Source organism: Stenotrophomonas sp. NPDC077420 (assembly GCF_044543385.1).
Taxonomy (GTDB): domain Bacteria; phylum Pseudomonadota; class Gammaproteobacteria; order Xanthomonadales; family Xanthomonadaceae; genus Stenotrophomonas.
Genome location: NZ_JBITVZ010000008.1, coordinates 57672 through 114799 on the forward strand (window position 1 = coordinate 57672; position 57128 = coordinate 114799).

47 protein-coding genes (2 of these 47 cut by a window edge) are annotated in these 57128 nt (G+C 67.2%); 20 read left to right on the forward strand and 27 right to left on the reverse strand.

All coding sequences use genetic code 11. The features are described from left to right. On the reverse strand, nt 1–580 hold the 5' portion of the coding sequence (locus tag ACIGII_RS09785) for an acyl-CoA desaturase (protein ID WP_399637208.1). Its footprint begins 623 nt before the window's first position; only the first 580 of its 1203 coding nucleotides appear in the window; it begins with the start codon at nt 578–580; its stop codon lies beyond the left edge, outside the window. A 151-nt stretch (nt 581–731) separates the two neighbouring features. On the opposite strand from ACIGII_RS09785, the gene ACIGII_RS09790 reads away from it, so the two are divergent. After that, nucleotides 732–1562, forward strand: a complete 831-nt coding sequence (locus ACIGII_RS09790) for an ABC transporter ATP-binding protein (RefSeq protein ID WP_399637210.1) — start codon at nt 732–734, stop codon at nt 1560–1562. A gap of 111 nt (nt 1563–1673) precedes the next feature. Here ACIGII_RS09790 and ACIGII_RS09795 read toward each other — a convergent pair whose 3' ends face one another. Then, nucleotides 1674–2882: a DUF4785 domain-containing protein gene (locus tag ACIGII_RS09795; RefSeq protein WP_399637212.1), complete on the reverse strand. Its 1209-nt coding sequence runs from the start codon at nt 2880–2882 to the stop codon at nt 1674–1676. Between the two features lie 10 nt (nt 2883–2892). Continuing rightward, a complete protein-coding gene (locus ACIGII_RS09800; protein WP_399637215.1) occupies nt 2893–3774 on the reverse strand; it encodes a hypothetical protein in 882 nt (293 codons plus the stop codon). Nucleotides 3775–4017: 243 nt separating this feature from the next. On the opposite strand from ACIGII_RS09800, the gene ACIGII_RS09805 reads away from it, so the two are divergent. Continuing rightward, a complete protein-coding gene (locus tag ACIGII_RS09805) occupies nt 4018–4866 on the forward strand; it encodes a phosphatase PAP2 family protein (protein WP_399637218.1) in 849 nt (282 codons plus the stop codon). 496 nt (nt 4867–5362) lie between these two features. Here the strand turns inward: ACIGII_RS09805 and ACIGII_RS09810 are convergent, their stop codons facing one another. Next, nucleotides 5363–7630, reverse strand: coding sequence for a TonB-dependent receptor (locus ACIGII_RS09810; protein WP_399637220.1), 2268 nt, complete (start codon nt 7628–7630; stop codon nt 5363–5365). A gap of 213 nt (nt 7631–7843) precedes the next feature. Between ACIGII_RS09810 and ACIGII_RS09815 the strand changes: the two genes are divergently transcribed. Both ACIGII_RS09815 and ACIGII_RS09820 read left to right on the forward strand, forming a co-directional pair. Further along, entirely contained in the window at nt 7844–8290 is a 447-nt protein-coding gene (locus ACIGII_RS09815; RefSeq protein ID WP_399637223.1) for a hypothetical protein, read from the forward strand. Nucleotides 8291–8364: 74 nt separating this feature from the next. After that, nucleotides 8365–9360 carry a patatin-like phospholipase family protein gene (locus ACIGII_RS09820; protein ID WP_399637226.1) on the forward strand — a complete coding sequence of 332 codons (996 nt, stop codon included), beginning with the start codon at nt 8365–8367 and terminating at the stop codon, nt 9358–9360. A gap of 130 nt (nt 9361–9490) precedes the next feature. On the opposite strand, the gene ACIGII_RS09825 is transcribed toward ACIGII_RS09820, so the two are convergent. Continuing rightward, nucleotides 9491–9973 (reverse strand): Lrp/AsnC family transcriptional regulator, encoded by a 483-nt coding sequence (locus ACIGII_RS09825; RefSeq protein ID WP_017355505.1) that lies wholly within the window; start codon nt 9971–9973, stop codon nt 9491–9493. A gap of 127 nt (nt 9974–10100) precedes the next feature. On the opposite strand from ACIGII_RS09825, the gene phhA reads away from it, so the two are divergent. Next, the gene (gene phhA, locus ACIGII_RS09830; protein WP_399637229.1) at nt 10101–10997 is read left to right on the forward strand and encodes a phenylalanine 4-monooxygenase; all 897 of its coding nucleotides are present in this window, start codon (nt 10101–10103) and stop codon (nt 10995–10997) included. A gap of 29 nt (nt 10998–11026) precedes the next feature. Here phhA and ACIGII_RS09835 read toward each other — a convergent pair whose 3' ends face one another. The 10 genes from ACIGII_RS09835 to ACIGII_RS09880 all read right to left on the reverse strand — a co-directional run bounded on the left by ACIGII_RS09835 (nt 11027) and on the right by ACIGII_RS09880 (nt 21997). Then, nucleotides 11027–12229, reverse strand: coding sequence for a Fic family protein (locus ACIGII_RS09835; RefSeq protein WP_399637231.1), 1203 nt, complete (start codon nt 12227–12229; stop codon nt 11027–11029). A 169-nt stretch (nt 12230–12398) separates the two neighbouring features. Continuing rightward, entirely contained in the window at nt 12399–13505 is a 1107-nt protein-coding gene (locus tag ACIGII_RS09840; protein WP_399637234.1) for a GDSL-type esterase/lipase family protein, read from the reverse strand. A gap of 157 nt (nt 13506–13662) precedes the next feature. Beyond that, entirely contained in the window at nt 13663–14418 is a 756-nt protein-coding gene (gene kduD / locus ACIGII_RS09845; protein ID WP_399637237.1) for a 2-dehydro-3-deoxy-D-gluconate 5-dehydrogenase KduD, read from the reverse strand. 67 nt (nt 14419–14485) lie between these two features. Further along, nucleotides 14486–15334: a 5-dehydro-4-deoxy-D-glucuronate isomerase gene (gene kduI, locus ACIGII_RS09850; RefSeq protein WP_399637240.1), complete on the reverse strand. Its 849-nt coding sequence runs from the start codon at nt 15332–15334 to the stop codon at nt 14486–14488. Between the two features lie 222 nt (nt 15335–15556). Beyond that, a complete protein-coding gene (locus ACIGII_RS09855) occupies nt 15557–16615 on the reverse strand; it encodes a LacI family DNA-binding transcriptional regulator (protein WP_093535383.1) in 1059 nt (352 codons plus the stop codon). 41 nt (nt 16616–16656) lie between these two features. Further along, nucleotides 16657–18243, reverse strand: a complete 1587-nt coding sequence (locus tag ACIGII_RS09860) for a family 43 glycosylhydrolase (RefSeq protein WP_399637243.1) — start codon at nt 18241–18243, stop codon at nt 16657–16659. 55 nt (nt 18244–18298) lie between these two features. Beyond that, nucleotides 18299–19582, reverse strand: a complete 1284-nt coding sequence (locus ACIGII_RS09865; RefSeq protein ID WP_399637246.1) for a TRAP transporter large permease — start codon at nt 19580–19582, stop codon at nt 18299–18301. A gap of 3 nt (nt 19583–19585) precedes the next feature. Continuing rightward, entirely contained in the window at nt 19586–20119 is a 534-nt protein-coding gene (locus ACIGII_RS09870; RefSeq protein ID WP_399637248.1) for a TRAP transporter small permease, read from the reverse strand. Between the two features lie 11 nt (nt 20120–20130). Next, nucleotides 20131–21138: a TRAP transporter substrate-binding protein gene (locus tag ACIGII_RS09875; RefSeq protein ID WP_399637249.1), complete on the reverse strand. Its 1008-nt coding sequence runs from the start codon at nt 21136–21138 to the stop codon at nt 20131–20133. 37 nt (nt 21139–21175) lie between these two features. After that, the gene (locus tag ACIGII_RS09880; RefSeq protein WP_399637252.1) at nt 21176–21997 is read right to left on the reverse strand and encodes a 2-keto-4-pentenoate hydratase; all 822 of its coding nucleotides are present in this window, start codon (nt 21995–21997) and stop codon (nt 21176–21178) included. A gap of 148 nt (nt 21998–22145) precedes the next feature. Here ACIGII_RS09880 and ACIGII_RS09885 point away from each other — a divergent pair, with 148 nt between their 5' ends. The 4 genes from ACIGII_RS09885 to ACIGII_RS09900 all read left to right on the forward strand — a co-directional run bounded on the left by ACIGII_RS09885 (nt 22146) and on the right by ACIGII_RS09900 (nt 26111). Further along, nucleotides 22146–23141: an alpha/beta hydrolase gene (locus ACIGII_RS09885; protein ID WP_399637253.1), complete on the forward strand. Its 996-nt coding sequence runs from the start codon at nt 22146–22148 to the stop codon at nt 23139–23141. Continuing rightward, nucleotides 23138–24748, forward strand: a complete 1611-nt coding sequence (locus ACIGII_RS09890) for a carboxylesterase/lipase family protein (RefSeq protein ID WP_399637256.1) — start codon at nt 23138–23140, stop codon at nt 24746–24748. The genes ACIGII_RS09885 and ACIGII_RS09890 overlap by 4 nt, the downstream gene beginning before the upstream one ends. A 147-nt stretch (nt 24749–24895) precedes the next feature. Continuing rightward, complete coding sequence (locus ACIGII_RS09895) at nt 24896–25486, forward strand: cysteine dioxygenase (RefSeq protein ID WP_399637259.1); 591 nt, start codon at nt 24896–24898, stop codon at nt 25484–25486. A 202-nt stretch (nt 25487–25688) separates the two neighbouring features. After that, nucleotides 25689–26111: a hypothetical protein gene (locus ACIGII_RS09900; RefSeq protein ID WP_399637261.1), complete on the forward strand. Its 423-nt coding sequence runs from the start codon at nt 25689–25691 to the stop codon at nt 26109–26111. A gap of 6 nt (nt 26112–26117) precedes the next feature. Here ACIGII_RS09900 and ACIGII_RS09905 read toward each other — a convergent pair whose 3' ends face one another. Then, nucleotides 26118–27689, reverse strand: a complete 1572-nt coding sequence (locus ACIGII_RS09905) for an MASE1 domain-containing protein (RefSeq protein ID WP_399637263.1) — start codon at nt 27687–27689, stop codon at nt 26118–26120. 334 nt (nt 27690–28023) lie between these two features. Between ACIGII_RS09905 and ACIGII_RS09910 the strand changes: the two genes are divergently transcribed. After that, nucleotides 28024–28863 carry a PhzF family phenazine biosynthesis protein gene (locus ACIGII_RS09910; protein WP_399637266.1) on the forward strand — a complete coding sequence of 280 codons (840 nt, stop codon included), beginning with the start codon at nt 28024–28026 and terminating at the stop codon, nt 28861–28863. A gap of 22 nt (nt 28864–28885) precedes the next feature. Here ACIGII_RS09910 and ACIGII_RS09915 read toward each other — a convergent pair whose 3' ends face one another. Both ACIGII_RS09915 and ACIGII_RS09920 read right to left on the reverse strand, forming a co-directional pair. Next, nucleotides 28886–32707 (reverse strand): LamG-like jellyroll fold domain-containing protein, encoded by a 3822-nt coding sequence (locus ACIGII_RS09915; RefSeq protein WP_399637268.1) that lies wholly within the window; start codon nt 32705–32707, stop codon nt 28886–28888. Nucleotides 32708–32912: 205 nt separating this feature from the next. After that, nucleotides 32913–35672 (reverse strand): TonB-dependent receptor, encoded by a 2760-nt coding sequence (locus tag ACIGII_RS09920; protein ID WP_399637271.1) that lies wholly within the window; start codon nt 35670–35672, stop codon nt 32913–32915. A gap of 271 nt (nt 35673–35943) precedes the next feature. On the opposite strand from ACIGII_RS09920, the gene ACIGII_RS09925 reads away from it, so the two are divergent. The 3 genes from ACIGII_RS09925 to ACIGII_RS09935 are packed head-to-tail and all read left to right on the forward strand — an operon-like array spanning nt 35944 to nt 37981. After that, entirely contained in the window at nt 35944–36960 is a 1017-nt protein-coding gene (locus ACIGII_RS09925; RefSeq protein ID WP_399637273.1) for a sugar kinase, read from the forward strand. Further along, entirely contained in the window at nt 36947–37585 is a 639-nt protein-coding gene (gene eda, locus ACIGII_RS09930; protein WP_399637276.1) for a bifunctional 4-hydroxy-2-oxoglutarate aldolase/2-dehydro-3-deoxy-phosphogluconate aldolase, read from the forward strand. The genes ACIGII_RS09925 and eda overlap by 14 nt, the downstream gene beginning before the upstream one ends. Nucleotides 37586–37591: 6 nt before the next feature. Continuing rightward, on the forward strand, nt 37592–37981 hold the full coding sequence (locus ACIGII_RS09935) for a hypothetical protein (RefSeq protein WP_399637278.1): 390 nt from the start codon (nt 37592–37594) through the stop codon (nt 37979–37981). 70 nt (nt 37982–38051) lie between these two features. On the opposite strand, the gene ligD is transcribed toward ACIGII_RS09935, so the two are convergent. From ligD to ACIGII_RS09950, 3 genes are all read right to left on the reverse strand, one after another. After that, a complete protein-coding gene (gene ligD, locus ACIGII_RS09940) occupies nt 38052–40718 on the reverse strand; it encodes a DNA ligase D (RefSeq protein ID WP_399637280.1) in 2667 nt (888 codons plus the stop codon). A gap of 6 nt (nt 40719–40724) precedes the next feature. After that, nucleotides 40725–41705: a Ku protein gene (locus ACIGII_RS09945; protein ID WP_399637281.1), complete on the reverse strand. Its 981-nt coding sequence runs from the start codon at nt 41703–41705 to the stop codon at nt 40725–40727. Nucleotides 41706–41804: 99 nt separating this feature from the next. Next, nucleotides 41805–42203 carry a hypothetical protein gene (locus ACIGII_RS09950; protein WP_399637284.1) on the reverse strand — a complete coding sequence of 133 codons (399 nt, stop codon included), beginning with the start codon at nt 42201–42203 and terminating at the stop codon, nt 41805–41807. A 181-nt stretch (nt 42204–42384) separates the two neighbouring features. Between ACIGII_RS09950 and ACIGII_RS09955 the strand changes: the two genes are divergently transcribed. Then, the gene (locus ACIGII_RS09955; protein ID WP_399637287.1) at nt 42385–42711 is read left to right on the forward strand and encodes a hypothetical protein; all 327 of its coding nucleotides are present in this window, start codon (nt 42385–42387) and stop codon (nt 42709–42711) included. 28 nt (nt 42712–42739) lie between these two features. On the opposite strand, the gene ACIGII_RS09960 is transcribed toward ACIGII_RS09955, so the two are convergent. Further along, the gene (locus ACIGII_RS09960) at nt 42740–44875 is read right to left on the reverse strand and encodes a TonB-dependent receptor family protein (RefSeq protein ID WP_399637290.1); all 2136 of its coding nucleotides are present in this window, start codon (nt 44873–44875) and stop codon (nt 42740–42742) included. Between the two features lie 174 nt (nt 44876–45049). Here ACIGII_RS09960 and ACIGII_RS09965 point away from each other — a divergent pair, with 174 nt between their 5' ends. The 3 genes from ACIGII_RS09965 to ACIGII_RS09975 all read left to right on the forward strand — a co-directional run bounded on the left by ACIGII_RS09965 (nt 45050) and on the right by ACIGII_RS09975 (nt 48414). Continuing rightward, nucleotides 45050–46252: an aromatic amino acid transaminase gene (locus ACIGII_RS09965; RefSeq protein WP_399637293.1), complete on the forward strand. Its 1203-nt coding sequence runs from the start codon at nt 45050–45052 to the stop codon at nt 46250–46252. Nucleotides 46253–46597: 345 nt separating this feature from the next. Continuing rightward, entirely contained in the window at nt 46598–47608 is a 1011-nt protein-coding gene (locus tag ACIGII_RS09970) for a class 1 fructose-bisphosphatase (protein ID WP_399637296.1), read from the forward strand. A gap of 95 nt (nt 47609–47703) precedes the next feature. Beyond that, the gene (locus ACIGII_RS09975) at nt 47704–48414 is read left to right on the forward strand and encodes a 2OG-Fe(II) oxygenase (protein ID WP_399637298.1); all 711 of its coding nucleotides are present in this window, start codon (nt 47704–47706) and stop codon (nt 48412–48414) included. On the opposite strand, the gene ACIGII_RS09980 is transcribed toward ACIGII_RS09975, so the two are convergent. Beyond that, the gene (locus tag ACIGII_RS09980; RefSeq protein WP_399637441.1) at nt 48356–48781 is read right to left on the reverse strand and encodes a YfeK family protein; all 426 of its coding nucleotides are present in this window, start codon (nt 48779–48781) and stop codon (nt 48356–48358) included. The genes ACIGII_RS09975 and ACIGII_RS09980 overlap by 59 nt on opposite strands. A gap of 171 nt (nt 48782–48952) precedes the next feature. Between ACIGII_RS09980 and ACIGII_RS09985 the strand changes: the two genes are divergently transcribed. Then, entirely contained in the window at nt 48953–49936 is a 984-nt protein-coding gene (locus tag ACIGII_RS09985; protein ID WP_399637300.1) for an aldo/keto reductase, read from the forward strand. 39 nt (nt 49937–49975) lie between these two features. After that, the gene (locus ACIGII_RS09990) at nt 49976–50602 is read left to right on the forward strand and encodes a DUF6622 family protein (protein WP_399637303.1); all 627 of its coding nucleotides are present in this window, start codon (nt 49976–49978) and stop codon (nt 50600–50602) included. Between the two features lie 73 nt (nt 50603–50675). Here ACIGII_RS09990 and ACIGII_RS09995 read toward each other — a convergent pair whose 3' ends face one another. Continuing rightward, a complete protein-coding gene (locus ACIGII_RS09995) occupies nt 50676–54110 on the reverse strand; it encodes a response regulator (protein WP_399637305.1) in 3435 nt (1144 codons plus the stop codon). Between the two features lie 73 nt (nt 54111–54183). Then, nucleotides 54184–55389 carry an acyltransferase family protein gene (locus ACIGII_RS10000; RefSeq protein ID WP_399637308.1) on the reverse strand — a complete coding sequence of 402 codons (1206 nt, stop codon included), beginning with the start codon at nt 55387–55389 and terminating at the stop codon, nt 54184–54186. A 155-nt stretch (nt 55390–55544) separates the two neighbouring features. Between ACIGII_RS10000 and ACIGII_RS10005 the strand changes: the two genes are divergently transcribed. After that, nucleotides 55545–56417 carry a LytTR family DNA-binding domain-containing protein gene (locus ACIGII_RS10005; RefSeq protein WP_399637311.1) on the forward strand — a complete coding sequence of 291 codons (873 nt, stop codon included), beginning with the start codon at nt 55545–55547 and terminating at the stop codon, nt 56415–56417. Nucleotides 56418–56423: 6 nt separating this feature from the next. Here ACIGII_RS10005 and ACIGII_RS10010 read toward each other — a convergent pair whose 3' ends face one another. Together ACIGII_RS10010 and ACIGII_RS10015 are read right to left on the reverse strand one after the other, a co-directional pair. Further along, nucleotides 56424–56774: a hypothetical protein gene (locus tag ACIGII_RS10010; RefSeq protein WP_399637312.1), complete on the reverse strand. Its 351-nt coding sequence runs from the start codon at nt 56772–56774 to the stop codon at nt 56424–56426. 36 nt (nt 56775–56810) lie between these two features. Then, a protein-coding gene (locus ACIGII_RS10015; protein WP_399637315.1) for a PLP-dependent aminotransferase family protein crosses the window boundary here: on the reverse strand, nt 56811–57128 show its 3' end. Its footprint extends 1137 nt past the window's final position; 318 of the gene's 1455 nt are visible here — the last part of the coding sequence; the start codon falls outside the window, past its right edge — the gene reads right to left on this strand; the stop codon is at nt 56811–56813.

Genomic DNA, 57128 nt, shown 5'->3' on the forward strand with positions numbered 1-57128 from the left:
CCGATTCGAAGTTGCGGTAGCCCCACCAGTGGCCCAGGCCGTTGACCACACCGGCGGCCCAGAACGGGATCCACGCCATCTGGATCGCCCACAGGGCCACGCCGGGCAGCCCGAACAGCACCAGGTTCAACGCGAACAGGGCGACCGGGCCCAGGTTGGCGTGCGGGGTGTACAGGTGGCGCTCGATCCAGTCTTCCGGGGCGCCACGGCCGTACTGCTCGATGTCCGCGCGCATGCCGCGGGCTTCGCGGTACAGCTCCACGCCGCGCCAGAACACCGTACCGATGCCCTTGGTGACCGGGCTGTGCGGGTCTTCGTCGGTCTCCACCTTGGCATGGTGCTTGCGGTGGATGGCCACCCACTCCTTGGTGATCATGGACGTGGTGAGCCAGGTCCAGAACCGGAAGAAGTGCGCGATGACCGGGTGGAAGTCCACGCCGCGGTGGGCCTGGCTGCGATGCAGGTACAGCGTGACGGCAAAGATGGTGAGCTGGGTGAACACCAGCAGCACCAGGCCCATGCCCCACCAGCCGAGGCCGACGACACCGCCGGTCAGGAAGTTGAGGAGGGTATCGAGCATCGCAGGACTCCGGGCCGCAACGGCCAGCAGGGAAACGGGTGTACAGGTAGGTCCATCATGGGGCCAGACGTTGCAAACTTCATCCGTCTGATGCCATTTTTGCGCAGTCATTCAGTTGTTTTCCCCCTTCGTGAGCATTGCCCCCGCATTCATGACCGTTGCAACCCCTCCGCCGGCCGCTGCCGGCGCCGCCCCCCTGATCGAACTCGACCGCGCCTGCGTCATCCGCGGCCAGGTCCGCGTGCTGCACGATTTGAGCCTGCGCATCGCCCAGGGCCAGCACACCGCCCTGCTGGGCCCCAACGGCTGCGGCAAGTCGTCTTTCATCAAGCTCATCACCCGCGAGCTGTACCCGCTGGCACATGCCGACGGTACCGTGGCCGTACGCGTGCTCGGGCAGAACCGCTGGCAGGTGGATCGGCTGCGCTCGCAGCTGGGCATCGTCACCGGCGACCTGAGCAGCAACCTGGCCGACATGCCGGGGCTGACCGTGGAGGAGGCGGTGCTGTCGGGCTTCTTTGCCAGCTTCGTGGTGCCGGCCTTCCGCGAAGTCACCGACGACATGCGGGCGCGCGTGCGTGAAACGCTGGCGCTGACCGGTGCGCTGCCGCTGCTGCAGCGGGGCTATGCCGAACTTTCCGCCGGTGAAACCCGGCGCGTGCTCATCGCCCGGGCGCTGGTCAACCGGCCGCAGGCGCTGCTGCTGGATGAGCCGTCCACCGGGTTGGACCTGGTGGCGCGCCAGCATCTGATCGCCACCATGCGCACGCTGGCCGCGCAGGGCATCACCCTGGTGTTGGTAACCCACCACATCGAAGAGGTGATTCCGGAGATCGAACGCGTGGTGTTGCTGCGCGGTGGCCGGATCGCGGCCGATGGCACGCGCGCGGAGCTGCTGCGGGATGGGCCACTGTCAGACGTCTTCGGCGGGCCGATCCAGGTCATCGAGCATGACGGACGCCTGACCGCCTTTGCAGGCTGACGTCCGGCGCAGCGCCACGCCCTGCGTAGCTGCCTGCGTACGGGACCACGAAGCCACGCAGGGCGTGGCTCGACGGCCGGGGGGCCAGCGTTGCCGCCCCCCCGGTTACGTCTAGAACCGCACCGCGACGGCGCGGCTTTCGATCGGGGCCATCCGGCCCTGGTCCTGCAACTGCAGGTCACGCAGTTCGAACGGGGCGCTGTAGCCACCCGGTAAGGCCACCGTGTCGAACGCCAGCAGCAGTTCGCCTGCACCGGCCGCATCGAACCACGCCGCGCTGTGCGCCTGCGCCACCGGGCGCAGGGCGCCGCCCGGGCCGGTGGCATACAGCGTGCCGCGTGCCTCGTAACGGCCCGGTGCGCCGATCTGCACTGGCAGCCGCACCTGGCGCTGCGCCGCATCGACCTCGACCTGGCCGCTGAAGCGCGCGGTCGGGCGGGCCACCGCGAAGGCCACCTTGCCATCGCGCTGCACGCCCTGCGCGGTCACGAAGGCCTGCAGTTCCCACAGCCCCTGCGCCTGGCCGACGTCCTCGGGAATGCTGACCTGCGCGCGCAGGCCGTCCTTGCCCGCCACCAGCGGCACCGGCCAGCTGCGCCCGTCCGGCGCCACCAGCAGCGCTTCGCCGGCGGCAGGCAGCGCGCGTGCCACAGGGCGCCCTGCGGCCAGCGCCGCACGGCCGCCGTCGTTCTGCAGCCGCGCGGTGAGCGCGACGCGGCCGCCGGCCAGCACCTGCTGGCGGTCGGCCTGCAGCTGGAGCGCGATCGGGCTGTCCGGTTCCAGCACCTGCACCACATAGCGGCCCTGCGCCTGCGGCGCCTGCAGGCGGTAGGTGCCCACCGCCGCGCTCGCGCCGGTGCGGGCCATCGCGGTCCCTTCGCCCACCGTCATGCCGGCCGCACGCAGCTGCTGCGCATCCACCACCTTGTCCACTGCCAGCACGCCGGCCGGGTCGCGTACCTGCAGCTGCCCCGCGCCAAGCGGCCGCGCGCCGTGTGACGGGCTGACCTGGATCACTGCGTCGGGTGCGGTCAGCGGCAGCTCCAGCCCGCGCTGCAGGGTGGCCGCGTCGACGGTGTCCCAGTAGCTGCGGCTCACCGCGGTGAACGGGGCCGGGGTGTGCAACGACTGGCCCGGGTCCAGCGCCCACGCAAAGCGCAGCGGCGCTCGCTCGATCGTCCTGTCGGGCAACGGCGCGGTCTCCACGCGCGGGGCCACCTGGTCGGTGCCGCGCGCGGGCTGCAGGGTCTGCGCGGCCTGCAGGGGCAGCGCGAACAGGGCCGCGGCGACGGCCACGGCAATCGTCGTGTTCGATGTCATGGCGAGTTCCTCACAGGGTCAGGTCGTTGCGCAGGATCGCGCCCAGGCCGAAGCACTCGCGGCGGCTCTGGTTGTGGTTGAGCGGTTCGGCGCCGAGGGTGCGCGCCTTGTCGGTGAACAGCACGCTGCCGGCGGCGCTCTGGCTGCTGCAGTCCAGGAATCCGTCCGAACAGCTGCCGAGCCAGTTCTGGGTCAACTCCAGGCCGACGCTCTGCGCGTAGCCGCCGCAGTAGCTGTTGCTGTCCCATACCGCCGACTCCACGTCGGTGCCCACCATCACACGGAATGGCGTGGGCAACGCCGGGCGTCCGGCAGTGCCGTACAGGTTCTGCGCGTTGTAGGTGGCCATCCAGCCAACCTGCTGCATGCGTACCGCGTCGTTGCCGTAGCCCAGCAACCACCCCACCGACGACTCGAACACGTTGCCGTTGAGCGCCGCATCCGCCAGCGGCGTGCCGGCCGACGAGGGTGCCAGTGCCGTGACCTTGCTGATGGTCTGGATGATCTTCGGGTAGCGGCTGTCCTGGGTGGGATTGGACAGGATCCAACGCATCACGTTGCCGCCGTTGGAATGGGTGATCACCACCAGCCGGGTAATGCCCCGGGTATTGATGAAGGTGGTGAGCTGACCGGCCAGGCAGCCGGCGGCCTCGGGTGTCCACATGTACTGCTGGAAATCGCAGTTGATGACGGTGTAGTTGGCGCTGTTCGGCAGACCCTGCCGCACGCTGTCGATAATGCCCGGCTGCCAGTAATCGGTACGGGCGTCGGTTTGTTTGCCGGTGCCGTGCACGAAGGCCACGCCCACCACGTCGGCCGCCTGTGCGCTGCTACAGGCCAGCATGACTCCCAGGGCCAGGCCGCTGGCCCTCCCCACTGCATTGCTCTGCATCCTGTGTCTCCCTATGGTCCGCGGAGCATCGCCCCGCCGTGCCGGTAATCCCCCTGATTGGCGACAGAAGCTATGACGCCTGCGGATCGGTTTCCGTGAACCAGTAGAGGATTCCTATCATTTGAAACGACTCCCAGAACGGCGCTGCAGTGCGTCATGCCGGGTCTGGCGGCATGACCTGCGGCGGCTGGCAGGGGCGCGGGAAGCTGCGATCATGCGGGCTCACGCTTTTGGGACCCACCGATGCACGCTGCCGCTTCCGCCTCCTTCCTGCGCCCCCTGCTGGCCACTGCTGCCCTGCTGACGGCCCTGGCCGGCTGTACCCGCGTGGCCGCGCCGACCACCCCGGTCGAGGCGTCTGTGATGACCAAGGCCGTGGGCTACCTGGCGCCCGACGCGGTGCCGGGCAGCCTGGCGCTGGTGCCCTCGCCGCCGGTGGCGGGGTCGGCCGGGTTCGCGCTGGACGAGCAGGTCAGCCGGGAGGCGCGCGCCCTGCGCGGCACCCCGCGCTTCGCGCAGGCGCACCGTGATGCCGAACTCGGCTTTCCGGAAGGCGCCAACCAGTTCGCCTGCGCGATCGGGTTGGATGTGGATGCGCAGAAGACGCCGGCGCTGTACCGCCTGCTCGAGCGCAGCCGCATTGATGCGAGCGCGGCTACCCGCGCGGCCAAGCACCAGTACCAGCGTGCGCGCCCGTTCATGGTCAATGGCGAACCGACGTGCACGCCGGAGGATGAGGACGGGCTGCGGAAGAATGGTTCGTACCCGTCCGGGCACACCTCGATCGGCTGGGCCTGGGCGTTGATCCTGTCGGAGATCGTGCCTGAGCGCGCCGATGCCATCCAGGCGCGCGGCCGCAACTACGGCGAGAGCCGCCTGGTGTGCAATGTGCACTGGCAGAGCGACATTCTGGAGGGGCGGTTCATGGGCGCGGCTGCCGTGGCGAGGTTGCATGACAACGCCGACTTCAACCGCGACCTGCTGGCGGCGCGAAAGGAAATTGCAGCGGCCCGGAACGCGGGCGCACGTCCCAGCCGCGACTGCGTCGCCGAAGAGGCGGTGTTGAAGGTAAGGCCCCAGAGCGCCCTGTAACCTGCGGATGCGTCCCGGCGCATCCAGATCTACCAGCGTTCGCCGGCAATTCGCGACGTATCCCGATCCACGGACGTTCGCCAGCATTCGTGACGTATCCCGATCTACGGACGTTCGCCAGCAATTCGCGACGTATCCCGATCTACGGACGTTCGCCAGCAATTCGCGACGTATCCCGATCTACGGACGTTCGCCAGCAATTCGTAGCGCCGACTGTTAGTCGGCGACCGCGCGCAGCGCGGCAGAGCATCCGGAGCCGCGGAGGTCGTGACCCGGGATTTGATACCGACGTTTGGAGCATGCCGAAGCCGCCTGTCCGATGTTCATGACGTCGGAACGGAGAGCTGCCGACTAACAGTCGGCACTACCGTCGGCACTGCCGTCGGCGTGACCGTCGGCGTGGCGTTACCGTCGGCGTTACCGGTTTGTGATCGACCGAAGAAAAAACGGCGCGGATTGCTCCGCGCCGTTTCGGTTTACATGCTGCGCAACCCGATCAGAACTTCGCGGTGAACTCCACGCCGAACGTGCGCGGCTCGTTGAGGAAGCCGGTCAGGTTGTTGAAGTCGATCGCACCCACCACGCGGGTCTGGTTGGTCAGGTTGCGACCGAACACGGCCACGTCGTACTGGCCGTAGTCCCAGTTGTAGCCCAGGCGCAGGCCGCCTTCCAGCGACGAGCGGCTGCGGAATTCCGGCGACTCGTACAGGAAGAAGTTCACCGGGCTGCGGTAGGCCCAGTCGGTGTACACGTACAACTCGCTGGCATCGGTGATCGGGAACCCGGCACGCAGGGTCAGGTTGTGGATCCACTTCGGCGCCTGCGGCAGCGGGTTGCCGTTGACCAGCGCGTAGGTGCCGCCGTTGATCACCGTGGTCGGGTCGGTGATGGTGCAGCCGCCACCGCAGATCGCCACCGCCAGGTCGCGGTCCTTGATCTCGGTGTCGTTGTAGCTGCTGCCCAGGGTCAGCAGCACGTGGTCGGTCAGGTAGGCCTCGAAGTCCAGCTCGGCGCCCTGGCCGATGGTCTTGTCGGCATTGAGCAGGGTGGCGGTGTTGTTGCTGCCGCCCACCGCGATCAGCTGCTGGCCGTCAACGTTGTAGCGGAAGATGTTGAAGCCCAGGCGCGCGCGGCGGTCGAACAGGTCGGCCTTGACGCCCACTTCATACGAAATCACCTTCTCCGAATCGGCCTGCGAGACGCCACCAAAGGCCAGGCGGCCCTGGATGGACGGCGCGCGGAAGCCCTTGGCCACGCGGGCGTAGGTGTTGACGTTGTCGCTGATCTGGTAGACACCGCTCAGGTCCCAGCTGACATCGTCGACATCGGTGTTGGCGAGGTACGGACCGCTCACCGGGGTGCCGCCCGGCACCGCCTGCAGCACGCTGGCGGTGAAGTCCTTCTCGTCCTGCGTGTAACGCACGCCGCCGCGCAGCTTGAACTTGTCGGTGACGTCGAAGTCGCCGGAAGCGAACGCCGCCCATGCCTTGTTGCGCTGGCTCTGCACCGCGTGGCCGGTCTGCGGGTTGCCCGGGGTCAGCGAGTCGTAGTTGAAGCTGTCGATGGTGACGTCTTCATCGAAGTAGAACACCCCCGCCTGCCAGTCGAAGCGGCCCCACTCGTTGGATTCCACGCGGAATTCCTGGGTCCACTGGCGGTGGTGCGGCAGGCCATCGGCCGATTCGGACGGGAACGGAATGAAGCCCGGGCCGTAATTGCCCGCACCGAGGAAGCTGGCGCCGTAGCCGCCGTCGATGTCGCCGTGGTTGAGCGATTCGGCGGTTTCATAGCCGGTGATCGAGTGCAGGGTCACGCTGCCCAGGTTCCACTGCAGGCGTGCGCTGCCGCCCCAGGTTTCCAGTTCGGAGAAGTTCTCGCCGTCGTTGGAGACCTTGTCGCGGTCGAAGTTTTCTACCAGCGCATTGCTGCCTGGCTGGATGATGTTGGCGCGGAACAGGCGCGCGGTGCCGTTGAGCTTGCGCTTGTGCAGGTTGAACAGCGCTTCGAATTCGTCGCCTTCGTACAGGAACTGCACGCGGCCGGCGAACTCGTCATAGCCTTCGAAGCCTTCGGCCGGTGCATTGGCGCGGGTGTTGTCGACGTAGTTGTCGCGGCGCTGGTACAGGCCCGACACACGTGCGGACCAGCGGTCGGTCAGCGGGCCACCGTAGGCGGCCTGGGTGTTCCAGGTGTCGTAGGTGCCATAGGACACCTTCACGTAACCATCGGCATCCTGCGACGGACGGGCCGAATCGAACTTCACGACGCCGGCTGGCGTGTTGCGCCCGAACAGCGTGCCCTGCGGGCCGCGCAGCACTTCCACGCCAGCCAGGTCGAACAGCGGGAAGCCCTTCAGCAGCGGGCTTTCCTGCACCACGTCGTCATACACCAGCGACACCGGCTGCGAGGCATTCAGATCGAAGTCGGTATTGCCCAGGCCGCGGATGTAGAAGCGCGGGAAGGCACGGCCGTAGGACGATTCGATGTTCAGGCTGGGCACGCGCGCCGACAGGAAGCGGATGTCGTCGCCGGCCGAACCGAGCACGTCGAGCTTTTCGCCCTGGATGGCCGAGATCGACACCGGCACGTCCTTGGCGTTTTCCACACGGCGCTGTGCGGTGACCTGCAGGGTGTCGAGTGCGACCGGATCCTTGGTGGCGGGAGCGTCCTGGGCTGCGGCCGTCAATGGCAGCAGGGCGGCAAGAGCGACAACGAGGGGGTGCACGGACGGAAGACGGCCGTGGGCAGTGCGGTTCGGGAACATGGCGATTAGGCTGTGTTGGGAGGGGTGGTGGACCGGCGCTACCAGACAATTGTTGCAGTACAACAACTGCGTCGCAAATACGGATCTTTCATTACCAAGATCCGCGCCCCCAGATGTGAAGGCATGGCCCCGGGCATCGCGTCGTGGATCTCCCCCGATATGGCAGGATGAACGTCTTCAGCCAGAGCCTGCTGGCGCCATGCGGATGCTGCAATGCTGTCAGAGGACACCAGAGGGAAGCCCAAGGACGACGACGCCGTGTCCGTAAGCGGGTGGCGGGTCTGGATGACGGTGATGGCCTGGGTTCTTTGTCTCCCGGGCTTGCTTTACCACGTGGTGATCTTTGGGTCGGTCGCGCTGGCGGGCCTGTTATCGGGCGAATGGCTGGCGCCCTTGGACCTGCCGGAACTGGGGGTGATGCTGCTCATCCTGCTCAGCACGTTGTCCTGGCTCGCCCTGGCCTGGATGAGCCTCGCGTGGATCCAGGACCGACCGGTGCACTGGGCATGGCCGGTGGGGGGCACCGCAGTGACACTGCCGATACTGCTGGGAACCCATTTCGTTGCGGCGCTGTTTGTCCTGCCCGGCGTTCTTCTGGCGCTCTACCTGTGTGTCTGGCACCTCCGCCAGGCGCGGCGAGCGACCGGCAACCCTGCATAACCACGCAATGCACACTGCCGGCCATGGGCCGGCACTACCGGTATGCTATCGCCCATTCACATTTCGCCACGCCCATGACCGCCTTCCGCCGCACCCGTCTCGCGCTGTCCGTTGCCCTGCTCGGCCTGCTGGCTGGCTGCGGCGGTGAAGCCGTTCGCCCGACCCCGCCGCCGGTGGCCACCACGGTGGTGCCGGCCAAGCCGGTGAAGATCGGCATCGCGCTCGGCGGCGGCGCGGCCAAGGGCTTCGCGCATATCGGCGTGATCAAGATGCTGGAAGCCAATGGCTTCGAGCCGGTCGTGGTGTCCGGCACCAGCGCCGGCAGCGTGGTCGGCGCGCTGTACGCCAGCGGCATGGATGCGTTCCAGATGCAGACCAAGGCCGTGGCGCTGGATGAAACCAGCATCCGCGACGTGCGCCTGTTCTCCGGCGGCCTGGTGCAGGGCCAGAAGCTGCAGGACTACGTCAACGCCCAGGTCAACAACCGCCCGGCCGAGAAGCTCAAGAAGCCCTTCGCCGCGGTGGCCACCAACCTCGATACCGGCGACCGTGCCGTGTTCGTGCGCGGCAACGTGGGCCAGGCCGTGCGCGCGTCCAGCAGCATCCCGGGCGTGTTCGAGCCGGTGAAGATCGGCAGCAACCTGTTCGTGGATGGCGGCGTGGTCAGCCCGGTGCCGGTGGATGCGGCGCGCCAGCTCGGCGCGGACTTCGTCATCGCCGTGGATATCTCCAGCAAGGCCAGCGGCAAGTCGCCGACCGGCATGCTGGGCATCGTCAATCAGTCGATCTCGATCATGGGGCAGCGCCTGGGCGAGCAGGAACTGGCGCGCGCGGACATCATCACCCGCCCCAAGGTGCTGGACATCGGCGCGGCCGATTTCAGCCAGCGCGGTTACGCGATCCTGGAGGGCGAAAAGGCCGCGATGGCGGCAATGCCGCAGATCCGCGCGAAGATCCAGCAGCTGCAGAAGGCGCGCGCGGCCGCACTGGCGCCGCCGCCGAAGCCGAAGTGCGAAGCACCCTCACGCGTGGGCAAGCTGATGGGCCGCAAGGAAAAGTGCGAGGGGTAACCCGCGTCATCGCTGGGCGCCGCCCGCGGTAGAGCCGACTGTCAGTCGGCTGCTCTGCGCACGGGCGTTGGTGTCTCCGCAAAAGGCAGCCGACTGACAGTCGGCTCTACCGTTGCGGTGGCACGTTGCGTCATTCCAGCTGGGACAAGGGCAGCGCCCTGAAGTCCTTCACCGTGCGCAGCACGAAGCTGGAATTCACGTCGGCCACGCCGGCGGCATTGAGCAGCTTGTCCAGCAGGAAGCTGGAGAAGTGCTCCAGGTCGCGCACGTAGATGTGCAGCAGGTAGTCCATGTCGCCGGTCAGCGCATGGCAGGCCACCACTTCGTCCCACTCCACCACGCTGTCGGCGAACACGCCGATGGCGTGCTGGTCATGCTTCTCGAGTTGTACGCGCACGAACGCCTGCAGGCCCAGGCCGATCCGGCGCGGTTCCAGCCGCGCGCCGTATCCGGCGATGACGCCTTCGCTTTCCAGCCGCTGCACCCGCCGCAGGCACGCCGACGGCGAGAGGTTCACCCGCGCGGCCAACTCGGCGTTGGTGGCGCGCCCGTGCTGCTGGATCTCCGCCAGCAGTCGCAGATCCGTGCGGTCGAACTGGGCATCTCCGGACATTGCTGCTCCGCAACATTGAATGGACGCAACAATATTGCGCCAGTCCGGCATATTCATGCAACTTTGCAATCCTCTTGCGCGCGCCCTGCCCTACCCTCTGTCGATGACCTCCCAGGAGCCTGCCCCGATGGAAACCGCCACCGCCCCCCGCCGCGTCGAACACCAGCAGACCGACAAGGGCTACGTGCCGGTCTATACCACCGCCGTGGTGGAACAGCCGTGGGACAGCTACACCGCCGACGACCACGCCACCTGGAGCACGCTGTACCAGCGCCAGCGCGAACTGCTGGTCGGCCGCGCCAGCCGCGAGTTCCTGCAGGCGCAGGACGAGATGGGCATGAACGCGCACATGATTCCGCGCTTCGACCAGCTCAACGAAGTGCTGGGCGCCGCCACCGGCTGGACCCTGGTTGGCGTGGAAGGCCTGCTGCCGGAACTGGATTTCTTCGACCACCTGGCCAACCGCCGCTTCCCGGTCACCTGGTGGATCCGCCGCCCGGACCAGATCGACTACATCGCCGAACCGGACATGTTCCACGACCTGTTCGGGCACGTGCCGCTGCTGATGAACCCGGTGTTCGCCGATTACATGGCCGCCTACGGCCGCGGCGGCGTCAAGGCGCATGCGATCGGGCCGGAAGCGCTGCAGCACCTCACCCGCCTGTACTGGTACACGGTGGAGTTCGGCCTGATCAACACGCCCGAAGGGCTGCGCATCTACGGCGCCGGTATCGTGTCGTCCAAGGGCGAATCGCTGTACTCGCTGGAATCGGCTGCGCCGAACCGGATCGGGTTCGACCTGGAACGCATCATGCGCACCCGCTACCGGATCGACACCTTCCAGAAGACCTACTTCGTCATCGACAGCTACGAGCAGCTGATGGAGGCGACCGCGCCGGACTTCACCCCGATCTACGCCGCGCTGGAATCACAGGAGCACCTGCCGGCCGGTGATGTGCAGGAAGGCGACCGCGTGTTCCAGAAGGGCACCGGCGAAGGCTGGGCGGAAGGCGGGGACGTGTGATCGTAGCGCCGGGCCCTGCCCGGCTGCGTTCACCGCGGTCGCTGGGCCACGCGCACCGGTAGCTGGTTAAGCCGTTTGAGGACGGCGTGGGCGTGGTAAGTCCTGCCCCACTTCTTCTCATTGCCCTTCGACAGGATTCCGGCTTCCTCGAGCGCATAGATCCCGGTGAGCGCTGACCGGTCAGACACCTCCAGCAGCGAAGCAACCTGTGATGCGGTGACCACCGGATGGCCCACCAGCAGCGCCGGAAGTCGACGCGCAACGGAGTCGCCGCGATAGCGGCTGACCTTCACCGACCACTCCGCCACAAGGCGCTGCATGTCCTCGGCGATGGCGATCGCATCGTTCGCTGACTCCACTACGGCCCGGGAGACCATGTCCATCCACGGTACCCAGTTGCCTTTGATCTGCACCTGGTTGAGCGCGTCGTAGTAGGTGTCCTTGCCTCGGAGCAATGCGCCGGACAGGTAGAGCGGTGGATACCCTTCTGCCGCCAGTATCAGGGGCATCAGCAGCCGACCGGTGCGTCCATTGCCATCCTTGTACGGATGGATGGTTTCGAACTGGGCGTGCGCGATGGCGAGCTGCGCAAGGATGTTCAGTTCGAACTGTTCGTCTTCCGCCGCCTGGTACTGCAGCATCTGCTGTTCCAGTTCCTGCATCGCCTCGTCGATCCGATCCGGCGGCGAAGGAACGAAGCGCGCGTCTTCAGGGCGTCCTCCCAAGGGTCCGATGACCGCCTGTTGCTGCCTGTAGCGGCCCTTCGGGAAGTCCTCCGGCGTGTCCTGCATAAGAACCGAGTGCAGGTGGTTGACGAGTGCAAGGTCGATGGCGGATCTACCCCTCTCTCTGACCGCTTCCAATCCGTCCTGCAGCGCCTGCACGTAGCGCTCGGTGACAACGACGTCGGCGGGCAGGCCGTCGAGGCCAAGGGTGGCTTCGTACACCAGCAACTGGTCCAGATCGGTCTGTGTCCCTTCGATCTGGGAACTCTGCACGGCTTCGCGTCGGGCCAGGGTGCGGGTGACCAGATCAGGGGTCGGCCACTGCCGCATGGCTTGTTCCAGCCGGGCCAGGCCTGCGTTGGCGTCGGCGAACAACTGTCGGTTGCCTGACTGGCCTGGGGGCAGCCTGCGCGGCGTGGGCGGAGCGGTCATGGCCACCAGATTCGGGCGGCCTTCCACCGGCACCAGGTATTGGCGGAGCGGCACCGCTATGTCTTCCCGTCGCACGGAATCCTCCGAAGGCCTAAACTTCAAATGCACTTTATTCTTTTGAAGTTTAATGCACCATCCTTCAAAATCATTGAATACTTTTGAAGTTTAGTCGATTAAACTTCAAAAGATAGGGGCGCTTTTGAAGGTTAGCGTTAGTAGAGCCGGGCCCTGCCCAGCTGCGCCTTCACCGCGGATACGCCAGCAGCACGACCAGATCCTGCTCCCCGCGCTGCTGCAGCGCGTGCAGGCTGCCCACCCGGGTCAGCAGCGCGTCGCCGGCCGCCACGTCGTACTGCTTCCCATCCAGCACGTAGCTGCCCTGCCCGCTGACGATGTAATAGATCTCGTCCTTGTGCTGCGGGTGCAGGCCAATCCCCGCGCCCTTGTGCAGCACGCGCTTGCGCAGCACGAACGGCAGGTCCTTGTCGTCGGCGAAGAATGGATACGCCGTGGTCGGTCCTGCACCGCCATGCGGACCGGGCTGGGTGATGGCGATATCGCGTTCGTGCACCACCCGCGACGGCTTGGCCGGATCAGCGCCCTGCCCTGCGGATCGGCTCACGTCGCAATCGATATCCCGCTTCAACGCGGGCTTGAGGTCCGGCTTCAGCGCTACCCAGTCGCGCATCACCAGGCAGGCCACGGCGGTGGCACCGGCCACGCTGAAGTGGGTGCCGTCGGCCTTGTCCTGCTCGGGCACGAACAGGAAGTACGGCTTGGCGCCCTGCTCGCCCAGCGCGCGGATCCAGCGCGTGGAACTGGCATTGAGGTCGATCAGCGCCACCTGCTCGCGCTCGGCCAGCTGCTTTACGGTCTGCGTGTACAAGCCATGGGTGTCGAGCAGCGAACCGAAGTCGTACAGCAGCCGCGCCACGGGCGTGATGAGCACCGGCGTGGCGCGCTTGTCGCGGGCCAGTTGCACGTACCGCATGAGGTACTGCGGGTAGGCAGTGACCGGATCGTTGTAACGGGTGGGATCTTCGAACTTGGCGTCGTTGTGGCCGAACTGGATCAGCAGCACATCGCCGGGCTGGATCTCGGCCGCGATCGCGTCAAGGCGTTTTTCCTCGATGAAGCTGCGCGCGCTGCGGCCACCCTTGGCGTGGTTGCGGACGTCCCAGGCGGCCGGGTCGAGGTAGCTCTGCAGTGCCTGGCCCCAGCCGGCCTGCGGGGCGCGCTCGGGGCCATATTCGGCAGCGGTGGAATCGCCTGCAATGAAAACACGGTGCGGCGCCGCGTGTGTGGTGACCGCCGCGAACAGCAAAAGCATCGGGAGCAGGAAGCGGTGCATGTTCGGGCTCCAGGAGGGCCGGCCAACGGCCGGCGCTACCGTCAGGACGTTTGGCGGGGGTACCGACCAACGGTCGGTACCTACCTGTCTTGCGCCGCGGGTTCGCGGCCGACGATCTGATCCCGGCAGGTATCGACCGTTGGTCGATACCCATGCATCACCGAGCCAGCCAACCACCGTCAACGGGAATGACCGAACCATTGACGTAGTCCGACGCGCTCGACGCCAGGAACACCGCGGTACCGGCGAGGTCCTCCGGGGTACCCCAGCGGCCGGCCGGGATGCGGTCGAGGATGGACTTGTTGCGGTCCTCATCGGCGCGCAGCGCGGCGGTGTTGTCGGTGGCCATGTAACCCGGGGCAATCGCGTTGACGTTGATGCCCTTGTTGGCCCACTCATTGGCCAGCAGGCGGGTGATGCCGGCGATGCCGCTCTTGCTTGCCGTGTACGACGGCACCCGGATGCCACCCTGGAAGGACAGCATCGAGGCGATGTTGATGATCTTGCCGCGGCCCTGCGCGATGAAGTGGCGGCCGGCCGCCTGCGAGATGAAGAACGCGGACTTGATGTTGACGTTCATCACGTCGTCCCAGTCCTGCTCGCTGAAGTCCACCGCGTCGGCGCGACGGATCAGCCCGGCGTTGTTGACCAGGATGTCCAGCCCACCCAGGCCCTCGACGGTTTCGCGGATCACGCGCTCGACCGGTTCGATGCTGATGAGGTTCGCTTCCACTGCCAGGCAGCGACGGCCCAGCGCGGTGATCCGGGCGATGGTTTCGGTGGGTGGCGCGATGCCGGCCACGGCGACGTCGGCGCCGGCCTCTGCCAGGGCCACGGCGATGCCCTGCCCCAGGCCGGTATTGCCACCGGTGACGAGGGCGATCTTGCCTTCCAGACTGAACGGATTAGCCATTGCGGTTACGGTCCTTATCCAATGCGGGACGCGCGCCGCCAGCCCGTGGCCGACGGCGCGGTGTGGGTCACTTGAGCTGGCAGATGTCCAGCACGTGCATGTCGGTGTAATCCAGGTTTTCGCCGCCCATCGCCCAGATGAAGGCGTAGTTGCTGGTGCCGGCACCCATGTGGATCGACCACGGCGGGGACACCACCGCTTCATTGTTCTGCATCACGATGTGGCGCTGCGCGTCCGGCTCGCCCATGAAGTGGTACACGCGGTCGTTCTGGCCCAGGTCGAAGTAGAAATAGACTTCGCTGCGGCGGTCGTGCAGGTGCGGCGGCATGGTGTTCCACACGCTGCCCGGCTTGAGCACGGTCAGGCCCAGCAGCAGCTGGGAGGACTGGCAGGTGGCCGGCACGATGTACTGGTAGATGGTGCGCTCGTTGCTGGTTTCCAGCGCGCCGCGCTCCAGCGCCACCGCGTCCTTGATCGACAGCTGCTTGGTCTCGAAGCGCGCGTGCGCCGGGGTCGAGGCCAGGTAGAACTGCGCCGGGTTGGCCGCGTCGTCGGAGGCAAACACCACCTCTTCGCTGCCCATGGCCACGTACAGGCCATCCTTCGGGCCCAGCGTGTACACGGTGCCGTCGACGGTGACGGTGCCGCTGCCGGCGCCGACGTTGATCACGCCCAGTTCGCGACGCTCCAGGAACGCATGGCCGGCGGCCGAGGCCGGTTCGGTCTGCTTCGGCAGCGCCACCGGGCCCTTCACCGGGGCCGCACCGCCGAGCACGAAGCGCTCGTAGTGGGTGTACTTCAGGGTCACCGCGTCGGCATTGAACAGGCCGTCGAGCAGGTACAGCTCGCGCAGGTCGTCGTTGCTGGCGCCCTTGATGGCGTCGGGATGGGTGGCGTAGTGGGTCTTGCAGTACATGGCGTCTCCAGAGCAGGGGTGGGCCGCAGGGGCGGCCCCGGCGCGATTTCCATCCATTCTAGCCGGAGGTGGAAACCGGTGTCATTTTGCATTGCGGGATCGCTGGAACGTCACGACCAACGGTCGTGACCTACCGCGTGGAATCATCTCGTGGGCTCTCGGCCGGGTGGGCCGCCTTGCCGGTAGGTCACGACCGGTGGTCGTGACCCGCACCGTCCCCCGTCAGTCCTCCGGCGGCTGGCACGAATCGCGCACGATCAGGTGCGGGCGCACGCTGGCGATCTGCAGCGCGGCCTGGCCGTCGGGCTGGACCAGCATGGCCGCGGCGGTGCGGCCGGTGTCGCGGGTGTGGCGGCGCACCGAGGTCAGCGACGGCCACAGGCGCGAGGCCAGCGGGCTGTCGTCGTAGCCGATGATGGACAGCTGGCGCGGAATGTTGATGCCCGCGCGCAGCGCCACCTTGTAGATACCGGCGGCCATCTCATCGTTGCCGGTGAAGATCGCGGTCGGGCGCTGCTTGCCCAGCAGCAGCTTCTCGGCGGCGGCCACGCCCGATTCAAAGGTGTAACCGGCTTCCACGATGCGCCCGGGCGGCAGCTCGATCCCGCGCTGGGCGAGGGCATCGATGAAGCCGGCGGTACGCTCGTGCGCCGAGCGGTAGGCACTGGGGCCGGTGACCAGCGCGATGTCGCGGTGGCCCAGCGACAGCAGGTAATCGGCCGCTTCGGCAGCGCCGTCACGGTCGTGGGTCACCACCATCTGCGAGGTGTCATCCAGCGGCAGCGCGGCGATGCGGGTGAAGCGACAACCGATTTCATCCAGCATGTCCACCAGCGCCTGGTCTTCCGACGCACGCGGCACCAGGATCACGCCGTGCAGCTTCTGCTGCTGTACGAAACGGCGCACGCCTTCGATGTAACCGGGACTGCGCGAGTCGCAGGGATGCACCACCAGCTCGAAGCTGGACCCACGCAGGGCGTCCAGCGCGCCGTACTGCATGTCCACGATGTACTGCGCGGTGGGGTTGTCGTAGACCATGCCGATCAGGAACGATCGGCGGAAGGCCAGGCCGCGCGCGAGCGGGTCGGGCGTGTAGCCCACCTCGCGCATCAGCGTTTCCACCTTCTCACGGGTGTCCTTGCGCACCAGTGGCGAGTTGTTGATGATCCGCGAAACCGTTTTCTTGGATACACCCGACAGCCGCGCGATGTCATTGATCGTGGCGGCCTTGCCCTTGGTCAACCCGTGCGGCGACGGGTCGGTCTTGCTGCGCAGTGACATGTGTTCAAACCGAGAGGGGTCGAAGGAGTCTACCGGCGCCCTCAATCGAGGGCACGGTAGCGGAACTGGCGGAAGGTCACCTTGCCGTCGCCGGCGGCGTACAGGGCCGGCTTCAGGGCGAGGAACTTCCCGGCCACATTGTGATGGTAGCCGGAGACTTCCATCTGAACCGGGTACTTCTGCCAGGTTTTACCATCGGTGCTGGAATGGAAGGTCACGATGTGCCGGTTGTTGGTGACCCGCAGCCACAGCTTGCCGCCTTTGGCACTCCGGTCCAGCCGGGTGGGGCGCTCCTCGCCGTAGCGGTGCATGATGAACTTCTCGCCATTGCTGCCCACGCCCACGTAGAGCCGGTCGCTGTAGAAGAGCAGGGCACCGCCCACCGCGCCGGGCGCGATGTCCATTTCGACCTCGAACTGGTAGGCCGGGTCGCCGGCAATGGCGGTGAGTGGCGAGCTGTCCTTCGGGGTGTCGCCCTTGCCCTGCAGGGTCAGGCCGTTGGCGCTGAAGCCCAGGCGCTTGTACTCGTCCTGGGCCGGGTTGAAGAACGACCACTGCGCGCCCAGGGTCTTGCCGGTGAAGTCGTCCGACAGCGCCATGCCGTGCTGGCCCACCGACTCGCCCGAGGGCTTGGCCAGCGGCTGGCCGAGATCGCCGCCCTTGGCCACGAACCAGCCATCGTCGGTCCACTCGATCGGCTCCAGCAGTGCCTGGCGGCCCAGGGTCCAGTAGCCGTTCTCGTAGCCGTGGTAGATCATCCACCAGCGCCCGTCGGTGCCTTCCACCACGGTGGCGTGGCCACGCGACCACCACGGCTCACTGGCGGACTTCGTGCGCGTGATCGGGTTGTTCGGCGCGTTCACCCACGGCCCGTGGATCGAACGCGAGCGCGCGGTGATCACCATGTGCCCGGTCGGCGGACCGGCGGTACCGCCCACGGCGGTGGTCATGTAGTACCAACCGTTGTGGAAGTTGATCTTCGGACCTTCCTGCGCGTACGCCTCCACGTCCCAGCTTTCCGGGTACTTCCAGCCGTCGTAGACGTGTTTCGGCGTGCCCACCACGCTCAGGCCATCGTCGGCCAGCTGCACGTAGGCGCCGCCGCTGAGGAACAGGTAGCGCTTGCCGTCTTCGCCCACGGCATGGCCAGGATCGATGTAGCCGCCCAGCCCGATGTCGATGGGTTCGCTCCATGGCCCGCGGATGTTGTCCGACCAGACCACGAAGTTGCTGCGCGCCTCGGCGGTGCGCGCCGGGAAGTAGATGTAGTAGCGGCCTTCATGCTTGACGATGTCCGGTGCCCAGATCGCACCGACATTCTTCGTGATCGCATGGCCCAGCGGCTGCCAGTTCACCAGGTCGCGCGAATGCCAGATCGGCAGGCCGGGGTAGGCATCGAACGAGGACAGGGTGAGGTAGTAGTCGTCGCCGTCCTTGAGCACTGACGGGTCCGGCCGGTCGCCGGCAAAGACCGGGTTGAGGAAGGTGCCGTTGCCCAGGTCTGCCTGGCGCTGGTTCTCGATGCCACGCTTCCACGTGGGTGCGGCGGTGTCGGCGGCGTGTCCGGCGCCGGCCCACAGCAGGCCGGCGGTGGCCAGACCGGCCAGCAGGGTGCTCATCAAACGCATGCGGTGTCTCCGAGATGTGGAACCGGGCCCGCCGCGGCACGGCGGGCCCCTGCGATCAGGCGCGCAGCAGCGCCGGAAGCCACAGCGACAGCTGCGGGAAGAAGGTGACGATGAACAGCACCGCCAGCGCCGCGAACCAGAACGGCCAGATCGACCGCATGCTTTCGCCCACGCTGATCTTGCCGATCGCCGTGCCGATGAACAGCACCGAGCCCACCGGCGGCGTGACCAGGCCCAGGCCACCGCTCAGCACCAGGACGAGCCCGAAATGGATCGGGTCGATCCCGTAGGCCTTGGCCACCGGCAGGAAGATCGGCGTGCAGATCAGGATCATCGGCGCCAGGTCCATGAAGGTACCCAGCAGCAGCAGCATCACCACGATCATCAACAACACCATGAACTGGCTGTGCGCGAAGGACTGCAGGAATTCCACTGCGGCTGCCGGTACCTGCAGGTAGGCCAGCAGCCAGCCGAAGACCGCGGCCGTTGCGATCACGAACAGGATCACGCCGGTGCTGCGCGCGGCGTGGGTCACCGTGCCCAGGAACTCGCGCCAGTCGAGCTGGCGGTACAGCACGGTGGTCACGAGCAGGGCATACACCACGGCAATGGCCGCGCTTTCCACGGCGGTGAAGATGCCGGCGCGGATACCCACGAAGATCAGCGCCACCAGCCCCAGGCCGGGCAGGGCCGAGACCATGCGCAGCAGCACCGCACGCCAGCCGGGGAACACTTCCACCCCGTAGCCGCGACGGCGCGCCACCACGTAGCCGGTGACCATCAGTGCCACGGTCATCAGCAGCGCCGGCATGATGCCTGCCGCGAACAGGTCGGCGATGGACAGGCCACCGCCGGCGGCCGCCGAGAACAGGATCAGGTTGTGCGACGGCGGTACCAGCAGCGCCACCAATGCAGCGGTGATGCTGACGTTCACGGCGAAGTCGCGGTCGTAGCCCCGCTTGACCATCTGCGGAATCATCGTGCCGCCGACCGCCGATACGTCGGCAATCGCCGAGCCGGATACACCGCCGAAAAACAGCGAGGACAGGATCGAGACCTGGCCCAGGCCGCCACGCAGGCGCCCGACCAGCGACGAGGCGAGCGCGATCAGGCGTTCGGAAATGCCGCCGCGCATCATGATTTCGCCGGCGAAGATGAACAATGGAATCGCAATCAGCGATGCCGAACCGGTACCGGCCGAAATCTGCTGCACCAGCACCAGCGTCGGCAGGTCCAGGTACCACAGGGTGGCAAGCGCCGCCGCGGCCAGCGCGTAGGCCACCGGCACGCCGAGCAGCAGCAGCACCGCGAATACAGTGAATAGAATCGTAATACCCATGACTCAGCGGTCTCCCTCTGCTTCAGCGACGGCCGGTTGCGCGGCCTGCACCATCTGGTTCACGGCGAACACCGCCATCAGCGCACCGCCAATGCACAGCGGCAGGTAGTTGATGCTCTGCGGCAGGTTGGCGCCAGCCGCCTTGATATCCAGGCCATCCAGCAGCAGCACGCCGGCCCACCAGGCGATCACCACGCCCAGCACCGCCACCACCAGCGAGGCAAATACATCCACCGCGCGACGCACGCCGGCGGGCATGTGCGCGGCCAGCAGGAAGAAGCCGAAGTGGCGACGGGTGTGCACGCCGGTGGCCGCGCCCAGGCTCATGGCGGTGGCCAGCAGCAGCAGGGTCACCGGCTCGGTCCAGCTGGGCGAATCGTTGATCACGTAACGGGCGAATACCTGCCAGCCCTGCACCACCACCAGCCCGAGCAGGGCGAGTACGGCGATGTAGATGGTGACGTCGGCAATGCGGTCGAGTGCGCGCTGTGGCAGCGTGCGCAGGTCGACGGTAGTTTCGGAAGTCGGGTCGGACATCGCGGCAGGCCTCAGGCGAAGTCGCGGATGCGACGGGTGAGGGCAGCCAGCTCCGGCTGCTGCAGGTACTGCTGCAGCAACGGGTCGGCGGCCTTGCGGAAGGCCGGCATGTCGACCTCGTTGAACTGGATGCCGAAGTCGGCCACCGCCTGGCGGGCGGTGCTTTCCGACGCATCCCACTGCTGGCGCATCATCCCTACCGATTCGCGTGCGGTCTGCAGCAGCAGCTGGCGGTCTTCCGGGCTGAGCGACTCGAAGCTGCGGCGCGACATCAGCAGTACGTCCGGCGCATACGAATGGTCGCTCTGCGACCAGTAGCGCGCCGCCTCGAAGTGGCGGCTGGAGTGGAAGCTGCGCATGTTGTTTTCCGCACCGTCGATCATGTGCGTTTCCATGCCCGAGAAGGTGTCGCCCAGCGACATCGGCGTCGGGTTGGCGCCCAGCAGGCGCATCAGCTGGATGAAGATGTCCGAGGACGCCACGCGCAGCTTCAGGCCGTGCAGGTCTTTCGGTTCCACGATCGGGTGCTTGGTGTTGTAGAAGCAGCGCGCGCCGGAATCGTAGATCGCCAGCCCCACCTGGTCGCGGGTTTCAAAGCCGCGCAGGACCGTATCGGCCACGCCGCCGTCGAGCGCGCGGCGCATGTGCGCCACCGAATCGAACACGTAGGGCAGGCACAGCGCCTGGGTGAGGGGGAAGGCGTTGTTGAGCGCGCCGGAATACACGCGGGTGATGTCGATGACCCCGAAGCGGGCCATGTCGATCGCTTCCGATTCGCGGCCGAGCTGGCCCGAATGGTACTGGCGCAGCCGCAGGCGGCCGCCGGTCTTCGCTTCCAGCTGCTGGCCGATCCACTTCACCGCGGTCACGGTGGGGTAGTCGGCCACATGCACATCGGTTGCGGTCAGCAGGCGCGCGCCATCGGGCGCGTCACCGGTGGAACGTGAACACCCGGCCGACAACAGGGGCACGCTGAGCGCGCCCACGCTGGTGGCAAGGAAACGTCTGCGAGTAATCATCTGCGCCCTCCCAAGCGTACTCGCCATGGCCGCCCGGTTATCCGGCGGCGATGGCCCTGCAGGTAATGTCGCCGTAACCGGCGAAACGGATCAGTGCCTGTTGGCCTACGGCAATGTCATGGATACCGGTGGCATTGCCACTGGCGATCAGGTCGCCGGCCTTGAGCGGGCGCCCACGCTGGGCAGAACGCCCCAGGGCGAAGGCATACGCGGTGCGCAGGCCACCCGGCAGCAGGGTGGCGCCACCGGTGCCGACCACTTCGCCCTCGATGCGGGTTTCGGCGCGCAGGTCGGCATCATCAAGCGCGGTCCAGCCCGGAATTTCCGGGCCCAGGACCAGGCCGTTGTTGTTGCCGAAGTCCGAGACCACCACGCGCGGGCCCAGCTTGTTGATGGTGGCGAGCGGGCTGCTGGCCACTTCCACGCCGATGAACAGCTTGGCCGGCAGCGCTTCGGCTTCTTCCGGGGTCCAGTGCAGCTTGTCGGCAGGTGCGTCCTGCAGCAGCTGGATCACGTACTCGGCCTCGACCGCGCCGAAGCCGCCGACGAAGACCGGAATGTCGACTGTTCCACCGGTAGCATTCCAGAGCCGCTGCGAGAAGATCGGGCCCAGCAGGCGGTCATCGCCGGAGCTGTCGCGACGTTCGGCGGCAATGAAGCCCACCTTCCAGCCCACCACCTGGTCGTCCCACAGCGCGATGGCCTGGTCCTGCACCTGATAGGCGGTGACCAGATCATCCGGGATGTTTCCCGGGAAATCCGGCAATGACCGGCCCTGCTGGCGGGCCGAAACGAACGCATGGGCGATGGCGCCCAATCCCTGTTCTGGCAGATCCTGTTTGCCCTGATCGTTGCTCAAGCGGGTCTCCCGTTGATTTGTTGCACTGCCCATCGACAGCGCTTGGATGAGCTGTATATGGTAAACCGGTGTCATTGGCAATGTGCAGCGCGTCAGAACCTGCCCGGCCCCGGCACGCCGTCGTTTCCCTACCGAAGGACCCGTCCGGATGCGTTCTGCCGTACTGATGCCCCTGCTGGCCAGCTGGCTGATTGCCGCCATCCCCCTGTCTGCCGTCCACGCCGCCGAGCGGCAGGTGCCGCAGACCGAACCCGCAACGGGCTCTCCCACGCGGATCGAGCTGTGGCCGGCGGGCAAGGTACCCGGTGAGGCGGCCCGGCCCAGCGTGCCCCGCGTCATCGAACGCAGCGCCGATGTCGCGCTGCCGGACCGCTACATCGACACCGTGAGCGCGCCCTACCTGGTGGCGTATCGACCGGCCCGGCCCAACGGCAGTGCGCTGCTGGTGATTCCCGGCGGCGGCTACCAGCACATCGTGCTGGACAAGGAAGGCACCGCGCTGGTGCCCGCCTTCGTGGAGCACGGCGGGGTCACCCTGTTCGTGCTGCGCTACCGCCTGCCCGAAGGCCGCGACGACCGGCAGGCCGCGCTGGCCGACGCACAGCGGGCACTACGGGTGATCCGCGCCGACGCGGCGCGGTGGCAGCTGGACCCGCATCGCATCGGCGTGATGGGCTTTTCGGCCGGCGGCCATGTCGCCGCGCGCCTGAGTAACGGTTTCGCCACCGCGCTGCCGGGTAGCGGCGATGCCATCGACAGGCTCAGCGCGCGGCCGGATTTCGCGCTGCTGGTGTACCCGGTGATCGACATGGGCACGCACGCCCACACCGGTTCCCGCACCCGCCTGCTCGGCGCCCATCCCGGCGTCGCACTGGAGGCGCAGTACTCCATGCAGACCCAGGTCACCGCGCGGACCCCGCCGACCTTCCTGGTACATGCGCAGGACGACACCGTGGTGCCGGTGCAGAACAGCCTGCTGTACTACCAGGCGCTGCTCGACGCAGGCGTCCCCACCGAAATGCATCTGTTCGCCCACGGCGGGCATGGCTTCGGTGTGCGCATTCCCGAGGCGCTGACCACCACCCAATGGACCGGCCTGGCATTGCGCTGGATGCAGGTGCAGGGCGGGGAAGCCGCACCATGAGCCCGGCCGACCTGCAGCGCCGCCGCTTCCTGCGCGACAGCGCCCGTTACGCGCTGTTGCTGGCCGCCGGCCCGCTGCCGGCGCTGGGCAGCGTCGCGTCCCCCGGCGCGCAGGCCGATTCGCTGGCCAAGGTGCGCGGGGGTCGCCTGCGCGGCCGCTACGCCGCGGGCGTGCACAGCTTCCGCGGTGTGCCCTACGGCGCGGACACCGCGACCCGGCGCTTCCAGCCGGCACTGCCTGAACTGCCGTGGCGCGGGGTGCGCGATGCACTGGCCTACGGCCCGGCCGCGCCGCAGGGCAGCAGGGAGGACGGCCCCGGCAGCGAAGACTGCCTGTACCTCAACGTGTGGACGCCGGCGCTGCGCGACGGCAAACCCCGGCCGATCCTGTTCTACATCCACGGCGGTGCCTACAACAATGGATCCGGCAGCGACCCGCAGTACGACGGCAGTGCGCTGTGCCGACGCGGTGACGTGGTGGTGGTCACCGTCAATCATCGGCTCAACGTGTTCGGGTATCTCTACCTGGCGCAGCTCGGCGATGCGCGGTTCGCACACTCCGGCAACGTCGGCCAGCTCGACCTGGTCCAGGCCCTGCAGTGGGTGCGCGAACACGCCAGCGAGTTCGGCGGCGATGCCAGCAACATCACCGTGTTCGGACAGTCCGGCGGGGGCGCCAAGATCGCTACGCTGATGGCCATGCCGGCCGCGCGCGGCCTGTTCCAGCGCGCCTGGACGATGAGTGGCCAGCAGGTCACCGCGGCCGGGCCGCGCGCTGCCACCCAGCGCGCGCGCATTGCGATGGAAGCGGTAGGCGCAGCGGACGTTGACGGGTTGCTGGCGCTGCCTGCCCAGGCATTGCTGGCCGCCACACGGGCCCGCGACCCCTCGCGGGTGGAAAGCACCAGCCTGTACTTCGGACCGGTGGTGGATGGCCACAGCCTGCCGGTGCACCCGTTCTGGCCGCAGGCGCCGGCGCAGTCGGCGGCCATCCCCATGGTGATCGGCAACACCCACGACGAAACCCGCGCCTTCCTCGGCAATGACCCGGCCAACTTCGCGCTGAGCTGGGAAACGCTGCCGGCCAAGCTGGAGAAGGAACAGTTCGTGGACCTGCTGCCGTCGGTGGTGATCGCCGAATATCGGCGCCTGTATCCGCATTACACCCCGTCGGACGTTTTTTTCGCTGCCACCACCGCCGGCCGTTCCTGGCGCGGTGCGGTGGAAGAACTGGAAGCCCGGGCCAGGCAGGGCGCGCCCACCTGGGCCTACCAGCTCGACTGGGGTTCACCGCTGGACGGCGGCAAGCTCGGGGCGTTCCACACCCTGGACATCCCGCTGGTATTCGACAACGTGCGGGCCGCCGGGTCGCGCACCGGCGAAGGTGCCGACGCGCAGCGGATGGCAGACGTGATGAGCGAGGCGCTGCTGGCCTTCGCCCGCACCGGCAACCCGAACCATGCCGGCCTGCCGGAGTGGGAGCAGTACACCCTGGAACGTCGGCAGACCCTGGTATTCGACGTACCGTCGCGCCAGGTGGACGACCCGCGCGGTGGAGAGCGCCGTCTCTACCAACAGGCCCCGTTCGTCCAGCGTGGCACCGCGTAGCGACACGCCGTGCGTGTCCCACGCCCCCGCACCGATAGCCACCATCAACCGGTGAACGGAATTCGATAGCTTTTTCGGCCAAAACCACACGATCCGCCGTGATCTGGATCAAACACCTTTTTCACCCGCATCGCCTAGACTGCAGGCATGCACGATCAATGCACTCCCTTCCCGACCTTCCACGGCCGTGATCGCCTGATCGCTGCGGTGGATCACGCGGTGCAGCATGACGACCCGCAACAGATCGCCGAAACGCTGCGTGCGGCGCTGCGCGAGGCCATTGCCGACAGCCGCATCCAGCTGCCCGCGTGCTGCCACCGCCCCATCACCGACCACTACGCCCGTCGCGAGCTGTACCGCAGCCCGGCGCATGGTTACAGCATCATCGCCATGAGCTGGGCACCGGGGCAGGGCACGCCGCTGCACGACCACAGCGGCCTGTGGTGCGTGGAAGGCGTGTGGCTGGGGCAACTGGAAGTCACCCAGTACCGGCTGCTGGAGCGCGACGGCGACCGCTTCCGCTTCCAGCAGGAAGCCACCCTCATTGGCGATTGCGGCAGCGCCGGCAGTCTGATTCCGCCGCACGAGTACCACACCATCCGCAACGCCAGCGACGCGCAGATGGCCATCTCGGTACACGTCTACCAGGGCGAAATGACCCGCAGCACGATCTTCGAGCCCGAAGGTGACGGCTGGTACGAACGCCACCTGAAAGACATGGCCACCGACGCCGCCTGAGCGGCGCGCAGCCCCACCCCACGCCCCCATTCCGTAGCGCCACGCCCTGCGTGGCTGCAGCGCGTCAACGTGCGATGCAGCCATGCAGGGCGTGGCGCTACGCCATGTTCGGACACCGCTATCGGAGTTTGTGCAGTGCCTGTGAGGCTGCTGCGATCTAGCATCGGGCGCGATTCTTCCGTCACCTATGCTGGAGCACAGCATGCAAAACCGAGTATTCGCCATGGCCGCAACCGCATTGCTGCTTACCGCCGCGCCCACGCTCGCCAAGGCCCAACAGGACTGGCACGGCAATGAACAGCAGGCACTTGGCTACCCCACACCAACGACCGACAACCTGAGTCTGGACGACAACTGGAAGGTATATCAGTTCGATCGCGACGGGATCACCTACCTGCAGGTGAATGACCGCAACGACAATGTGCACGCCGTCATTGGCAGGCTCGACGACGTATTCTGGGCCTTGCCGGCCGGCAAGCCCTCCGCCAGGACGTCGCTGCCGTCGTGGCGGCTGAAGATCTCCGAAGATGCAATTCCCACCGTCGTTTACGTCGAGGGGGAAATTTCATTGGTGCATTACGTCGATGACGTCTCGTCGATCTGGTCGGTCGAGCTCGTCCGGTAAACCCTGTCACGCCACCCTTACCGGGGTGTCGCTGCTCGAATCCACCAGAAGCATCCGTATCCGGTTGCGGCGGCACTGCACAGTGCCGCCGTACGCGAGCGTGCGTCCGGTCGACCGCTCGATGATCGTTCCCATCGTGGCTTCAGATATCCGTTGACCTGCATCGATCAACGCGACAACCAGCACGATCCCGGTGGATCCCCCAACGCGGCCACATCGCGCCTGCACCTGGACCTGACCCTTCTCACGTTCCAGCAGAAGCGAGACTGCGTCTGCCAACAACCGGTAGGCGGCGAGCTGCAGTCCATTGCTGAGTGCACAGGGATCGCCCGCCATCCTTGGGGAGAGCACGCGCCTTGAACGTGTCCAGACCTCGCCGAGTCCACTGAGCTGTACGCTCAGATACAGGCCGACGTGCTCCAGGCAGGTGGGATAGACGAGGCTGGTCTGTTCGCGGAACTTTCTCGAGTTGGCCACGGAAACCTGCAACAGGGAGCGGGAGAGATCGGCGTGACCGTTCTCCCTCAGGTAGTAGGCGATCTCGCTGAGTGAATGGTCGATACCCTCACCCATGGTGCGCATGTCCAGTACGCGCCGGCGCAGGCTCATTTCGGTGCCGATGTGGGACGCCTTGGCGTGCGCAATGGACAGGAGCTCTCGCTGCCGTCCGCTGATGCACTGCACGTAGTAGTGGCTGATGCTGTAACCAAGCGCAAGGAGGGCGACCCCGGATAACAGCAGCGCCTGCTGCGCCACGAATGTCGAGGAGTCGAAGGCCCAAGGCTCGCCGCCTCTGCTGCTCATGCCGATGGCCAGGTTCAGCAGGGGTACGCCGATCGCAGCACCACGCCAGCCGTGCATGCAGGTAAGTGCGATCGCGGGGATGGCGGTGGAAACCTGCAATGAGGTTTTGAAAGCGGATGCATCTGCAGGCGCGTGGAGCGCGAACATTCCGATGCCTCCTATCGCGAGCACACAGCACACCGTCGCAGCGCGGTAACGCCGCGACCACTGCCACCCTGATGATCGCCGGATCCATAGCAGCGCTACAGGCACAACGGTCAGGATTCCCGCGAACTGGCCCATGGCTCCTCTCGCAGCATCGGTCAGGAAGTCATTGTAGTGTGGGACCGGCCAGAACAGATGTGAGAAGGAAAGATTCAGGAGCGTGGCCGTCGTTGCACATGTGATCGCAGCAGAGATGAACCACGCATCGGTGCGAGCCGCCATCATCCTCCGGTGCCAGCGCACGATCAGGGCGATCGCAGGCATGAGGAAGGCCGACGAAACGATTACCCACGCCAAGCCGTATCGCTCGATCATGGGCACGCGCATGTGCGCAAAGTAGGCGTATTCCCCCAGGAACAGATACGGCCACATGCGTGGCGAAAATAGAAGCAGGGCGGCAACCCGAATGCCAGCGGGCAGATAGAACTGGTCCATCGATACCTGCCTCGCGGCCCAGCACAGCACTGCGTAGGCGGCCGCAAGCGCGAAGCCGGCTGGCTCCACCCGAAAGCTCAGTTGAATCCCTCTCCTCCACCACTCCATATGGCTTCCTCCCGCCACGGTCTGCATCTGCCTCCAGGTGGAAGCGCGCCATCGACAAGGCGCGGACGGTATCGATGCGTTGTAAGGATCGCAATGTCGGCCCGTCGCTTTCGGTGCCCATGCAGACGCCATGAGCCCGCTGGGGTTTTCGGATCCACAGCAGGCGGCACGTCCTGATTAGCGTTCGGGCACGCAGTCTGGAGGCAGCTCACAGTTCAGTTGCGCGGCAATCTGCATGTATTCCTAGAGTGCTCTTCAGGCAGGTTGTGTCGCTAACTGCCTCGGCTCGCCGCTGGCCCAAAGAACGTTGGTACATTTGCCTGACGCTATCCGCGTGTCCGTCCATGTCCGAGGAGCCTTCGTGCCCATCCACCCCTTCCTCCAGGTCAACGTCTTCAGCAGCGACCCGTTGCTTGGCAATCCGCTGGCCGTCGTGCTCGATGCCGAAGGGTTGGACGAAGCCCGCATGGCCGCGTTTGCGCGCTGGACCAACCTGAGCGAAACCACGTTCGTGTCCGCACCCCGCGATCCGTGCGCCGATTATCGGGTGCGCATCTTCACCACGCTGGGCGAGCTGCCCTTCGCCGGGCATCCCACGCTGGGCAGTTGCCATGCATGGCTGGCCCGGGGCGGCGTGGCAAAAGGCGCGGAGATCGTGCAGGAGTGCGGGATCGGGCTGGTGCGGATCCGTCGCAGCGATACCGGGCTGGCCTTCGATGCGCCGCCGTTGCGGCGTGACGGCGCGCTGGCGCCGGACCTGCGCGCGCGTGTGCTTGCCGGTCTTGGCGTGGCAATGGACGAGGTGCTGGACGCGCAGTGGGTGGACAACGGGCCGCCGTGGCTGGCGGTGCGCCTGCGCAGCCGCGCGGCGGTGCTGGCGGTGCGTCCGGACTATGCGGCGCTGGAGGGCCTGATGCTCGGGGTGTTCGCCGCATGCCGCGAGGGCGACGCGGTGGATGCCCAGTTCGAGACGCGCGCGTTCATTGCCGGCGAGGCGGCACCGGAAGACCCGGTAACCGGGAGCCTCAATGCCGGTATCGCGCGCTGGCTGCTGCGCGACGGCGAAGCGCCGGCGCGCTATGTGATCAGCCAGGGCACGGTATTGGGTCGTGCCGGGCGGGTGGTGGTGGAGCGGGACGGGGATGCGCTGTGGATTGGCGGGGCGTGCGTGACGTGTATCGAGGGGTCGGTGCGGATCTAGGGGAGCCGGGCGGAGCCCGGCTCTACGGGTGGGGTATCGCGACGCTGTTGTTGCGCTGGGTGACTTCGGCGCCGCCATCGGCCAGTGCCACGCGGATGCGCAGGCCGCTGCGGTTGCCTGCCGGCAGGGGCAGCCCGACCGTGGTGGTCTTCGGCACCAGGTCGGTCGGGGCCGGCATCGCCGGGATCTCAATCCTGGCCAGCTCGCGGCCCTTGGCGTCTTCCAGTACCGCCGTGCCCACCGGCGTGCCCACGTGACCCAGGCTGTGCACGGTCACGTGCACCTGGCGGCCGTCCACGCGGATGTCCCCGCGCCCGATGCCCAGGTCCGGGCGCTGCTCCACCGGCGTGCCGGCGGTGACCAGTTCGAACTCGACCACCTGCGCAACGCCGGGTGCGAACCGCAGCGGCACCGACGCGCTGCGCTCCAACGCGACCTCGCGGGTGTCGCCCTTGCCGTCGATGCGATCGTCGCCGTCGCGGTCGCTGCCGCTGGTCATGCGCCAGGTGCCGGCGGTGACGTTCCAGGTGCTCATCTCCGCGTCGACCGCACGCGTGCCGGTGTTGTAGGCGATCACCTTGAAGCGCTCGGTGGACGGCGCATGCACCAGCAGCGCCACCTGTTCGGCGGCATCGGGCTGGGCGAAACGCCAGCTCACCGTGTGTCCCGGCCAGCTCTGGTTGCGCTTGAGCGCGATGCCGCCCAGGCGGGCGCGCTGCAGGAACTCGCTGGGCGCTTCGACGCGGTCGGACCACCAGTGGCCCTCGGTGTTCATGTATTCACGCTGTGCCTTGGCCTGGATGCCGTCGGCATGCAGCGCTTCCAGGTACGTCTTGTCGCCGGTGGCCTGCCACGCCATCAGGCTGGAGAAGCCGGTGTTGCCTGCATCGGCATCGGCCACCAGTTTCGGATTCCAGTCCGCGCCCTTGCCCAGCACCTCGACGAAGTTTTCGCCCAGGTTGGCCAGTGCGCCCGGTCCGCCGCGCTGCACGCGGTAGTCCAGCGCCTTCAGGTACTTGTCATCGCCGCTCCAGCGCCATGCCGCCCAGAAGGTGTGCATCACATCGCCACCGCCCGAACCGTTGTTGAGCTCACCGCCGCGCACCTTGCCGGTGGCCCAGTTGATCTCGTTGGGCAGCGCCCAGCGGCCCTTGTCGTCGGTGTAGGCGTGGGCCAGGTAGCTGTCGGCCAGTCCGGTGACCAGTTTGCGACCGGTCGGGTCGGCGTTGTACTGGCCCATCAGGAAGGCCGGGTGCAGCGCCGGGAACGAATACGGCTTCTGCCACTGCCAGTTCGGCTCGCGGTAGACCTTGTTGCCGCCGAACCAGTTGCTGGAGAACAGCAGGTGACCCTGCGGATTGGGCAGGATGATGCGCTCGTCGAACGCCTTCACCGTTTCCATCAGGCGCTCGACGGTGAGCGGATCACCCCAGTTCAGGTAAAGCATCGCGCTGTTGGCGTTGATGCCTTCTTCGTAGGCATGCAGCTCATCGGTTTCGATGGTGCTGAGCCCGTTGGAGAACATGCCGTTGCGGTACACCGCGTCGGACAGCGCGGTGAGCGAGCGGTTGAGGCGGTCCGGCTCCACGCCCATCAGCGCCAGCCCGGGCCACTGCTGGGTGAGGTCGGTGTCGTCGGAGATGCCGCCACCAAAGTCACCGTACGCGATCTGGCGGTTGTCGATCCACCAGTCCACGAAGCGGCGCACGTACTTGAGGTCTTCGGTCTGGCGGAAGGCCCACAGCGGCACGCCCTTGGGCGCTTCGGGCTGGGTGAACGGCGGTTTGCCCTGGCTGTTGTAGCTGATGTAGTTCCAGTACAACCGGCCCAGTTCATGCTCCGGGTCGACCCGCAGCAGGTCGCTCAGGTCCGCGTACACGCGCGCATACAGGCGCTGGCGCTTGGAGGTGGTGTGCTCTTCGACCAGGAAGCCCCAGTTGTCGCGGGCGTGGTTGAAGCGGTCGGCTACATGCTCCTTTTTCGCTTCGGCGCGATCCTTGTACACCATGCGGATTTCCGCGCCGTCCAGCGAGCCGGCGTTGAATCCGGGCGCGCCCGACGCGATGCTGATCCACAGGCTGTCGGCGGTGAGGATGCGGTCGCGCAGGTCCAGCCACAGCGTGCGCTTTTCGTTCGGCTTGACCGACACCGAGACATCGATCATGTCGCGCGCCGGCCAGATCGGGTCCTTGATGCGGATGTTGAGCGGGATCAGCCCATCCTTCGCCGCCGGCAGATCCAGCGCCGGCAGGTCGATGGCCACGCCATCCAGGCCGTCATGCATGTTTTCCCAGCTGTGCGCCCAGCTGCGGATCAGCGGCTGCGCCGCCGGGGCATCGCCCACGCCCGAGGGGATCAGCACGTGCACGATCGGCAACGGGTTGGCCGGCAGCGTATCGGCTGAACGCCGCCGCGAACCTGCACCCCTGGGAAGGGCCATCACCGTGCTGCGTTCGGCCGCCGGATAGCGGCCGTCGATGTACTCGCGCAGCGTGGTGATGTTGAGGTAGTCGGGCAGTGCCTGGCTGTCGATCAGGTAACGCTGCTTGACCGTGCCTTCCGGCTCGGCCCCGTCATTGACCTGGTAGGCCCAGATTTCCTGGATCGGCGTTTCCTGCGCGGTATTGCGGAAGTGCAGCACCCCGCCGGTCTGCGCCGGAATCTGGTCAACGCTGCGCACCACGCCCTGCGGACGCTGCAGCAGCGGTGTGGCCGCCGCGCTGCCCGCGCTGTGACTGAGCGCGCCAAAGGCCGCGCCGCGCACTTCGATGCGGTTGACGGTCTCACCCTCAGGCAGGGTCAGGTCCAGCTGCTGCCCGCCTTCCACGTAGGTGTTCCAGTCGGGCAGCTGGAAATAGTCGTTGCGACCGGGAAGGCGCGAGCGGTTGTACACGCCCGGCCAGGTGGTCTCGGCGATGCCGTCGGTAGCCTTCCACATCCACTGCTTGTGGTCTTTGGTGTCGGCGAACTCGATCTTGCGGATGGTGGTGGTCGGGCTGGCCAACGCGGGCGGAGCGGCGCTGTCCCAGCCGAAGCGGTGGTTCCAGGCGCGCATCGCGCCGGTATCTGCGACGGTGGTGCCCGGTGCCTTGTTCGCCGCCAGCGCGGCCATGCCGGCGGGATCCAGCAGCCGGTCGTACACGCGGATCTCGTCGACATCGCTGCCGCGCAGGAAGTTATAGCGGCTCTGCACCTGGTAGGGCGCCATCACCCGGCCGGCCAGGCCGAGCTGGTCAAGGGCGGCATCGTAGTCGGCGGTGGTCTCCTGGCGGGCGACCTCCCTGCCGTCCACGTACAGGCGCACGCCATGGTTCTCGTCCCAGCCGAAGGCGATGTGCTGCCATTGCTGCGGCGACGGAAGGGCATCCAGTTTGAATGACACGCGGGTGCGCGCCAGGTTGGCGTCGGTCACGAAGGCATCGAAGCCGTGCCCGTTCCAGTCGATGCGCAGCCAGGCCATGTCCCAGCTGCTGTGGTCGGCATAGCCGACCCGGAAAATCACGAACGGCGCTTCACCCACCGCGTAGCGGGGGCGCCAGAAGAAGCCCAGGGTGCCGCGTTGTGCCTGGATGTTGCCCGGCGCGTTCCACGACAGCACACCGTCGTCTTCCCACTGGATGGCCGAACCGTGCGCGCCGTCGGGCACGCGTTTGACCTTGTCCTGGAAGTTCGGAACCGCATCGCCCTGCGCGGTATCGGCGGTGAAGCCGTTGTCGGCCGAGACATGGAACAGCAGCTGCGGTGCGCCCTGTGCCCAGGCGCCGGCACTGCCTCCCAGCAGCAGCAACATCAGGCTGGCGGAAAGGCGGGTGCGGCGGGGCGAACGGACAACGTGCAGCGGCATGGCAGGTTCCTTTCGACAACTCAGCAGTACGGCAGTGGCGTTGGAGAGCGGCACAACGCAGTGCACGTGCGCTGCGCGCAGGCGCGCGGACATCCCCGCCGCACGCCTGCACGCAGCACACGCTAGCAAAGCAACGGTTCCCCAACATCTTGCGTCGCAGCAGCGGCGGCGTGCGCATGCACGCCGCCGCCGGGTCTGCGATGGATCAGAACTTGTAGCGTGCGCCCAGCATGAACTGCCGGCCGGTTTCGGTGTACTGCAGCGGCAGGCGACCGGTGGCCGGCGAGTACACCCACTCGTCGCTGGCTTCGTTGGTCAGGTTCATGCCTTCCAGGCTCAGTTCGAGCTGGTCGTTGATCGCGTAGCGGATCGAAGCATCGATGAAGGTGGTGCCGGTCATGCCGTGGTAACCGTCGAGATTGAAGCCCGCTTCGGTACCGGTGACCTGGGTCAGGTAGTCGTCGCGGTTGGTCGCCGACACACGCCCGGAGAACACCTTGCCCTCGTAGAAGAGCGTCGCATTCCAGGAATTGCGCGAAAGTCCGGTCAGGTCGGCCTTCAATACCGGCTGCCCGCTGGAGTTGATGTACTGGATCTGCGAGTCCACCCAGGTGTAATTCAGCTGCACGCCCAGGTTGGACCACTTGCCCGGCAGGAAGGTGAAGGGTTGGGTGTAGTTGACTTCCACGCCCTTGAGCTCACCACCCGGCGTGTTGACGGGCTTGGTATAGGTGAAGTCGCTGTCCGGGCTTGCACCGGTTCCAATCAGCAGTGCGTCGGGCAGGCCGCTGAAGCTGTACGGGTGGGTTTCACGGGTGGTCTGGATGAAGGTCTCGATGTCCTTGTAGAACAGACCCACACCCGCCATCGCGCCTTCGGCGAAGTACCACTCGAAGCCGAGGTCGACATTGGTCGCGCGGATCGGATCAAGGTCGGGGTTGCCGGTGGCGATGGTTCGGGCTGCGCCGGCAACGGCGACCGTGGAACCCGGGGTCAGGTTACCGAGGCCCGGCCGGCTCATTACCTTGGCTGCACCGAGGCGCACCAGGAAGTCCGGAGTGATTTCCGCCACCAGGTTGAACGAGGGCAACGTGTCGTCGTAGGTGCGGTTGGCGGTGGTCGATACCGTGGTGGTGGTCAGCGTGGACAGACCGGTGGAGCTCTGCTTGGTGCGCACATATCGCACGCCGAAGTTACCGGAGAACGGAATGCTTCCCAGGTCGGTGGAGAACTCGCCCATCAGGTAACCGCCGCGGTCCTCTTCCTCCACGCTGCGCGAGTTGTTGGCACGCGGGGCGACGGCGAAGGTGCCGCTGTTGCTGTAGATATCGAACTGGTTGGCAATGGCATTGAGGTCAGGCACCACCCATTGGTCCGGGGTACCGGTAATGCCCTTCAGGCCCGCCTGCTGGGTCATGTCGACGGGCACGATCTTGGTGCCGTTCGGGAAGTTCGGCACGGCCAATTCGCTGGCACGCCGCAGTTCCACGGTGTCGAAGGTGTAGTTCTTGGCCAGCACGCCGCCCTTCAGGCGGAAGCCGGGGCTGATGTTCCAGTTGAAGTCGACCTGGCCGGTATCGAAGTCATTGTCCACGTACTGCGGGCGCAGGCGGATTTCCGCCAGTTCCCAGCCGGCCGGGTTGGTGGGGTCGATGCCGTAGTTCAGCTTCGGGAAGCGGCTGTTGCCGCGGTAGTCGTAGCTGTAACCATCCACATCGTACTTGTCCATGATGATGGTGGTCTGGATCGGGTTCTCGTGCTTGGAGCGCGAAATGCCGACCTTGCCGGACAAGGTGAAGTCGTCACCGAAGCGGTGCTGGCCGTTCAGGGCGATCTGCTTGAACTCGGTGCTCCACTCGTCGTGGCGGTTCTCGGTGCGGATGTCGACGTTGTCGAACTCACCGTAGAGCAGTGCATTGTTATCGATCACCCCGTCCTTGACGATCATCGCCGGCTTGCCGACCAGGCGCGGTGTGCTGCTGGTGCCGCGGCTGAAGGAAATGGCTTCGATGTAGTGTTCGTCGCGCTTGGCGTCGATTTTCGAGTACAGGGTGTCCAGCGAGATTTCGGTGGCGTCGGTCGGCTTCCACTGCAGGGTGCCGGTCACGCCAAGACGCTTCTGCTCGTGTTCCATCTGCACGTAGCGCGGGAAGCGCGGGTGGTAGACGCTGGCCGAACGCGCGGCGGCGAAGGGGGACGCCGCATTGAAGTTGCCGTTGCTCGGGCCGTTGGCCCAGCGACCGGTGTTGGAGCCCTCTTCCAGCGCCTGGCGCTCGGAATAGGCCACCGACAGCAGCGCACCGAACGTACCGTCGGCCCAGGTGTTGGCAATCAGTGCGGCCACGCGCGGGTCGGCCTTCTCGGCCATCGCGTTGTAGCTGGCCTGGCCACTGGCGGCGAAGGTGAAGCCGTCGTAGTCGAACGGGCGCGCGGTGCGCAGGTCGACGGTGGCGCCCAGCGAGCCTTCCTCCACGTCGGCCGAGGCGGTCTTGCGCACGATCAGCTGCGAGAACAGGTCCGAGGCGAACACGTTGAAGTCGAAGCCGCGGCCGCGGTTGGTGCCGCCGCTCTGGTCGCCAGCGCCGACGGTGGTGAGTGCCTCCATGCCGTTGATACGCACGCGGGTGAAGTCCGGGCCGAGGCCGCGCACCGAGATGTTGCGGCCTTCGCCGGCTTCACGGGTGATGACCACGCCGGGCACGCGCTGCAGCGATTCGGCCAGGTTCAAATCGGGGAACTTGCCGATATCCTCGGCAACGATGGCGTCGACCACGCCCGATTCGCTGCGCTTGATGTCCAGCGCCTTCTCGACGCTGGCGCGGTAGCCGGTGACGGTGACGGTGTCCAGGTCGGTGGCCGAAGCCGGGGGCGGGTCCTGCGCCAGGGTGGTTCCGCTCAGCGCCAGGCCGATGGACAGAGCGAGCAAGGTAACCGGTGTCTTTTTCTGGATGTTTCGATATTGCATGTTTTCCCTCTCCCAAGGTGCTACATGAAACAGCTATCCGGCGACATGTCAGTGCAATGACACCGCTGGTCAGGGCGGACGTTAACAGTCCGTTGGGGATCGAGCATCTTGCACCGCAACAGACTTTCCATGTCCCGTAGACGCTTGCGGGACATGGGCTTCGACAAACGGTGCGGGTGGACGGACGGGTCCGCGCCGCTAGAATGACACCGCTAGCCATTACGGCTCGGGGCCTGTCCCCGGGTCTTCCCACCACGAAGGATCCATCGCCATGAGTCGTGTTGTCTGTTTCGGGGAGTTGTTGCTGCGCATGAGCGCGCCAGGCCGTGAGCTGCTGCTGCAGAGCGCCCAGCTGGCGGTCCATGCCGGGGGCGCGGAGGCCAATGTGGGCGTGTCGCTGGCGCAGTTCGGCCACGCCGTGAGCATGGTGAGCACGCTGCCGGCCAATGCACTGGGTGAGTACGTGGCCGGTGAACTGCGCCGGCATCGGGTGGACACCACCCATGTGCAGACCCGGCCCGGTCGCATGGGCCTGTACTTCCTGACCACCGGCGCGGTGCAGCGCGCGAGCGAGGTGGTCTACGACCGGGTGGATTCGGCGTTCTCGCTCGGCACCGCCAGCGACTACGACTGGGACGTGCTGCTGGACGGCGCGGACTGGCTGCACCTGTCCGGGGTAAGTCCGGCGCTGAACCCGGCCATGGCCGAGGCGACCTTGGTGGCAGCACGCGCCGCCTGCGCGCGCGGGGTAAAGGTGTCCTTCGATGGCAACTTCCGCCCGTCGCTGTGGGCGCGCTGGGAGGGCGATGCGCCGCGCATCCTGCGCGACCTGTTCGACTGCGCCACCGTGGCCTTCGCCGATTACCGCGACATCGGCGTGGTACTGGGCGGCCAGTTCGAGCAGGCCGCACTGGCCGAACGCGTGGATGCCGCCGCCGCGCAGGCATTCGCCGCGTTCCCGCGCCTGCAGTTCATGGCCTGCACCCAGCGCACCCCGCACAGCGTGGATCACCATGCGCTCGGCGCGATGCTGGTCGGCCGCGATGGCACCCGCGCGGTGGCGCCGACCCGCGAGATGGTCGGCATCGTCGACCGCATCGGTGGCGGCGATGCGTTCGCCGCCGGCATCCTGCATGGCATGATGCAGGGCTTCGAACCGGACGCGATCGTGCGCTTCGGCCTGGCCGCCGCCAGCCTGAAACATTCGATCCCCGGTGATTTCAACCTCGTCAGTGAAGCTGACGTACTGGCCCTGACGGGCGAGGAGCGATTCGATGTCCGGCGCTGATCCGCGCGTACGCGCAGTCCTGAAACTGGCCCCGGTCATCCCGGTGTACACCCCTGAAAGCGTGGACGAGGCGGTGCAGGTCGCCCAGGCGCTGTTCAACGGCGGGCTGCCGGTGATCGAGGTGACCCTGCGTACCGGCGTTGCAATGGACGCCATCCAGGCGATGATCGAGGCCGTGCCGGATGCGGTGGTGGGCGCGGGCACGGTGCTCAGCGCGGCGCAGATGGAGAAGGTGAAGGCGATCGGCGGACGGTTCGCCGTGGCCCCGGGTGCGACCGAACGGCTGTATGCCGCCGCGCGCGATACCGACCTGCCGTTCCTGCCGGGCGTGGCCACTTCGTCCGAACTGATGCGCGGCCTGGAACACGGGCTGGATACCTTCAAGTTCTTCCCGGCCGTGCAGGCCGGTGGCATCGGCATGCTGCAGGCCTGGAACGGCCCGTTCGGCGACGTCAGGTTCTGCCCGACCGGCGGCATCAGCGCGCAGACCGCGCGCGATTTCCTGCACCTGCCCAACGTGCTGTGCGTGGGCGGCTCGTGGCTGACCACGCGTGCGCTGCTGCAGGCGCGGGACTGGGCCGGTATCGAGCAGCTGGCCAGGGCCTCGGCGGCACTGGTGGGCTGACGACCCATGTCGGCCCTTTCCACGGCAAGAACGCTTGCGCTCTCGGTGCTGTGCATCGTGGTGGCGGTGTTCGTGCTGGGCATGGTGAGTGGCGCGGGGGGGTGGATCGCACCGTGGATCGGTTTGGGTGAGGGCGAAGGCCGGTTGGCCTGGGACCTGGGCTGGACCGTTGTTGGCGGCGTGGCCGCGACGGCATTTGCAGCGCGCTATGCGCCGGTGTGGCCGTATGTGCACGGTGGCGTGGTGTGGGCGCTGATCGCTGCGGCGTCGGCGTATGCCGCCTGGGACCTGGGCAGCGATTACCCGTACTGGTTCGTGGTGGCGCTGCTGCTGTCGGTGCCGGTGCAGGCAGTGGGGATCTGGCTGGGCGCGCGGTATCGGCCGCGGTTGGGATGAGAGCAGCCAGGTAGAGCCCGGCGCCGCGGTAGCGTGGTTGTGCGGTCGAAGGGCGCATTGCCTGGGACCGTTACAGGGTTGGCAGCACCTGGTTCACCTGATCGATTCCTTGCCAGGGGTCCTGCTTGAGCTTCTGGGCGCGCTGCAGCGCTTTGTGCAGCGGGAAGGCGTCTGCAGCGGTGATGCGGCCCAGTTCCTCCCATCGCAGCGGCACGGCAACGCCGGCGGACGGTCGCGCCCGCAACGACCACGAACAGACGCTGGTGGCGCCGCGCGCGTTGCGCAGCCAATCGATGAAGATCACGCCGTTGCGCTTGGCCTTGCTCATCGTGGCCACGTAGCGATCCGGCGCGTGCTCGGCCAGGGCCTGCGCGAATGACTCGCAGAAATCCTTCGCCTGCGCCCAGTCCGCCTTCGGCTTCAACGGCACCACCACGTGCACGCCCTTGCCGCCGGACAGGCGCACGAAGCTTTCCAGTCCAATCTCCTGCAGCCGGTCGCGCACATCCCGCGCGGCGGCCTTGATCGCGGCCCAGGTCACCCCGTCACCCGGGTCCAGGTCGAACACCAGCCGGTCGGGGTGTTCGGGGTCGTCCACCGTGGCGCCCCAGGGATGCAGCTCCAGGGTATTCATCTGCACGAGCTGCAGCAGGCCTTCCACGTCTTCGATGTACAGGTAGTCTTCGCGGCCGCTTTTCTGCTGCAGCGGAATGGCCTCGACCGCGTCGCCCAGGCCGGTGCCATGGTGTTTCTGGAAGAAGCACGGCTTGTCCACGCCATCCGGGCAGCGCAGCAGGGACAGCGGGCGCCGGGCCACCTCGGGCAGGATCCAGCGCGCCATCTGCCGGTAGTAGTCGGCCACGTCGCCCTTGGTCAGCTTGGCCGTGGCGAACACCACGCGCTCGGGGTGGCTGATGGTGACCCCATCGTCGGCTGCGCTGGCAGCAGTGTCGCGAGCCGTGCCAACCGCCTTGGTGCCGGCACGCGGCGTCGCGGTCTTCGCCGCCGGCGCTTTCCTGGCAGCGCGCGGTTTCGCGGGTGCGTCTTCCGTCTTCGCCTTTCTGCCGCTGGTCGTGGCACGTGCCGTCTTGGCCGCCACGCCGAGATCCTTGGCCGTCTTGTCTTCCCGCAGGCGCTTGAAGCTGGCCTGGCGCAGCAGGCCTTCTTTCGCCCAGCCACGGAACGCGACCTCGGCCACCAGGGTCGGTTCCACCCAATGCACGCTGCGGGCCTTGAACGGCACGTGGGACGGCAGCTCTACCGCGGCGGTATCGGTGGCGAGCGCCTTGAGCTGGCGGTGCATGGACGCCAGCTTTGCGTCATCGAAGCCCGTGCCGACACGGCCCACATAGCGCAGCCCGCCCTGGTCCGGCGTGGCCATCAGCAGCGAGCCGAAGCCGCTGCGTGCGCCTTTCGGTTCGGTATACCCGACCACCAGGAACTCATCGGTGTTCTCGTGCTTCACCTTGACCCAGCTGGGCGAGCGCGCGTTGACGTACGGCGCGTCCACCCGTTTGCTGATGATGCCTTCGAAGCCTGCCTCGCCGCTGGCCTCGAACACCGCCGGGCCGTGGTCGAGCACATGGTCGCTGTAGGCCAGCGTGCCGGGGGTGTCGCCCAGCAGCTCCTTGAGCAGCGTCTTGCGCTCCAGCAGCGGCGAGCGGCTGATGTCCACCCCGGCCACGCCGGGCATGTCGAACACCACGTAGCGCAGCGGTTGCCTGGCGGTGCCGTCGATGACCTTCTGCAGGCCGGTGAAGTCGCTGCGGCCCTGCGCATCGAGCACCACCAGTTCGCCGTCCAGGCGCAGGTCGCTGACCGGCAGGGCCTTGATCGCCTGCACGACTTCGGGGAAGTCATCGGTCCAGTTCAGGCCGTTGCGCGAGCGCAGCGCCACCACGCCATCGCTCACGTCGGCGATGAGCCGGTAGCCATCCCATTTGATCTCATGCAGCCACGCTTCGCCGTCCGGGGCACTGGCGCGGTGGTCGGTGAGCTGGGGCTTGAAGTCGTGCGGGTAGGGAGTGTCTTTCGCGTGCTCCAGCGACAGCGCGCGCTTGTTCCAGCGCGCGTCGGCGTTGCGGCGCGTGGCGGCGCGGGGCGGCGCACCGGTCGCCGCAGGGCGCGTCCTGGACGACGTCGTGGTTTTCGACGTGGTGCGCTTCGTGGACCGCGTCGTTTTCACGGTCCTGGACGTCGTCGCAGTGCGCTTCATGGGTACGACCTCCTCCAGCAACCCATCCGCATCGGCGTCACGCGCGCCTTCATCGTCGCGCTTGATCAACAGCCACTGGTGCTGCCTGCCCTTCATGTTGGTGCGCACCAGCTTCCAACCGCCCTTGAGCCGGCTGCCATGCAGCACGAAGTCGACCTTGCCGGCCGCAATGGCCTCCAGCGGGTCGCCCTCGCAGGCCCAGGTGCCGTGGTCGTACACGTCCACGTGGCCCGCGCCGTAATGCCCGTGGGGAATATCGCCTTCGAAGGTGGCGTACGACAGCGGGTGATCCTCCACCTCCACCGCCAGCCGCTTTTCGCCGACCCGCAACGACGGCCCTTTCGGCACCGCCCAGCTCTTGAGCACGCCATCGGCTTCGAGGCGGAAATCGTAGTGGCGCGAACTGGCATGGTGCAGCTGCACCACGAAGATGGGTCGCCGCGCGGCGGCGCCCCGGCGCTCATCATCGGGTTCGGGGGTTTCGCCAAAGCGGCGCTTGCGCCGGTATTCCTGCAGCGACATGGCCGCTTACCCGGCCTTGCGCGTGGGCGCTGCCTTGGCGGCCTTCCTGGTCGCCTTGGCCGGCTTGGCCGCCTTCGCAGTCGATTTGGTCGCTTTGCCCGCGGCCTTGGTCGCCTTGGCTGCCTTCCTGGCGGGTGCCGCCTTCTTCACCACCTTCGACACCGCCGCGCTCTTTTTCGCGGGCGTGCGCTTTTTCGCATCCAGGCTCTTCTGCAGCAGCGACATGAAGTCCACCACATTGGTCGCGGCATCCTCGCGCGGCGCGGGCTCGTCTTCCACCGTAGTGGTACCGCCCTTTTCCTTGATGCGTCTGGTCAGCACCGCCTGCAGGCGCTCGCGGAACTCATCGTGGTAATCATCCGGCTTCCACTCGCCGGACATCGACTCGATCAGCTGCTCGGCCATCTCGGTTTCCTTGCTGCTGATCCGGTACTCGGACAGCGAGCCGGTGGGGAGCTTGTGCTCCTCCGGGTCCACCAGCTCCTGCGGGTACCGCAGGATGAGCAGCACCAGTGCGTGTTCGTGTGGCATCACCGCGCACAGGTATTCGCGGGTGCGCACCACCACGCGGGCGATGCCCACTTTTCCGGTGCTGCGCAGGGTCTCGCGCAGCAGCACGTAGCCTTTCTCCGCCTTTTTGCCGGGTACCAGCAGGTAGGGCTTCTCGTAGTAGCGCGGGTCGATCTGGCTGGCGTCGACGAAGGTTTCCACCTCCACCGTTTCGTGGCTCTCGGGCGCGGCGGATTTGATATCGCTTTCGTCCAGAACGACATAGCTGCCCTTGTCGTACTCGTAGGCCTTGACGATGTCCTTCCAGGGCACTTCTTCGCCGGTATCGGCGTTGACCCGCTCGAAGCGGATCGGTTTGCGGTCGCGCGAATCGAGCATGCGGAACGAGAGGTCCACCTTGCGTTCGCCGGACATCAGCGACACCGGCACGTTGAGCAGCCCGAATGACAGGGTTCCGGTCCAGATCGGTCGGGCCATGATGGCGCCACTCCTGAAGAAGAGAGGCGCCAGCTGTACCGCGCAGCGCGTGAAACGGCTGTGTCCGGCCAGTGCAGGCCGGCTCCACGGGCCAGGTCGTTACTGCAGGGCGCCGTGCACCGCCGCCGCAGGCATGTGGTCCAGCGCCATCCACGCGTCTTCAACAATCGCCCGTGCCTGCGGCCAGCCCAGCCGCGACTGCCCGCGCATCTGCTCCCAATGCTCGGCCAGCTCGCCATCGGTGTCGTCGTCGTCGCCACGCGGCCAGTCCGCATAATGCGTGGTCAGTGCAAAGGTGTAGGCCGGGTACAGGTCCCTCCAGGTCCGCCTTCCCTGACTGCGGCGCCGTTCATAATCGCTGCGCATGTACTGCAGGTAGTCCTGCGCCACCGCTTCGGGCTCTTCGGCGCGGCGACGGCGGTCGCGCCGCGCGCTCCCTTCCGGCTGCAGGTAGGCGTTGAACAGCACGGGTGCGGCACGGCGGTCCAGGCGGGGCATGACACGTCTCCGGCAGGGGGTGGGGGCTGGCAGGAATAGCCCCGGCGCCGTTATCCAGCCGTGACAGATGCGTTGTGGTGGTCGTCGCAGGGCTTCACGTCGGCGATCCCCCTGGGGTGCGTATGCTTTTTTCGCACGGCATCGGCCGTGTTCCACCCTTCAGTTCTGCGGAGCCACCACCATGCCACGCGATCCCCTGCGCGAAGCCACTTCCCCGGTTCCCGGCGAACAGCGCGCCAAACATGACCTGCAGGAGGCCGAAGACCGCGGCGCCGGCATGTCGCCATCACATGCCCCAGAACACCTGCGCACCGGCGAAGACGAGGTTCACGCCTCGCGCGACCGCAAGGACCCTTCCGGCCGGCCGGAGGCCGACTGTGACGAACATCCGCACCACCGGTCGGCGCGCAAGGCGCACGAAAGCGACAACCAGGACGAGGCGCTGGAGGAAACCTTCCCGGCCAGCGATCCGACGTCACCCTTCGTGCCGGCCAAGATTCCGAAATGAACAGGCGCGGTCGCACGACCGCGCCCTTTCATTGCCACGCCCACTGAACCCCGACGCTGTACCGCCGGTCCGGCCCCGGCTCGAAGAACCGCTGGTTGCCATCGTTGACGATCACCGAGCCGATGTAGCGCTGGTCCAGCACATTGTCCACACGGGCAAACACCCGCAGCGCGCCCTGATCGGTGGTCCACCTGCGTGCCGCTTCCAGGTTCAACAGTGCGTAGCCCGGCGCCGTGTCGGTGGCCAGGTCGTTCACCACCGTATCGCTCGACGCCACCACTTCGCCGGCCCACTGCCATGCACCGGGCTGGTACTGCAGCCGCCCGGACCACTGCTGCTCCGGCACGCCCGGCAGCCGTGAGCCGGCCGCTACTACGGTGTTCGGCGTAGCGCAGCCGCTGCTGGCGCAGACCCGGTAGGGCTCGCGCACGGTTGCTTCGACGTAGGTGTAGGCCAGGCTGGCCTCCAGCTGCGCGGTGATCGGCACCTGCAGGCTGGCTTCCACGCCCTGGCGGCGGGTCTTGCCGATGTTGCGGTAGGTGCTGCGCCCATTGGTGTTGCTGGCCACGGCCAGCTCGTCGTCGGTGTCGGCGCGGAACACCGCCGCATCGAAGGCTGCGCTGCCGGCACCGCGCCACTTTCCGCCCAGCTCCAGGTTGCGGCTGCGCGCCGCCGACAGGTCCAGTGCCAGCCCGGCCGCGCCGTCGGCGCGGTAGCCCAGCTCGTTGAAGGTGGGCGTTTCGAAACCGCGCCCGGCCGAAGCGTATACCCGCCACGCATCGCTGGCATGGAACACCACCCCGGCCACCGGCGTGGTCGCGTCGTAGTCGCGCGATCCACTGTCGTCCGGATTGCGCGCGGTGACGTAGTGGTCGTTGGACCGGAACCGCACCTCGCTGTGGCGCACCCCCAGCAGCAGCGACCAGCGCGGGGCCCACTGCCAGAATGCCTGCGCGAACTGGTCCACGTTGCGCACCCGGTCGCTCTGGTCGCGCCGCAACGCGCCGCGCACACCGAGCGTATCCCCGACGAAATTCTCGTAACCACGCCGATCCTGCTGTTGCTGGTCGGCATTGGCGCCGATCACCAGTTCCAGCGGCCGTCCGGCCCAGTCGCCATTCCAGGCCCAGCGCAGGTCCAGCCCACCGTAGCCGCCGTCCAGGTCGATCACGCCCCCGGCGTGCAGCGGATTGGCCTGCGGACCGGGCGGAATGGCCAGGTACTGCTCCACGCTGCGCTGGCCGGCATAGCCCATCGCCCGCCAGGTCTGCGCGCCGCGGGTGCGGGTGAACACCAGCCCGGCCTGGCCCTGGCGCACCGACTTGCGGGTGTTGTACTGGGTGGCCACCGCCGTGGCCTGGCGGGGGTCCTGCCGGACCTGCTCGCGGGTGAGGCCCAGCGGGTCCTGCGCATCGGGGGAATCGAAATAATTCAGCACCAGGTCCAGCGTACCGCCGCCGGCATCCATGCCCAGCCGGGCATTCACCGATTCGCGCCGCGCCGCGCTGTGGTCGCGCCAGCCGTCGGTGCGGAAGTGGTTGGCTGCCACGTTGTAGCGGATCGGGCCTTCCTGCCCGCGCAGCTGGGCGCCGGCGCTGAGGGTGCCGTCGCTGCCCCCGGCCACGCGCAGGCGCCAGGGATCACCCTCCTGGCCATCGGCGCTCCAGACCTGCACCACGCCGCCCGAGGAATTTCCATACAGCGCCGAGAACGGCCCGCGCAGCACTTCCACCCGTTGCGCGGACAGCAGGCTGGCGTGGGACAGCTGCCCCTGGCCGTCCGGCATGGTGGCCGGCACGCCGTCCACGATCACCCGCACCCCGCGTACCCCGAAGGTGGAACGGGCGCCGAAGCCCCGGATGGAGAGCTGGGTGTCCTGCGCCAGGTTCTGGCGGTCGCGGGCGACCACTCCGGGCACGCCCGACAGCGCCTCGGACAGCTGGGCCAGGTTGCCATTGGCGTCATCGTCCAGCCAGACCGTGCTCAGCGAGGCGGGCAGGTCCACGTCCGCCACCTGCTGGCCGCGTGCGGCCTGGACCTGAACCGTGGGCAGCCGCGCGATCGGCGCGGGCGGGGTGGGGGAAACCTGGGCGTGTGCCAGGTTCGGCAGGGCAGCGGCCGAAAGCAGCGCACACCAGTACGCCAGCGGGGTAGGACGGAACATGTGCTGAGGGGGTCTCCGGAAAAAGGGGCACCGCACGACAGGGTACGGTCCAGAGCGTGACGGCAGCCGCCGCGCCCACGCTGCGGCTTTGTTACGATGACCTGGTTTCGGCTGATTCTGCCGCAAACCTGATCGCGCCAACCTCCCCCATCCGTCATCCGAATGAGTACCGCCGTGTCCTTCTTTGCAAATGTGGAACTGGTCCCGGGCGACCCGATCCTGGGCCTGACCGAGGCATACAACGCCGACAGCCGCCCCACCAAGGTCAACCTGGGCGTGGGTATCTATTACGACGAAAGCGGCCGCATTCCGCTGCTTCGCGCCGTGAAGCAGATCGAGCAGCAGCTGGCCAACGACGCCAAACCGCGCGGCTACCTGCCGATCGACGGCCTGCCTGCCTACACCCAGGCCACCCGCGAACTGGTCTTCGGCAAAGACTCGCCGCTGCTGGCTGCCGGCCGCGTGGCCACCGCGCAGACCATCGGCGGCAGCGGTGCGCTGCGCGTGGGCGCGGACCTGCTGCACAAGCTGCTGCCGCATTCCACCATCGCCGTCAGCAACCCCAGCTGGGAAAACCACCGTGCGGTGTTCGGCGCGGCCGGTTTTGACGTGGTGGAATACAGCTATTTCGACCCGACCACCCATGGGGTGGATTTCGACGCGATGGTGGCCGACCTCAACACGCTGCAGCCGGGCACCGTGGTGCTGCTGCACGCGTGCTGCCACAACCCCACCGGCGCCGACCTCACCGTCGCGCAGTGGAAGCAGGTGGCCGCCCTGTTGAAGGAACGCCAGCTGTTCCCGTTCATCGACATGGCCTACCAGGGCTTCGACAAGGGCATCGAGGAAGATGGCGCGGCCGTGCGCATCATTGCCGAGGCCGGCATCGACAGCTTCGTGGTCGCCAACTCGTACTCCAAGTCGTTCTCGCTGTATGGCGAACGCGTCGGCGCGTTGTCGGTGGTGGCGCCGGATGCGAACGCGGCCAAGGCCGTGCAGTCGCAGGTCAAGCGCATCATCCGCACCATCTACTCCAGCCCGTCGACCCACGGCGCTGCGCTCGTGGCCGGCGTGCTGAACAGCCCCGAGCTGCGCCAGCTGTGGGAGCAGGAACTGACCGAGATGCGCGAGCGCATCCACGCCCTGCGCCATGGCCTGGTGGACAAGCTGGTGGCCGCCGGTGCCCCGGAGTTCGCCTTCATCAACGACCAGGCGGGCATGTTCTCGTATTCCGGCCTGAGCCGCCCGCAGGTGGACCGCCTGCGCGACGAGTACGGCATCTACGCCGTCGGCACCGGTCGCATCTGCGTGGCCGCACTGAACCAGGGCAACCTGGAATACGTGGCCAAGGCCGTGGCGACTGTCGCCCGGGGCTGAGCTGCTGCGCCGGTGAGATAAAGAACGGCCGCTTCCTGCGGCCGTTTTTTTTTGGTCGCCGTATCGACCAACGGTCGATACCTACCGGGTTGTTTTGGTCGGCGTATCGACCAACGGTCGATACCTACCGGGTCGTTCCGGACGGGTGCATCTGCGCGAGCCGCGCATGCCGGCCAGAACCATGCGCACCGCTGAAACCCGGGTGGCACACGACCGTTGGTCGTGTGACGGCGCAACGCGCCGCGCCGTTCTCACGCTGTAACCGCTTACGTGACCCGCCTGCCTCGTAATGCCCTGCCGGACGGGCCACAATACGGCCCCCGAAATGTCTTTGGCAGCCATTCCATGTCCCGTACGTCGCTTACCCGGTACCTGATTGAAGAGCAGCACGCAGGCCGCATCAACGCCGACCTGCGCCAGCTCATCGCAGTGGTTGGCCGCGCCTGCACCAACATCTCCATCGCGGTCAGCAAGGGTGCGCTCGGTGGCGTGCTCGGCGACGCCGGCACCGGCAACGTGCAGGGCGAAGCCCAGAAGAAGCTCGACGTGATCAGCAACGAGATCCTGCTCGAAGCCAACGCCTGGGGCGGCCACCTGGCCGCCTGCGCCTCCGAGGAAATGGACCACTGCCAGCCGGTGCCGGATACCTACCCGCGCGGCGACTTCCTGCTGCTGTTCGATCCCCTCGACGGCAGCTCCAACATCGACGTGAACGTCTCGGTCGGCACCATCTTCTCGGTGCTGCGCAGCCCCGCCGGCACCGAAGCGCCCACCGACGCCAGCTTCCTGCAGCCCGGCACCGCGCAGATCGCCGCCGGCTACTGCATCTATGGCCCCAGCACGCAGATGGTGCTGACCACCGGCCACGGCACCCACGCCTTCACTCTGGACCGCGAAACCGGCGAGTTCGTGCTCACCCAGCGCGGCATGCAGATTCCCGAAGACACCCAGGAATTCGCCATCAACATGTCCAACCAGCGCCACTGGGAAGCTCCCATGCAGGGCTACGTGCAGGACCTGCTGGCCGGCAAGGAAGGCGCGCGCGGCAAGAACTTCAACATGCGCTGGATCGCCAGCATGGTTGCCGACGTGCACCGCATCCTGACCCGCGGCGGCATCTTCATCTACCCGTGGGACAAGAAGGACCCCGGCAAGGCGGGCAAGCTGCGCCTGATGTACGAGGCCAACCCCATGGGCCTGCTGGTGGAACAGGCCGGCGGCGCCGCCACCACCGGCCGCGAGCGCATCCTGGACATCCAGCCCGACCAGCTGCACCAGCGCGTGCCGGTATTCCTCGGCTCCCGCAACGAAGTGGCCGAGGCCACCCGCTACCACCGCGAGCACGACGCCCGCTGATCCGCCGGATGTGACCCCGTTCCCATTAATGGCAACGGGGTGACACCCGCACCAACACAGGTCACCATCGGGCTGAAATGCCCACGGATGACCCCATGCCGGCCGACACCCCGCTCGACTTCATCGAAGTAATCCACAACGCCATTCCCGTCGAGACCTGCGCCGCCATACGGGCCCAGATGCGCGCCAGCGCACAGGTGAAGCCCGGCGAAGTAGGCAGCGGCGTGTTCCCGGAACTCAAGCACAGCAAGGATCTGCGCATAAGTGGGCGCCCCGAGTGGCGCCAGGTCGACATCCAACTGCAACAGGCAGTATTCAGCGGGGTTTTGACTTATCTACGCCGTTATCCACAGGCGCTGATCTCGCCGCTGATGTTGCAGATTCAAGACAACGATGGACACGCCCGGCGCCTCGCGGCCGGGGATTTCCCCGGCATGGACGACGCCGCGCTCTCCGAACTGGCGCGTACCTGCCTGCGTCCCGGCGCCATCAACCTGCAGTGGTATGCGGCGGGCGAGGGCGGTTACCCGTACTGGCACTGCGAGCTGTACCCGCGCGACCCGGCGGCGGAAACCCTGCACCGGCACCTGCTGTGGACGCTGTACCTGAATGACGACTTCGACGCCGGGGAAACCGAGTTCCTGTTCCAGCAGCGGAAGATCGCGCCGCGTACCGGCAGCCTGTTGATTGCGCCCACCGCCTTCACCCACACGCACCGGGGCAACCGGCCGGAGGGCGGGGACAAGTTCATCGCGACAAGCTGGATCCTGTTCCAGAACGCACAGACGCTGTTCGGGGCTGGGTGACACGCGTCCGCAGCGCCTGCAGCTTCGCGCCGAACCAGGACGCAGCACTCTGTTCGGGCTGGCCCGGGCAGGCGATCCGGTAGGGCTGGCCGCTCATGCTGCTGCGGCTGGCGGCCCGCTCGATGAACTGCTCCGCGGTATCCACCTTGTCCTTCCTGAGCAGGTAATCGTACTTGCGCTGCAGGTGTGCACGCGCCTCGGCAGCGTCGTGCCAACTGCCGTTGCGCTGGAAACGGCAGGATGAACCGTCGAGTGCACCGATCAATGCGGCGATCTCGCGTCGGGCGGTCTCGCCAGGCGCGGCCATCGCGCTGCCGGTGGTTGCAACGAGCGTCAGCGTTGCGGCCAGGATCAATCGAGTCTTCATCGCGGTGCGTCCGCCAGGGGTCGTGGCATCGTAGCAAGTCGATGCGACGTGGCCGCGCGCGGTTCCAGCGATCGATTGATGCGCCCCGCATATAAGCGATATTCCATCATGCGTCTGCAAGCATGTCTGGCCGAGGCGTAGATTGGCCATACCCCCTCCGCGGACAACACCATGAACTACAGAACTCTGGGTAAGCACGGGCCGACCGTGTCAGCACTTGGCCTGGGCTGCATGGGCCTGAGCTTCGGCTACGGTCCCGCGGTCACGCGCGAGCATGGCCTCGAGGTGATCCGCCGTGCCTACGACCTGGGCGTCACCTTCTTCGACACGGCCGAGGCATATGCACAGGGCGCCAATGAAGTGCTGGTGGGCGAAGCGCTGGCGGCGGTGCGCGACAAGGTGGTCATTGCCACCAAGTTCGGTTTCACCGAGGGCGACTCCACCAAGGGGGTGGACAGTCGCCCCGCGCGCATCCGGCAGGTCGCCGAAGCGTCGCTGCGCAACCTGGGCACCGACTACATCGATCTCTTCTACCAGCACCGCGTCGACCCGGCCGTGCCGATGGAGGACGTTGCCGGCACCGTGCGTGACCTGATCGCCGAGGGCAAGGTGAGGCACTTCGGCATGTCCGAGGCAGGCACCGAATCGCTGCGTCGCGCCCATGCCGTGCAGCCCGTGGCCGCATTGCAGAGCGAGTACTCGCTGTGGTGGCGCGAGCCTGAGCGCGAGATCCTGCCGCTGTGCGAGGAACTGGGCATTGGCTTCGTGCCGTTCAGTCCGCTCGGCAAGGGCTTCCTGACCGGCAGCATCACCGCCGATACCACGTTCGCCGACGGCGACTTCCGCAATGTGGTGCCCCGGTTCGAAGCAGACGCACGGCGTGCCAACCAGGCACTGGTGGACCGCATCACCGCCATTGCGCACGCGCGTGGTGCCACCTCGGCACAGGTCGCGTTGGCCTGGCTGCTCTCACGCAGGCCGTGGATCGCACCGATCCCGGGCACGACCAAGCTGCACCGGCTGGAAGAGAACCTGGCGGCCGCAGAGCTGGTGCTGGATGCCGGCGAGTTGGCACAGATCGACGCCGTGCTGGCCGATATCCAGGTGCAGGGTGAGCGCTACCCGGCGTCGATCGCGGCGCGGCAGGGGCGCTGATGCGCGGGGGCACGTGCCTGCTGCTCCCTGTACTCCCCGATGGCTGACAGCTGTCACTTGTTCCGGGCGGGCCGGGCGCGAGAATTCAATCACTTCCTCACGGCGCCGCGTCGGCGCCCCAACCCCGCCAAGGACGTCCCACCCATGCTGCAGCAGTTCATTTCGCACACCCCCCTCTGGGTCTGGGCGCTCCTCATCTTCCTGGTCACCCGGGGCATTGCCGCCATGAAGCCCGGCGAGACCTCGCTTGCCAGGCTGGCCATCGTGCCGGCGCTGTTCGCCGCGTGGGGCATCTGGTCGATCACCCAGCGCTACGGCGCCTCGTGGATTGCGTGGGCGGAGTGGCTGGTTGGCATCGCTGCGGGCATGGGCCTTGGCTGGATGCTGCTGCGTCGCGCGACGCTGGCCATGAACCGCTCGACGGGAATGTTGTGGCGCAGTGCGGACTACAGCCTGCTGCCCCTGCTGCTGGTCACCTTCGCGGTGAAGTATGGCTTCGAGTCCGCGCTGTCGGTCTCGCCGTCGCTCAGCGCCGATGCCGGCTTCAGCGCGTCCTACCTGCTTCTGTCTGGCGGCTTCACCGGTATCTTCATAGGCAAGTATTGCCGGTACCTGAGCGCTGCGCGCCGTGTGGCCGCACCAGGAACGATGGACGCTGCAGGTTGACCGGCCCGGGTGCGACGGTTGCCGCACGCGGGGAAGCATCGCGCACCGCGACGCGGACAGGCGAGGTGTCAGGTCATGCCATCAGCCACACCCGGATAAGCGACACCAGCTTGTCCACGTCCAGCGGCTTGGCGATGTAGTCGTTGGCACCGGCCTGGATGCACTGCTGCTGGTCGTCGGGCATGGCCTTGGCGGTGAGCGCGATGATCGGCAGTCTGCCGAAGCGGCCATCCTGGCGGATCTCACGGGTGGCGGTCAGGCCATCCTTGACCGGCATCATGATGTCCATCAGTACCAGCTCGATGGGCTCAGGCCCACCCACCGCGGCGGTCAATGCGTCGATGGCGTCCTGGCCGTTCCGTGCGATGGACACCTTGCACCCGTGCGGCTCCAGCACATTCATCAGGGCGTAGATGTTGCGCACATCGTCTTCGACGATCAGCACGCGACGGCCTTCCAGTGCGGTGTCGCGATGCTGCGCGGTCCGGATCATGCCCTGCTGCGATTCCGGCAGGTCACTGACCACCTTGTGCAGGAACAGGGTGACCTCGTCGAGCAGGCGCTCGGGCGAGCGGGCGCCCTTGATGATGATCGAACTGGAATAGTGCCCCAGCCGCACTTCCTCGGCAGGCGACAGCACCCGACCGGTGTAGACGATGACCGGTGGCAGCGCGTGCAGGCTCTTTTCGGTGAGCAGTTCCAGCAGCTCGAAGCCGGAGGCGTCGGGGAGGGTGAGGTCCAGCACCATGCAGTCGAAGCTGTGCTGCTCCAGCACCTGCAGGCATTCCGACGCCGATCGCGCGCCAATGGTTTCCACGTCGGCCACCGCCAGCAGCTCGCGCACCGCGTCCAGCTGCACGGCGTCGTCTTCGACCACCAGGACGCGGCGTGGACGTTGCAGGAGGCGACGCTCCAGCGAATCGAGCACGCCGGCGAGGTCCTCGCGGGTGGCGGGCTTGCCCAGGTAGCCTACCGCGCCCAGCGACAGTGCCTTGTGCGAATGGTCGGTGGCCGAAACCACGTGGATGGGAATGTGGCGGGTACGCATGTCGTGCTTGAGCACGTCCAGCACCGACAGCCCCGACTGGTCCGGCAGGCCGATGTCCAGCACGATGGCATGCGGGGGTTCGGCGCGCGCCGCGGCCAGCGCTTCACCGGCGGTCTGCGCGACCTTGGCGCGGAAGCCCATCTCCTGCGCCAGGTCGCTGACGATCTCGCCGAACGCGGCGTCGTCCTCGATGATCAGGATCAGGCCCCGGCCCGTACTGGCGGTCCTGGTGCCTGCATCACCTGCGGGGCGCGGGCTCACCGGCGTGGGCGGGACGTCGGCACGCGCGACGCGCGGGGTTGCTACCGGCGTCGCGGCGACGGGCTGCGCCGCCGGCGGCTGCGCGGCCAGCCGGGTGGCGACCACCAGTCGGAAGCAACTGCCCTGGCCGGGCTCGCTTTCCACGGTGATGTCGCCGCCGAGCAGGCGCGCCAGCTCCTGCGAAATGGACAACCCCAGCCCGGTACCGCCGTAACGTCGGCTGATCGAGCCGTCGGCCTGCTGGAAGGCTTCGAAGATGCGCGCCTGCTGTTCGGGTGCAATGCCGATGCCGGTGTCGCGCACCGCGAACTCCAGCTTGCCATCGCGGGTGGCCGAGGCCGACACGGCCACGCTGCCGGCCTCGGTGAACTTCAGCGCATTGGACAGCAGGTTCTTGAGGATCTGTTCGATGCGCTGGCGGTCCGATTCAATCGTCGCCGGGCAATCGGCGCTCATGGAAACGTCCAGCGACAGGCCCTTTTCGCTGGCGATTGGACCCAGCAGTGCCGAGAGGTCCGACAGCAGCTTTTCCACGCCGAAACGCTCGGCATGCACTTCGATGTGGCCGGCCTCGATCTTGGACAGGTCGAGGATCTCATTGATGAGGTTGAGCAGGTCCGTGCCGGAGGCATGGATGGTCCGCGCGAACTTCACCTGCTCCGTGCTGAGGTTGCCGTCGCGGTTGTCGGCCAGCAGCTTGGAAAGGATCAACGCCGAATTGAGCGGTGTGCGCAGTTCGTGCGACATGTTGGCCAGGAACTCGGACTTGTACTGGCTGGCCCGCTGCACCTTGTGCGATTCGGCCACGATGCCGGCATTGGCGCGGGCCAGTTTGTCGCGCTCTTCCTCGAGTTGCTGCGACTGCTCGAACAGCTGGCTGTTGGTCTGCTCCAGCTCCGCCTGCTGCTCCTCCAGCTCATGCTGGGACGCGCGCAACGCGCGGCTCTGTTCTTCCAGTTCCTCGTTGGAAACGCGAAGTTCCTCGCTCTGCACCTGCAGCGTTTCCGACTGGCGCTGGGTTTGGGCCAGCAGTTCGGACAGCCGCGACCGGTAGGCGGCCGAGCGCAGCGCGACGGCCATGTCGGCCGAGGCAAGTTCGAGCAGTTCGATCACCTCGGGCGGCACCGTGCCGAAGAAGCCCAGCTCGATGACGCCGGTCACCTCGCCCTCGTGCAGGCTGGGTGCGATGACCAGGTGGCGCGGCTGGGCCTGTCCAAGGCCGGAGCCGACCGTGAAATAGCCCGGCGGCACATCGTTGACGAGCAGCACACGCTTCTCGTCCACGGCACGGCCGAGCAGGCCGCCGAGCAGCGGCTGCCCGCTGCTGGCGGTGTCCTCCAGCGACGCGGCGGTTCCCACCGCACCGATCTGCTGGAAGCCGAGGGCACCGGGCACGAACAGCTTGCCGGCCTGGGCGCCGGTGAAGCCGGCGAGGAAGCCAAGGCTGGCGCGGGCAAGGGTGGCCCCGTCCAGGTCGCCGCCGGTGGCGGTGGCCAGCTCCAGGCGTCCGCGCTGCAGCCAGGCGTCGCGTTCGCGCGCGCGTGTGTGGCGGCGGAGCAGGAAGGCAATGAAGATGGTCAGCACCGTACCCAGCACGGCGCTGGCCGCACCCGAGCTCAGCGCGGTGTTGTAGGCGGTCTCCATTTCCGCCAGGCGCTCGGCGCGCTTGTCGAGCTCGATCGCGCGCATCGCCGCCAGGCGCGCGCGGATGTCGTCCATGGCGGCCTTGCCGCTGTTCGAACTGACCACGGCCAGCGCGGCATCGAAGCCCTGGGTGCGGCGCAGCTCGATGGTCTGATGCAGTTCGTCCAGCTTGTCCTGGACCCTGCGTGCCAGCAGTTTGAGGCGTTCTCCCTGCGCGGGATCGTCAGCAAGGCTGCGCTGCATGGCCTCCAGGCGCGTGCTGGCCACGGCCAATGCGGTCCGGTAAGGCTCCAGGTAACTCTCGTCCCCGGTCAGCAGATAGCCGCGCTGCCCGGTCTCGGCATCCTGCACGGCCGACAGTACATCGCCCATGGCATTCATCGTCTCCTGCGAGCGGATGACCAGGGCACTGCCGTGCTGGATCGTGCGGATGTTCTTGCCGGCCAGGAAGCCGCTGCCCAGGAAGAACAGCATGACCGCCACCAGCGGCCACAACATGCGGAAGGTGGCGCCGGTATCCCGGGTGGCGGGGCGGGGGTGGGACCTGGAGGGCATGGGCGGACAAGTGCAGGGACGTAACCGCGCAGGCTAGCATGCCGACGCGGCCAGGGCGCCACGAACTGCGCGCCTAGGGCGTGCCGCGGGTGGCGGGCAGGGCAGGGGCCGCGATCGCACTAGCCTTCAATCCGAACAGCGGCCGCAGCCAGGCGACCCGGCGGATGCCTTCATACCCCAGGAATGCCAGCGCAAAGGTGATCGCCACCAGCAACGGGCCTTCCACCAGCGCTGGCATGCCCAGCGGCTTCAGGGTGTGCGCGGCGACCACGATGAGAGTCTGGTGCAGGATGTAGACCGGAAACACCGCCGGCACCAGGTAGCGCAGCGCGCGGGTGTTGCCCGGGTTCCAGTGCCGCGCGAAGCCGAGCACGGCCACGATGGCGCACCATTGGTTGAGGCCCCATACCGCGCGCATGCCCATGCGCAGCGCCGACGGTGGCTCCACGTCGGCGTAGCCGATGAAGTACACGATGATCCCGGCCCAGCTGGCCAGCCACAGCACCAGCGCCGGCCAGCGCAGACGCGCCACTGCCTCCCAGAACCGATCGGCGCGCGCCAGCAGGAAGCCCAGCAGGAACACGGCGAAGTACTGGGCATGGTTGTACCAGTCGTCCACCAGCGCATGGGTCGATTCGAAACGCGCGGACAGGGTCACCCGGAGCAGCGCCAGCAGCAGCGCAGGCCAGACCAGTGCGCCCGGGCCGGAGAGCGCATGCGCCACGCCACGTCCAAGCGCCTGCAGCGGCCGGGGCGCCAGGCACCACAGCAGCCAGATCACGACCGTGTACACCCACAGGTAGGCCACGAACCACAGTTGGTTCCAGGTGGGCACGCGCAGGCAGCCGTCGGCATCGCAGAATCCCTCGTAGCCGGACAGGTACTGGCCCCAGAAGGTCAGGTAGCCGTGGTGATAGCCGCCGGGCAGCTGCTCGACGACTTCGTAGTAGGACTGGGGCGTGACCACCACCACCATGCCGAACACCAGCGGGACCAGCAGGGTCCAGGAACGGGTGCCGAGCAGCCGCAGCCGGCTGGCGCCTGCGTCGGGACGCGTCTGGATCCGGCTGAACATGAAGGCGGTGGCCGCGCCCGATACCAGGAACAGCAGCGACAACCGCCAGGGCGCGGTCAGCACCATGAAGGGTTCCAGTGCGTGGCTGGCGTGCGGGCTTTTTACATGCCAGTCCCAGGTCACGTAGTACATGCCCACGTGGTACAGCACGAGCACGCCAAAGGCGCAGACGCGCACCCAGTCCAGGTCGTATCGGCGTTGCATGGTGCGCTCCAGTCATCAGGGAGCCCCACCCTGCGTCCGCGCGCCGGGGCCTGCCAGCGCGAAGGGTCGGCCCGCCGGGCCCCAGGGACGAACCGCGGGCCCGCGGGGACGAGCGGGAATGGTGCGGCCCCCACCGCGCCGCCTACACTTGCTGGATGACCCACCCCGACCCGATGCCCTACGAACGTTATCTGCCGTGGCGGCGCTGGGTGGAGTGGGGGTTCTGGGTGCTGCTGGTCGGCACCAACCTGCTCGGCAACAGCGTCACCACGGTGATCGACCTGCGCCGGCTCAATGCCGGCTTCGAGACCTGGAAGCCGGTGGTGTGGGAGGCGAGCAGCGCGGTGGTGTGGCTGCTGCTGCTGATTCCCTTCCTGGCCTGGTACACGCGCCGGTTCCCGCTGCTCTGGGACAACTGGCGACGGCGGCTGCTGCAGTACCTGCCGGTGAGCATGGCCGTCTGCGTGGTCCATGTGGGTGCCATGGTGGCACTTCGGATGCTGGCGTACCGGGCGGTCGGGCAGGCGTACGACTTCGGGCCGTGGCCGCGTGAGCTGCTCTACGAGTATCTGAAGGACGTCCGCAGCTTCATCTCCATCGTGCTGGTGATGGAGGGCTACCGGTTCGTGATGCGGCGCTGGCAGGGCGAAGTCAGCCTGCTGAGTGCGCCCGACCAGGGCCCACCGGTGGAACCGGTGGAGCGGCCGGAACGCTTCCTGGTGCGCAAGCTGGGCCGGGAGTTCCTGATCGCGGCCAGCGACATCGAATGGGTGCAGGCGGCGGGCAACTACGTGAACCTGCGGGTGCGCGGCCACGATTACCCCCTGCGCAGCACCCTGGCCGGCGTGGCAACCCGGCTGGACCCGCAGCGCTTCGTACGCATCCACCGCAGCTACCTGGTGGCCGTGCCGCACATCGCCTCGATCGAGCCGCTGGACACCGGCGACGCGAAGGTTCACCTGCGCGACGGCACGGCGCTGCCCTGCAGCCGGAAGTACCGGCAGGAGCTGCGGGAAATTGCGGGCTGAGCGGGGTTACAGCTTGCCGGCCGCTTTGTAGCGCGCGGCGCCCTGTTCGACCAGGCGCTTCAGTTCGACAAGGAGCGAGGGATCGACAGCCTCGAAGTTGAAGCACGACTTCCCTTGCATGCGCTTCCTGAGTTCTGGACTGATGTCGACCAGCAGCTCGGGGAAGTCGTAGATGGGCATGAAGTGGAAGACGTGTTTGCGCCCGGATGCCTTCACCGCACCGAAGAACTGTGCTTTGCCTTTGGCATCAGACCTCTGGCAGTTGGCATAGAAGTGATGTTCCTCGTCGTGCACGATCTGAAGGCTTCCGCTGTACACCCGCAGGAGGTCGCGTAGCGAAGAAAACAGGGCTGGCAAGGTGACCTCCTGAGGCGCATCCGTGGATTGGGCAGGCTAAAGAATAACCACCCTCGCGCCTTCCCTGCGGGCGGACGGCCGCGCCGGCGCCTTGGACCACACCTCGGCGATGCGTCGCACCGCTGCGCGCAGGTCTTCCTCCGGCCGCACGTAGGGAATGCGCAGCCATTGGTCGCCGCCGCCTTCGACGCTGAACATCGGCCCGGGCGGAACGTGGACGCCGGCCGCTTCCAGCTGGGCCGCGAACCGGGTGGCGCTGGTGCCGGCCGGCAGCTGCAGCCACAACGTCATGCCGCCCTGCGGCAGCCGGAAACGCCAGTCCGGCAGGTGTTCGACGATCGCCTGGGCCAAGGC

What these genes read in the sequence shown, in the direction of transcription:
- ACIGII_RS09790 (WP_399637210.1), top strand. Translation starts at nt 732, where the DNA reads ATGACCGTTGCAACCCCTCCGCCGGCCGCTGCCGGCGCCGCCCCCCTG.
- ACIGII_RS09795 (WP_399637212.1), bottom strand. Translation starts at nt 2,882, where the DNA reads ATGACATCGAACACGACGATTGCCGTGGCCGTCGCCGCGGCCCTGTTC.
- ACIGII_RS09800 (WP_399637215.1), bottom strand. Translation starts at nt 3,774, where the DNA reads ATGCAGAGCAATGCAGTGGGGAGGGCCAGCGGCCTGGCCCTGGGAGTC.
- ACIGII_RS09805 (WP_399637218.1), top strand. Translation starts at nt 4,018, where the DNA reads ATGCACGCTGCCGCTTCCGCCTCCTTCCTGCGCCCCCTGCTGGCCACT.
- ACIGII_RS09810 (WP_399637220.1), bottom strand. Translation starts at nt 7,630, where the DNA reads ATGTTCCCGAACCGCACTGCCCACGGCCGTCTTCCGTCCGTGCACCCC.
- ACIGII_RS09815 (WP_399637223.1), top strand. Translation starts at nt 7,844, where the DNA reads ATGCTGTCAGAGGACACCAGAGGGAAGCCCAAGGACGACGACGCCGTG.
- ACIGII_RS09820 (WP_399637226.1), top strand. Translation starts at nt 8,365, where the DNA reads ATGACCGCCTTCCGCCGCACCCGTCTCGCGCTGTCCGTTGCCCTGCTC.
- ACIGII_RS09825 (WP_017355505.1), bottom strand. Translation starts at nt 9,973, where the DNA reads ATGTCCGGAGATGCCCAGTTCGACCGCACGGATCTGCGACTGCTGGCG.
- phhA (WP_399637229.1), top strand. Translation starts at nt 10,101, where the DNA reads ATGGAAACCGCCACCGCCCCCCGCCGCGTCGAACACCAGCAGACCGAC.
- ACIGII_RS09840 (WP_399637234.1), bottom strand. Translation starts at nt 13,505, where the DNA reads ATGCACCGCTTCCTGCTCCCGATGCTTTTGCTGTTCGCGGCGGTCACC.
- kduD (WP_399637237.1), bottom strand. Translation starts at nt 14,418, where the DNA reads ATGGCTAATCCGTTCAGTCTGGAAGGCAAGATCGCCCTCGTCACCGGT.
- kduI (WP_399637240.1), bottom strand. Translation starts at nt 15,334, where the DNA reads ATGTACTGCAAGACCCACTACGCCACCCATCCCGACGCCATCAAGGGC.
- ACIGII_RS09855 (WP_093535383.1), bottom strand. Translation starts at nt 16,615, where the DNA reads ATGTCACTGCGCAGCAAGACCGACCCGTCGCCGCACGGGTTGACCAAG.
- ACIGII_RS09860 (WP_399637243.1), bottom strand. Translation starts at nt 18,243, where the DNA reads ATGCGTTTGATGAGCACCCTGCTGGCCGGTCTGGCCACCGCCGGCCTG.
- ACIGII_RS09865 (WP_399637246.1), bottom strand. Translation starts at nt 19,582, where the DNA reads ATGGGTATTACGATTCTATTCACTGTATTCGCGGTGCTGCTGCTGCTC.
- ACIGII_RS09870 (WP_399637248.1), bottom strand. Translation starts at nt 20,119, where the DNA reads ATGTCCGACCCGACTTCCGAAACTACCGTCGACCTGCGCACGCTGCCA.
- ACIGII_RS09875 (WP_399637249.1), bottom strand. Translation starts at nt 21,138, where the DNA reads ATGATTACTCGCAGACGTTTCCTTGCCACCAGCGTGGGCGCGCTCAGC.
- ACIGII_RS09885 (WP_399637253.1), top strand. Translation starts at nt 22,146, where the DNA reads ATGCGTTCTGCCGTACTGATGCCCCTGCTGGCCAGCTGGCTGATTGCC.
- ACIGII_RS09890 (WP_399637256.1), top strand. Translation starts at nt 23,138, where the DNA reads ATGAGCCCGGCCGACCTGCAGCGCCGCCGCTTCCTGCGCGACAGCGCC.
- ACIGII_RS09895 (WP_399637259.1), top strand. Translation starts at nt 24,896, where the DNA reads ATGCACGATCAATGCACTCCCTTCCCGACCTTCCACGGCCGTGATCGC.
- ACIGII_RS09900 (WP_399637261.1), top strand. Translation starts at nt 25,689, where the DNA reads ATGCAAAACCGAGTATTCGCCATGGCCGCAACCGCATTGCTGCTTACC.
- ACIGII_RS09905 (WP_399637263.1), bottom strand. Translation starts at nt 27,689, where the DNA reads ATGCAGACCGTGGCGGGAGGAAGCCATATGGAGTGGTGGAGGAGAGGG.
- ACIGII_RS09915 (WP_399637268.1), bottom strand. Translation starts at nt 32,707, where the DNA reads ATGCCGCTGCACGTTGTCCGTTCGCCCCGCCGCACCCGCCTTTCCGCC.
- ACIGII_RS09920 (WP_399637271.1), bottom strand. Translation starts at nt 35,672, where the DNA reads ATGCAATATCGAAACATCCAGAAAAAGACACCGGTTACCTTGCTCGCT.
- ACIGII_RS09925 (WP_399637273.1), top strand. Translation starts at nt 35,944, where the DNA reads ATGAGTCGTGTTGTCTGTTTCGGGGAGTTGTTGCTGCGCATGAGCGCG.
- eda (WP_399637276.1), top strand. Translation starts at nt 36,947, where the DNA reads ATGTCCGGCGCTGATCCGCGCGTACGCGCAGTCCTGAAACTGGCCCCG.
- ACIGII_RS09935 (WP_399637278.1), top strand. Translation starts at nt 37,592, where the DNA reads ATGTCGGCCCTTTCCACGGCAAGAACGCTTGCGCTCTCGGTGCTGTGC.
- ligD (WP_399637280.1), bottom strand. Translation starts at nt 40,718, where the DNA reads ATGTCGCTGCAGGAATACCGGCGCAAGCGCCGCTTTGGCGAAACCCCC.
- ACIGII_RS09945 (WP_399637281.1), bottom strand. Translation starts at nt 41,705, where the DNA reads ATGGCCCGACCGATCTGGACCGGAACCCTGTCATTCGGGCTGCTCAAC.
- ACIGII_RS09950 (WP_399637284.1), bottom strand. Translation starts at nt 42,203, where the DNA reads ATGCCCCGCCTGGACCGCCGTGCCGCACCCGTGCTGTTCAACGCCTAC.
- ACIGII_RS09955 (WP_399637287.1), top strand. Translation starts at nt 42,385, where the DNA reads ATGCCACGCGATCCCCTGCGCGAAGCCACTTCCCCGGTTCCCGGCGAA.
- ACIGII_RS09960 (WP_399637290.1), bottom strand. Translation starts at nt 44,875, where the DNA reads ATGTTCCGTCCTACCCCGCTGGCGTACTGGTGTGCGCTGCTTTCGGCC.
- ACIGII_RS09970 (WP_399637296.1), top strand. Translation starts at nt 46,598, where the DNA reads ATGTCCCGTACGTCGCTTACCCGGTACCTGATTGAAGAGCAGCACGCA.
- ACIGII_RS09975 (WP_399637298.1), top strand. Translation starts at nt 47,704, where the DNA reads ATGCCGGCCGACACCCCGCTCGACTTCATCGAAGTAATCCACAACGCC.
- ACIGII_RS09980 (WP_399637441.1), bottom strand. Translation starts at nt 48,781, where the DNA reads ATGAAGACTCGATTGATCCTGGCCGCAACGCTGACGCTCGTTGCAACC.
- ACIGII_RS09985 (WP_399637300.1), top strand. Translation starts at nt 48,953, where the DNA reads ATGAACTACAGAACTCTGGGTAAGCACGGGCCGACCGTGTCAGCACTT.
- ACIGII_RS09990 (WP_399637303.1), top strand. Translation starts at nt 49,976, where the DNA reads ATGGCTGACAGCTGTCACTTGTTCCGGGCGGGCCGGGCGCGAGAATTC.
- ACIGII_RS09995 (WP_399637305.1), bottom strand. Translation starts at nt 54,110, where the DNA reads ATGCCCTCCAGGTCCCACCCCCGCCCCGCCACCCGGGATACCGGCGCC.
- ACIGII_RS10000 (WP_399637308.1), bottom strand. Translation starts at nt 55,389, where the DNA reads ATGCAACGCCGATACGACCTGGACTGGGTGCGCGTCTGCGCCTTTGGC.
- ACIGII_RS10005 (WP_399637311.1), top strand. Translation starts at nt 55,545, where the DNA reads ATGACCCACCCCGACCCGATGCCCTACGAACGTTATCTGCCGTGGCGG.